The sequence below is a fragment of the Kocuria sp. UCD-OTCP genome (assembly GCF_000349605.1).
In the GTDB taxonomy this organism is placed as follows: Bacteria; Actinomycetota; Actinomycetes; order Actinomycetales; family Micrococcaceae; genus Kocuria; species Kocuria rosea.
The window spans coordinates 1-44708 of the sequence record NZ_AOSQ01000019.1 but is presented as its reverse complement, the minus strand read 5'-3'; the positions used below and the strand labels follow the sequence as shown (position 1 = coordinate 44708).

Genomic DNA, 44708 nt, shown 5'->3' with positions numbered 1-44708 from the left:
GGAAACTCGGTAAAACCGGTTCGAAAAAGCCCCGACATGAGCAGACGAGCCCCCCTCCTCCGCGCCGGAGCGGCCACCGCCGTCGCCGCCCTGTGCCTCACCGCGGTCCCCCAGGCCGCGAGCGCCGCCCCGGAGACCCGGCCCCCCGGCCAGGCGAAGCAGGACACCCTGCGCTGGAACACCCCGAAGGACTTCCGCATCGGCAGCGCCGTGGCCGGCGGAGGCCACCACACCAGCGCCGACTACCCGGAGCCCTTCCCCTCCGACCCCGAGTACCGCTCCGTCCTGGCGCGGGAGTTCAGCTCCCTGACCCCCGAGAACCAGATGAAGTGGGAGTTCATCCACCCCGAGGAGGGGGTCTACGAGTTCGGCCCCGCGGACGACATCGTCGACTTCGCCGAGGCCAACGGGCAGGTCGTGCGCGGCCACACCCTGTTCTGGCACAGCCAGAACCCCGACTGGCTCGAGGAAGGCGACTACACCCCCGACGAGCTGCGCGCCATCCTCAAGGAGCACATCCACACGGTGGTCGGCCACTACGAGGGCCGCATCCAGCAGTGGGAGGTCGCCAACGAGATCTTCGACGACAGCGGGAACCTGCGCCTGCAGGAGAACATCTGGCTGCGGGAGCTGGGCCCGGAGATCATCGCCGACATCTTCCGCTGGGCCCACGAGGCCGACCCGAACGCCCAGCTGTTCTTCAACGACTACAACGTGGAGGGCATCAACGCGAAGTCCGACGCCTACTACGCGCTGATCCAGGACCTGCTCGCGCAGGGCGTGCCGGTCCACGGCTTCGGGATGCAGACCCACCTCGGCCTCCAGTACGGCTTCGACGGGCGCATGCAGCAGAACCTCCAGCGCTTCGACGACCTGGGGCTGGAGACGGCCGTCACCGAGATCGACGTCCGCGGACCGGTCGACGGCGACGACCGGATGACCGACGAGCTGCGCCGGAAGCAGGCCGACTGGTACCGCACGGCCCTCGAGGCGTGCCTGGCCGTGGAGGACTGCAACTCCTTCACCGTGTGGGGCGTGCTCGACGAGCACTCCTGGGTGCCGAACACCTTCCCCGGCTACGGGGACGCCCTGACCATGGAGGGCGACTACGAGCGCAAGCCGGCCTACGACGCCCTCCAGGAGGCCCTGGTCCGCTCGCAACCCGGCGGCGACGCGAAGTGGGAGCACCACCCCGCGTTCCGCTGAGCCGATCGCCCGGACCCGGCCGGAGCGCGACGGGGCCCGCTCGTGCGAGCGGGCCCCGTCGTCGTCCCCGGACGGGGGCGGGTCAGCGCCGGTCGATCCAGCGGGCCGGCGAGTCGTAAATGGCCTCGAGGGCCGTGGCGGCCGCGCCGGTCAGGGCGGGATGGGCCTCCGCGGCGGAGCGCTGGATCTCGACGGGCCCCACCTCCGCCGTGAGCGCGTGCGCCTCCAGGACCTCGCGCAGCACGGGCTCCAGCTCCGGGGCGATCGGGGCGAAGTACCCGGAGAGCACGACCGTCGACAGGTCCAGGACGTTCATCGAGTTCGCGAGCACCACGCCGAGGGGCCGCCCGATCATCTCCATGACCGCCTCCCGGCTCTGCAGCCGCTCCGCCGTGGCCGCCACGAGGTCCTCGATCCGGACGTCCTCCGGCAGGCCGGTCCGGCCCCGCAGCGCGTGGTAGCTGGCGTAGGCCTCGAGGCAGCCGCGCCGCCCGCACCGGCACAGCTCCCCGCCGGGGGTGATCGTGACGTGGCCCAGTTCCCCCGCCCAGCCGTGCTCACCGCGGAGGATGCGCCCCTCCAGGACCACGGCGCCGCCGATGCCGGTCTGGCCGTGCAGGAAGAGGAAGGACGCGCCCGGCCGGCGCAGGACCTCGGTGCGCGCGGCGAGCATGCTGTCGTTGCCGGCGGTGAGCCCCGGGCCCCGGAACGCCGGGTGCTCCCGGAGCCGCTCGACCAGCGGGACGTCCTGCCAGGCGAGGTTGGGGGCGGAGAGCACGGTGGCGCGGTCCGTGGAGAGCCGGCCGGGGACCGAGACGCAGATCCCGGCCACGGGCACGTCCCGGCGGGGCGCCAGGGCGGTGTCCAGCAGACCGGCCAGCACGGAGGCGACCTCGTCCACGGACGCCCCGGCGAAGGCCCCGAAGCGGGACTCCTCGTGCAGGACGCGGCCGCCGAGATCCGTGACGAGGCACGCGAGGTGGTCGGCGGCGATCTCCAGGCCCACGCCCAGCACGGTCCCCCGGGCCACGGCCAGGGGGATCGTCGGCCGCCCGGACACCCGCGCGGCCGCCTGCCGGCCCTCGACGAGCAGACCCGCCTCGAGCAGCTCCTGCACCAGTTTGGACACGGTGGGCTTCGTGAGCCCGGTGAGCTTGGCGAGCGCGGCGCGCGAGACCGGCGCGTCCGCCCCGGCGACGGCGCGCAGCACGGTGGAGAGGTTGTGCTCCCGCAGGTGGCTCGACTGCACGGACGACTCTCCTCTGGTGCCGAGAGGACCGGGTCCGGCGCGGATCCCGGCCGACCGGACGGCAGAAAATCCGCCGGCGGTCTTCCCCCACGGTATCCCAGCTCCTATAGTAAGTAACGGAAACTAACCAACTGGGAAAGGACCTCCGATGCCCACCTCCTCCCCCGCGACCTCCCTCGCCCCGTCACTCACCCCGTCCCCCGCGGACAAGTTCTCCTTCGGCCTGTGGACCGTGGGCTGGGCCGCCCGCGACCAGTTCGGCACCGCCTCCCGGCCCGAGCTCGACCCCCTCGAGTCCGTGCGCAAGCTCAAGGAGCTCGGCGCCTGGGGCTTCACCTTCCACGACAACGACCTGATCCCCTTCGACGCCACCGAGGCCCAGCGCGAGAAGCTGATCGGGCAGCTGAAGCAGACCATGGACGAGACCGGCATGGTCTGCGAGATGGTCACCACGGACACCTTCGCGGAGCCGATCTTCAAGGACGGCGCGTTCACGTCCAACGACCGGCGGGTCCGGCGCTACGGCCTGCGCAAGGTGCTCCGCAACGTGGACCTCGCCGCCGAGCTCGGCGCCACGACCTTCGTGATGTGGGGCGGGCGCGAGGGCACCGAGTACGACTCCTCCAAGGACCTCTACGCCGCCCTGGACCGCTACGCCGAGGGCATCGACACCGTGGCCGGGTACATCAAGTCCCAGGGCTACGACATGCGCATCGGCCTCGAGCCGAAGCCCAACGAGCCCCGCGGCAACATCTTCCTGCCGACCATCGGGCACGCCCTCGCGTTCATCGACCGACTCGAGAACGGGGACGTCGTGGGCGTGAACCCGGAGACCGGGCACGAGCAGATGGCCACGCTGAACTACACGCACGGCCTCGCCGAGGCGCTGTGGTGCGAGAAGCTGTTCCACATCGACCTCAACGGGCAGAACGGCCCGATGTACGACCAGGACCTGGTGTTCGGCCACGGCAACCTGATCAGCGCCTTCTTCACGGTGGACCTGCTGGAGAACGGGTTCCCGTCCCTGCCGGGCGCCTACCAGGGGGCCCGGCACTTCGACTACAAGCCCTCCCGCACCGAGCACCTCGACGGCGTCTGGGACTCGGCCGCGGCGAACATGCGGATGTACCTGCTGCTGAAGGAGCGGGCGGTGGCCTTCCGCCAGGACCCCGACGTCCAGGAGGCCATGGAGCAGTCCGGCATCCTCGAGCTCGGCGAGCCGACCCTCGCCGAGGGCGAGGACCTCGAGGCGTTCCTCGCCGACCGCAGCGCCTACGAGGACCTCGACCTGACGGGCCCGTCGGAGCGCAACTACGGCTTCGTGCGCCTGCACCAGCTCGCCGTCGAGCACCTCATGGGCGCCCGGGGCTGAGACACCCGGGGCCGGCACCCACCCCCCTCCGGGGTGCCGGCCCCGTCCCGGCCCGGTCCGGCGCACATCCCCCCCCTGCGCCGGGCCGGGCACTGCGCGTCCCGTCCCGCGGCGCCCTCGCCGCTCCGTCCCGACCCCGCACCGAGGTTCTTCATGGCACGCACCACCGTCCTGGGCATCGACTCCTCCACCCAGTCCACCAAGGCGCTCCTCGTCGACGCCGGCACCGGCGAGGTCCTCGCGCAGCGCCGCGCCCCCCACCCGGACGGGACCGAGGTGGACCCCCGGGCCTGGCTCGCCGCGCTCGACGACGCCGCCGGGCCCTTCCTCGCGGAGGCCGCCGCGGTCTCCGTCGGGGGCCAGCAGCACGGGATGGTCGCCCTCGACGAGCACGACGCCGTGGTGCGCGACGCCCTGCTGTGGAACGACACCCGCTCGGCGCCGCAGGCCCGCCGGCTCGTCGAGGAGATGGGCGGTGCGGCCGCCTGCGCCGAGGAGCTCGGCAGCGTGCTGGTCGCGTCCATGACGTCCACCAAGCTGCGCTGGATGGCGGAGCACGAGCCGGAGCACGCCGCCCGCACCCACCGGGTGCTGCTGCCCCACGACTACCTGTCCCACCACCTCGACGCCGACCGGTCGTCCTTCTTCACCGACCGCGGCGACGCCTCCGGGACCGGCTACTTCTCCACGCGCACCGGCGCCTGGGACCACGCCCTCGTGGAGCAGGCGCTCGGCCACGACCTCGAGCTCCCGCAGGTGGCCGCCGCCCCGAACGCGGTCATGGGCCGCACGGCCGCGGGGGCGGTGCTCGCGGCCGGCACGGGCGACAACATGGCCGCCGCGCTGGGCGTCACGCTCGGCCCCGGCGACGTGTCCCTGTCGATCGGCACCTCCGGGGTCGCGGCCATGGTCTCGGAGACCCGCACCGCGGACCCCAGCGGGCTGGTGACCGGCTTCGCCGACGCCACCGGCCGCTACCTGCCCATGGCCACGACCCTCAACGCCGCCCGGATCCTGGAGTTCGGGGCCCGGGTGCTGGGCGTCGACCACGCGGGCCTCGCCGAGCTCGCCCTCGCGGGCCGTCCCGGGGCGGGCGGCGTCACCCTGCTCCCCTACCTCGACGGGGAGCGCACGCCCGACCGGCCCGAGGCCCGCGCCACCCTGCACGGGATGTCCTCGCGCACCGGCCGGGAGGACATCGCCCGGGCCTGCGTGGAGGGCCTGCTCTGCTCCCTCGCCGACGGCGTGGCCGCGCTCGAGCGGGCCACCGGCACCGCTGCGGAGCGGATCCTCCTGATCGGCGGCGGCGCGCAGTCCGAGGCCGTGCGCCGGCTCGCCCCGGCCGTGCTCGGCCGTCCCGTGCTCGTCCCCGCCCCGGCGGAGTACGTGGCCCTCGGCGCCGCCCGGCAGGCCGCCTGGGCCCTCTCGGGCGAGGACGAGCCCCCGGCCTGGGCGCTCGCCGGCGCCCGGCAGTATGAGGCCGAGCCGACGCCCGGGGTCCTGGAGGCCTACCGCACGCTGCGCGACCGGACCGCCGGCTGGTCCCGGCCCCCGGCCGGCGCCCACCCCCAGCGGTGAGACCGGCCCGCGGTCCGGCGGGGCGCCGCCCGACGGGCGGGAGGCCACCGTCCGCACCCCGGCCGCCCCGGTCGGTCTGAGCCTGCGGGCGCTCGACCTCGGCGCCGCGGTCCGGGCCCGCACCGCCCGGCCGGACCGGTCAGCCCAGCGCCTCCTCCAGCGCGGCCAGCACCTCGGACGCGCTCCCGGCGTCGAGGAGGGCCCGCCGGCAGGACTCCCCGGCCAGGGCCTCGGAGAGCTCGGCCAGCAGCTCCAGGTGCTCCTCCCCGGAGCGCTCCTCCGGGAGGGAGATCAGGAAGACCAGGTGGACCGGTTCGCCGTCCAGCGCGTTCCACTCGACGCCGTCCCGGCTGCGGGCGAACGCGATCATCGGCCGCTCGGCACCGGCGGACTTGGCGTGCGGCAGGGCCACGCCGTTGCCCACCCCGGTGGACCCCTCCTCCTCCCGGGCCAGGGCCGCCGCGACGGTGCTGTCGGCGTCGTACGCCCGCCCCGTGTGCGCGCCGAGCTCGGCGAGCTGCCGGATGACGCCGTCCCGGTCCGCCCCGTGGACGTCCAGGAGCACGGTCGACTCGCTCAGGTGGTCCAGGACGGAGCCGGAGCGCCCCGGGGAGTCGTCCTCGGCGCGGGAGGTCCTGTCGCTCATGTGCTGTCCCATCGGTGGAGGTGGACGGGCGGCGCGGTCCCACCGCGCTGCCCGCGGCACCGCTGCGCCCTCGTGCGGGCCAACCTACGGCGGCCGGGCCCCGGCGTCCACCGATCCGCGCGGATTCCGATCCCGACGGCAAATATTGTTGAACAATCCTGGGGGACAGGGCATGCTGGAGGGACCGACGTGACAAGGAGCACAGCATGCCCCCCTCCGACATCGACCTCAACGCGGACTGCGGCGAGTCGCTCAGCGCCTGGGCCATGGCCGGCGACGAGGCCGTCCTGCACGTGGTCACCAGCGCCAACGTGGCCTGCGGCTTCCACGCGGGGGATCCGACGGTCGCCCGCCGGACCTGCACCGTGGCCGCCGAGCAGGGCGTGGCCGTGGGCGCGCAGGTCTCCTACGACGACCTCAAGGGCTTCGGCCGCCGCTTCATCGCCGTGCCCCGGGCGGAGCTGACCGACCAGCTGGTGTACCAGATCGGCGCCCTCCAGGCCCTGGCCCGCGCCTCGGGCACCGGGGTGAGCTACGTCAAGCCGCACGGCGCCCTGTACAACGCGATCGTCCACCACGAGGAGCACGCAGGAGCGGTGGTGGACGCCGTGCGCGACGTCGACGACGCCCTGCCCCTGCTGGTGCTGCCCGGCTCCCAGATCGAGCGCCAGGCGCGGGCGGCCGGGCTGCGCACGGTCCGCGAGGCCTTCGCCGACCGCGGCTACACGCCGCAGGCCACGCTCGTGCCCCGCACCGAGGCCGGCGCCGTCCTGCACGACGCCGACGAGATCGCCGCCCGCGTGGTGCGGATGGCCGTCGAGGGCGTGGTCGAGGCCGTCGACGGCTCCCTCGTGGCGGTGGACGCCCAGAGCATCTGCGTGCACGGGGACACCCCCGGGGCGCTGGCCATCGCCGAGCGCGTGCGCCGCGCCCTCGAGGAGGCCGGTCTGCGGGTCGGGAGCTTCCTGTGAGCGGGCCGGCCCCCGCGGGGCCCCGCCGGGTCCGGCCGCTCGGCCCGCGGGCGGCGCTGGTCGAGTGCGCCGACCTGCACGACGCCGTGGCGGTGCACGCCCGGCTCGCCGCCGCGGACCTGCCCGGGCTCGTGGACTGCGTGGCCGGCGCGGAGACCGTGGTGGTGCGCGCGAGCACCACTGATGCGCTGCGGGAAGTCGTCCGCGCCGCCCGCGCCGTCCCCCGCGGGAGCGCCGGGGCCGGCGGGGCCCGCACCGTGACCATCGACGTCGTCTACGACGGCGAGGACCTCGAGGCGGTCGGCGAGCTCACGGGCCTCGGCGCGGACGGGGTGGTCCGGTTCCACACCGGGCAGGCGTGGACGGCCGCCTTCGCCGGCTTCGCGCCCGGCTTCTTCTACTGCGTGGGCGAGGACGGTCCCGACGTCCCGCGCCGGGGCACGCCGCGCACCGCCGTCCCCGCCGGCTCGGTGGCCCTGGCCGGCCGGTTCTCCGCCGTCTATCCCCGCAGCTCCCCCGGCGGCTGGCAGCTCATCGGCCGCTCCGCGGCCCGGATGTTCGACCTCGACCGCGAGGACCCCGCCCTGCTGCGCCCCGGGGACCGGGTGCGCTACCGGCCCGTGCGCGAGCTCGTGGAGGTCGCCGCGGCCCCCGCCGGGACCGCCCCGGTGCGGGGGCCCCACCTGACGGTCGGCGCCCCCGGGCTGCAGACCCTCGTCCAGGACGGCGGCCGGGCGGGCTCCGCCGCGCTGGGCGTGTCCCCCTCGGGCGCGCTCGACGCCACCGCCGCCGGGTCGGCCAACCGGCTCGTGGGCAACGGCCCGGGGGCGGCGGTGCTGGAGCACCTGCTCGGCGGGCTCGAGCTGACCGCCCACGGGGAGCACGTCCTGGCGGTCACCGGCGCGCGGGCAGCGCTGACGGTCACGGGCCCGGCCCCGTGGCGGCCCCTGCCCGGCACCCCCTTCGCCCTGCGCGACGGCGAACGGCTGGCCGTCGGCACCGTGACGGCCGGGGCGCGGGTCTACGTGGGCGTCCGCGGCGGGATCACGGTCCCGCCGGTGCTGGGCAGCCGCTCCGCGGACACGCTCGCGGGGCTGGGCCCGGCCCCCCTGGCCGCCGGCGACGCCCTGCCGGTCGGACCGGAGCCGGGCACCGCCGTCCGGCCTCCCGAGCCGGCGCCCGCCCCGGCCGCGGTGCCCGCGGTCCGCGTGGTCCCGGGCCCCCGCGACGACTGGTTCACCCCCGCCGCCGTGGCCTCCTTCTTCGCGCAGGAGTGGGAGCTGACCGCGTCCTCCGACCGCGTGGGCGCCCGGCTCTCCGGCGAGCCGCTGGAGCGGGTGCGCACGGACGAGCTGCCCAGCGAGGGGACCGTGCCCGGCTGCGTCCAGGTCCCGCCCGCGGGCCTGCCGGTCGTCCTGCTGCAGGACGCGCCCACCACCGGCGGCTACCCCGTGCTCGGGGTGGTGCACCCGGAGGACCTCGCCGTGCTCGCCCAGCTGCGCCCCGGCGGGCGCCTGCGCTTCGTCCGGCTGCCGGCGCCCGATCTCGGCCCGCCGCCCGCGGAGGACCCCGGGCCCGCCACCGCGCAGGCCGAACCCGACAGCACCGCCACCAGCACGTCCACCGACATGTCCACCGACACCTCCCGGGAGTAGCACCGTGCGCAAGATCCTGATCGCCAACCGCGGGGAGATCGCCGTCCGCGTCGTCCACGCCTGCGCCGAGGCCGGCCTCGAGTCCGTGGCCGTCTACGCCGACCCCGACGCCGACGCCCCGCACGTCCTCCTGGCCGACGAGGCGTACGCCCTGGAGGGCACCTCGGCCGCCGAGACCTACCTGGACGGGGACGAGGTGCTCGCGATCGCGCGCCGGTGCGGCGCCGACGCCGTGCACCCGGGCTACGGGTTCCTCTCCGAGAACGCCGGGTTCGCCCGGGCGGTGATCGAGGCCGGCCTCACCTGGATCGGCCCCTCCCCCGAGACGATCGTGCTGCTGGGGGACAAGGTCGCCGCCCGCGAGATCGCCCGGCGCGCGGGCGCCCCGCTCGTGCCGGGCAGCGACGGCCCGGTCGAGTCGCCGGAGGACGCCCGGGCCTTCGCGCAGGAGCACGGCCTGCCGGTGATCGTGAAGGCCGCCCACGGCGGCGGGGGCCGCGGCATGCGCGTGGTCCGGGAGCTCGACGAGGTCGAGGACGCCTTCCGCTCGGCCGCCCGCGAGGCGCAGAGCGCGTTCGGCCGCGGCGAGTGCTTCGTGGAGCGCTTCCTGGACCGCCCGCGGCACGTGGAGGCGCAGGTCGTGGCCGACGCCCACGGCCACGTCGTCGTGCTCGGGACCCGGGACTGCTCCCTGCAACGCCGCCACCAGAAGCTCGTCGAGGAGGCCCCCGCGCCGTTCCTCTCGGACGACCAGCGCGAGCGGATCGCCGCCGCCGCCGAGGGCATCTTCCGGGAGGCCGGGTACGTGGGGGTGGGCACCGCCGAGTTCCTCGTGGCCCCGGACGGGCTGATCTCCTTCCTGGAGGTCAACACCCGGCTGCAGGTGGAGCACCCGATCACCGAGGAGGTCTACGGCGTGGACCTGGTCCGCGCCCAGCTGACCGTGGCCGCCGGGGACCCGCTGCCCGTGCTCGAGACCCCGGTCCCGCGCGGGCACGCGTTCGAGTTCCGGATCAACGCCGAGGACCCCGGCCGCGGCTTCCTGCCCTCCGGGGGCACGGTCGAGGCCGTCGACACCCCGACCGGCCCGGGCGTGCGCGTGGACTCCGGGGTGCACCGCGGCACCCGGGTGGCCACGACCTTCGACTCGCTGCTGCTCAAGCTCGTCGTCAGCGCGCCCACCCGCGAGCAGGCCCTCGTGCGGGCCCGCACCGCCCTGCGCGAGCTGCGGGTGCACGGCGTGGCCACCACGGTCCCGTTCCACCGCGCCGTGCTGGACGCCCCCGCCTTCGCCGGGAGCGAGGGGCTCGGGGTGTGGACCACGTGGATCGAGGACGAGTTCGCCGGCCGGCTCGCCCCGGACGCCGAGTACGCCCGCGCGGACGAGCCGGGCCGCACCCGCTTCACGGTGGACGTGGACGGGCGGCGCGTGAGCATCGGGATCCCCGACGCCCTCGCCGCGGCCCTGGGCTCCGCCCCCGCGGCGTCGGAGGCCGCCCCCGCGGGGGCGCAGCCCGCCGACGACGGCGCCGTCACCGCGCCCTTCGCGGGCACGCTCGTCTCGTGGCTGGTGGCCGAGCAGGACGACGTCGAGGCGGGCCAGGACGTCGCCGTGCTGGAGGCCATGAAGACCGAGACCCGGGTGTCCGCGCCGCGGGCCGGCACGGTCCGGGAGCTCGCGGTGGGACCGGGGGACGCGGTGACCGCCGACCAGGTGCTGGCCCGCCTCTCCTGACCGGGCTCCGTCCCCGGGGTGCCCGGACCTCCCCGGGGGCTCACTCGGGGAGCAGCTCCTCGAGGGGCGGGGCCTCCTCGATGAGTCCGTGCTGGACGGCGAGGTCCGCGAGCTCCTGCACGGACTGCCGGTTCACCTCGGTAGGGTAGGCGGGCAGGACGAGCTGGTCGATCAGCTCCTCGTCGAGCTGCGTGTAGCTGGGCAGCACGGCCCGGACCTCGTCGGGGTTGTCCTGCGCGAACTGCAGCGACTTCTCGATGGCGGCCCGGAACGCCTCGACGGTCTCGGGCTCCTGGGCCAGCACGTCCTCGGTGGTGAAGTACACGGCCACCGTCAGGTCCTCGATCGGGAACGCGTAGTTGGAGACCGCCGAGCGCGCCCCGTCCTGCATGGCGATGGTCCGGAACGGCTCGATCGAGCCGATCGCGTCCACCTCGCCCCGCTCCAGGGCCGCCGGCATGTCGGGGAGCGGCACCTCGACGAACTCGACGTCCCCGGGGTCCCCGCCCTGCGCCTCGATGGCCGCGCGGATGGTGGTGTCGCTGATGTTGTTCAGGGTGTTCACCCCGACGGTCCTGCCCTGCAGGTCCGCGGCGTCCTGGATGTCGCTGTCCTCGCGCACCAGGACGTCGGCGAAGTCCTCGCCCTGGACCCCGGTGGAGTTGTTGGCGTTGGCGATGATCTGCAGCGGCAGCCCCTGGGACCGGGCGACGATCAGCGACGTCACGTTGCTGAAGCCGAAGTCCATCTCCCCGCTGACCACGGACGGGACGATGGCCGCACCGCCCTGGGCCTGGGTGATGTCGAGCTCCAGGCCCTCCTCCTCGAAGAAGCCCTGCTCGATCCCCAGGTAGAGGGGTGCCACGTCGGTGCTCGCGATGACGCCCACGCCGACCCTGGTCAGCTCGCCGTCCCCGGCCGCTCCGCCGCCGGACTCCCCTCCCCCGCACGCGGTCACCGTCAGGACGGCCGCCGTGGCGAGTGCTGCACCGGTCTTCTGCATCGAAGCCTCCAGGGAGTGGGTCGGACGTCCTGACAGCGTAGAGGACGGCCTGGTCCGCCACCAGGGTGCCGCCGCACGGCCAGGCGCCCCCGGGATGTCAGGATGGGGATCGATGAACACCGTGCAGAACGAGTTCCTGACGACGGCCGTCGCCCAGGCCGGGCCCGCCCCGCAGGGCGAGGCCATCCCGTGGGCGGTGGACGTGCTGCGCCAGGGCGTCGTGGCCGGCCGGCTGCCGCCCGGGACCCGGCTCTCGGAGGCCCGGGTCAGCGAGGCGCTGCGGGTCTCCCGCAACACCCTGCGCGAGGCGTTCACGATCCTGGTCGGGGAGAACCTGCTGGTGCGGGTGCCCAACCGCGGCGTCTCGGTGGCCCGGCCCGGCGCGGACGACGTGCGGGAGATCCACCGGGTGCGGCTCGCGCTGGAGACCTCGGCGCTGCGCTGGTCGGACCCGGTCCCGCAGCCGGGCCTGCACGCCGCCGTCGAGGACGGCCGCGCCGCCCGCGACCGCCGGGACGTCACCGGCATGGCCGACGCGAACCAGCAGTTCCACCGCGGCGTGGTGGAGCTGGCCGGCTCGCCGCGCCAGGACGAGCTGATGTCCCGGACCCTCGCGGAGATGCGACTGGTGTTCCACTCCATGCGCCAGGACCCGTCCTTCCACGCGCCCTGGATCGAGCGCAACGCCCGGATCCTCGAGCTCTTCGAGCAGGGCCGGCGCGAGGAGGCCGCCGTGCAGATGCACGACTACCTGGAGGCCTCCCGGCAGCAGCTGCTGGACGTCCTGGAGGGCCCCGCGCCGGCCGCGCTCAGGGGACCTGGTACTGCCAGTCGGGCAGGTCGGTGACCAGCATGTGGCCCGGGGCGTGGCCGAGGGCGAACGGCACCCCGGACTCGAGCACCGCCGCCTGGGGCGTCACCCCGCAGGCCCAGAACACGGGGACGTGGCCGTCCGGGATCTGCACCGCGTCCCCGTAGTCGGGGGCCCCGAGGTCCCGGATGCCCAGCTCCTGCGGGGCGCCGACGTGCACCGGGGCGCCGTGCACGGCGGGATAGCGGGAGGTGATGCGCACCGCGTCGGCCACCCGGGAGGCGGGGATCGCCCGCATGGACACGACCAGCGGGCCGGACAGCCGCCCGGCGGGCTCGCAGGGGACGTTCGTGCGGTACATCGGGACGTTGACGCCCTGGTCGATGTGGGCGATCGGGATCCCGGCCTCCTGCAGGGCCGCCTCGAAGGTGAAGCTGCAGCCGAGGGCGAAGGTCACGAGGTCCTCGCGCCACACGTCCAGCAGGTCGGTGCGGGTGCCCGCCGCCTCGCCGTCCCGGTAGACGGTGTAGAGCGGGACGTCGGTGCGGACGTCGCCGCCGCCCAGCAGCGGCCCGGTCACCTCGCCGGCCTCGAGCACGCCGAGCACCGGGCACGGCTTGGGGTTGCGCTGGGCGAAGAGCAAAACGTCGAAGGCCCAGTCCGCGGGGACGACGATCAGGTTGGCCTGCGCGAAGCCGTCGCACCAGCCCGACGTCGGCGTGACCAGGCCGCTGCGGAACATCGCCCGGGCGGCGCCCGGGGCCAGGGCGGCCCGGTCCCGCCGGGCCTGCGTGCTGTCCGGTCCCACGGCGATCACGCCCACAGCGCGGCGATGCCGCTGAGGGACTGGTAGCCCAGGAAGATGGTGAGCAGCCACACCACGGTGCCGATCAGCGCGAGCCACTTGGGGTACTCGTAGCCGCCCAGCAGGTCCCGCCGGCGCCAGGCCACCCACAGCAGCACCGCGAAGCCCAGCGGCAGGATGAGCCCGTTGACGGCGCCCGCCACGATGAGCAGCGTGGACGGCGCCTGGCCGAGCAGGGCGAACACGGTGGCCGAGACCAGGATGAAGGCGATGGTCATCAGGTTCCGGGTGCGCGGCTTCGTCCGGGAGGTGGTGAGGAAGGACACCGAGGTGTAGGCGGCGCCGATGACCGAGGAGATGGACGCGGCCCACAGGATGACCCCGAACAGGCGCAGGCCGACCTCCCCGGCGGCGGAGCGGAACGCCTGGGCGGCGAGGTTCTCGCCCGTGAGCTGGGCGCCGCCGGCGACCACCCCGAGGATCGCCAGGAACAGCAGGAAGCGCATGACCCCGGTGAGCACGATGCTCACCACGGAGCTGCGGGAGATCTGCTTGACGCTCTCCACGCCGGTGATCCCGGCGTCGACGATGCGGTGGGCGCCCGCGTAGGTGATGTACCCGCCCACGGTCCCGCCGATGAGGGTCGTGATGATCAGGAAGTCCACGTTCTCGGGCAGCACCACGTTGCGCAGCGCCTCCCCCACCGGGGGCCGCGAGACGAACGCGACGTAGCTCGTCACGAGGATCATGAGCACGCCGAGGGCCACCACGATCCGGTCCAGGGCCACGCCCGCGCGCTTGCTGACGAACACGCCCACCGCGATCAGCGCCGTGATGATGCCTCCCCAGGTGGGGTCGAGGCCGAGCAGCGCGTCGAGGCCGAGCCCGCCGCCGGCGGTGTTGCCGATGTTGAAGACGAGCCCGCCGGTGGCCACGAGCGCGGCGATGAACCAGCCGAGGCCCGGCAGCACGCGGTTGCCGAGCTCGTGCGCCTTGAGCCCGGAGACGCCGATGATCCGCCACACGTTCAGCTGCACCGCGATGTCGACGACGATGGAGATGACGATGGCGAACGCGAAGGCGGCGCCCAGCTGCACGGTGAAGTTCGCGGTCTGGGTGATGAACCCGGGGCCGATGGCACTGGTGGCCATCAGGAAGAGGGCGCCGAGCAGGGCGGAGCGGTTCACGGCCCGCATCGCCGCGGGGCTGCTGACGGCGCCGCGGCCCTCCGGGTCGGGCGGGACGGGGGCGGAGCTGGACATGCGGCCTCCTCGGGACGGGGGCGACCTGCGCCGGGGCACGGCGCCGGCCACCCTGGACGTGGCCGCGGTCACTCTCGTGCCAGTGTAGTGATTGTTGAACAATCTGAACAGGGCCTCCGCCGCTTCTCCGCCTGGACACGCAGCGGCCCCCGGGACAGGCTGGGTCCGGATCCCCGCCCCTCGACGACCGGGAGCAGCGCATGCACGACGACGGGTCCGCGGGTGCCGTGGACGTCCTGCTCCCGGCGCCGGCGTCCCCCGGGTTCCTCCGGGACTTCCTGGCCTCCCAGGCCGTGCCCGGGTGCGACGACCTCGCGGGCGGCGCCCACCGGCGCCCCGTCGTGGTGGACGGAGCGGTCCGCGCGGTGACGGTCGACTGGAGGGGCCTCACTCCGGCCGGTCTGCCGGTGCGCGTGGGGCCCGGGGCGGCGGAGACCCTGGAGCCCGTGCTGGAGCGGGTGCGCCGCTGGCTCGGCGAGGGCACGGAGTCCCCCGCCGCGGACCGCGCCCTGGCGGCCGACCCCGTGCTCGCCGCGGACGTGCGCGCCTGGCCCCTGATCCGGCTGCCCGGTGCACCGGACGGCTTCGAGACGGCGGTCCTGACCGTACTGGGGCAGCAGGTCTCCCTCGCCGCGGCCCGCACCTTCGCCGGGCGCCTGGTCCGCCACCACGGCACGCCCGTGACCGGCGGCGCCACCGCCTTCCCGACGGCCCGCCGGATCGCCGGGACGGACCCGGCCCGGCTGCAGCGGGACGTGGGCGTCACCACCCGCCGGGCCGCGACCGTGCACGCGCTCGCCGTGGCGGTCCGCGACGGACTCGTCCTCGACGCCCCGCCGGGACGTGCCGGCGTGCCGGCCGGGGAGGACGCCGCCGTGCTGCGCGAGCGCCTGCTGGCCCTGCCCGGCATCGGCCCGTGGACGGCCGGGTCGATCTCGCTGCGCGTCCTGGGCGACCCCGACGTCTTCCTGCCCCAGGACCTGGTCCTGCGGCGCGCGCTCGGGGCGGCCGGGGCGGCCGCCGCCGCGGCGACCGCGTCCGCCTGGAGCCCCTGGCGCAGCTACGCCGTGATGCGGCTGTGGGCCCGCGCGGCGTTCCCGGACTCGGCCGCCCTGCCCGCCGGCGGGGACCGCGCAGCGCCCGGCGGCCCCGGCCCCGCCGGGGGCCCCGGAGGGTCCGGGGCCCGCTGAGCCCGGCCGGCGGCGCGGGCCGGCCGCCGGGGCCGGCGGCTACGCCGAGCCGGGCACGAGGTCCCGGCTCTCGGCGAAGTGGCAGGCCGCCGGGTGGCCCTGGCCGCGGTCGACGAGCTCCGGCTCCTGCTCGGCGCACACGTCCTGCGCCTTCCAGCACCGCGTGCGGAACCGGCACCCGGAGGGCGGGTTCGCGGGACTGGGCAGGTCGCCGCTGAGCATGATCCGCTCGCGCCCCCCGCGCAGGGCGGGCTCGTGGACCGGCACCGCGGAGAGCAGGGCCTGCGTGTACGGGTGGGCCGCCCGGTGGTAGATCGCGTCCCGGTCGCCCGTCTCCACCACCTTGCCGAGGTACATCACCGCGACCCGGTCGCTGAGGTGGCGCACCACCGAGAGGTCGTGGGCGATGAAGAGGAAGGACAGGCCGAACTCGTCCTGCAGGTCCTGCAGCAGATTGATGACCTGCGCCTGGACGGAGACGTCCAGGGCCGAGACCGGCTCGTCGCAGATGATCACCTCGGGGCGCAGGGCCAGGGCCCGTGCGATCCCGATGCGCTGCCGCTGGCCCCCGGAGAACTGGTGCGGGTATCTGTTGGCGTAGTCGGGCCGCAGCCCCACCCGCTCCAGCAGCTCCCGGACCGTGGCCGCGCGGTCCTGCCGCGCCACGGCGTTGGGGTGCACGTCCCAGGCCTCGGCCACGATGTCCCCCACCGTCATCCGCGGGTTGAGGGACGAGTAGGGGTCCTGGAAGATGATCTGCACGTTGCGGCGGTACTCCCGCAGCTGCCGCGAGGACATCGCGGCCACGTCCCGGCCCTTGTACAGGACCTGGCCCGCGGTGGGCTGCTGCAGCGCCATGATGAGCTTCGCCACGGTGGACTTGCCGGAGCCGGACTCGCCCACGAGCCCCAGGGTCTCCCCCGGGCCGAGGGTCATGCTCACGCCGTCCACCGCCTGGACCTGGCCCACGGTCCGCCGCAGCAGCACCCCCTGGGTGAGGGGGAAGTGCTTGGTGAGCCCGCGCAGCTCCAGGAGGGGCGCGTCCGCCGTCGTCGTCGGCAGGGTGTCACTCATGCTCGAGCTCCTCGCTGTAGTGGCACGCGGCCGTCCGGCCCGGCACGACCTCGCGCAGCACCGGGACGTCCGCGGCGCAGTCCTTGCCCGGTGCCGCCGTCCGCCCGAACCGGGCCATGGGGCAGCGCGGGTGGAACGCGCAGCCGGCGGGGACGGCGGAGAGGTCCGGCGGGGTCCCGGCGATGGGCAGGAGCCGCTCGCCCTGGGACTCGAGGCTGGGCATCGAGGACATCAGCCCCCGGGTGTAGGGGTGCAGGGGCGCCGAGAGCACCTCGTCGACCGTGCCGTTCTCCACGATGCTGCCCGCGTACATCACCGCCACCCGGTCGGCGACCTCGTTGACCACCCCCAGGTCGTGGGTGATGAGGATGACGCCCATCCCGGTCTGCGTGCGGAGCTCGGTGAGCAGGTCCATGATCTGGGCCTGGACGGTGACGTCGAGCGCGGTGGTCGGCTCGTCGGCGATCAGGATGTCCGGGTCCAGGGCGATGGCCATCGCGATCATCACGCGCTGGCGCATGCCGCCGGAGAACTGGTGCGGGAAGTCGCCCACGCGCTCCCGGGCCGCGGGGATCCCCACGCGCTCCATGAGCTCGATCGCCCGGGCCTTCGCCTCCTGCCGGGAGGCGCCCCGGTGGGCGCGGAACAGCTCGCCGATCTGGTGGCCCACGGAGAAGACCGGGTTCAGCGCGGAGAGGGCGTCCTGGAAGACCATGGCGATGCCCGGCCCCCGCACCGCCCGCTGGTCCCGGCGGCTCATGCCCAGCAGGTCCTCGCCGTGGAAGCGGATCTCGCCGTGCGTGATGCGGGCGGGCGGGATGTCGAGGATGCCCATGACGGCCTGGGCGCTGACGCTCTTGCCGGAGCCGGACTCCCCGACGATCGCGAGGGTCTCGCCGGCCCGGACGGTGTAGCTGATCCCGTTGACGGCCCGGACGGTGCGCCGGCGGGAGCGGAACTCCACCGCGAGGTCGTCGACCTCGAGCACGGGGCCCGCCGCGCCGCCCGGCGGCGCGGGCACGGGGGCGGGGGTGGGAGCGGGGACGGAGGAGGGTGTCATCGGCGCAACTTCGGGTCGAGGGCGTCGCGCAGCGCGTCGCCCATGAGGATGAACGAGAGCACGGTCAGGGACAGGAACAGCGACGGGAAGAGGATCAGGTGCGGGGCGTCGCGCAGCCTGTTCTGCGCCGCGTTGATCTGCAGACCCCAGGAGATCTCGGGCAGCTGCAGGCCCACGCCCAGGAAGGTGAGCGTCGCCTCGGAGGCGATGATCGTGCCGACCGCGATGGTGGAGTAGACCAGGACGGGCGCCACGGCGTTGGGCAGGATGTGCTTGGTGAGGATCCGGCCGGTCCGCGCGCCCAGCGCCCGGGCCGCCTGGACGTAGTCGGCCTCCTTGACCCCGATCACGTTGGAGCGGACCAGGCGCATGGCCGTCATCCAGCCGAACGCGATCAGCGCGAGGGAGACCTCGAGCACCCCGCGCTCGGGCAGCACGGAGAGCAGGATGATGGCGCCCAGGATGAGCGGCAGGCCGTAGAAGATGTCGGTGATCCGGGCGAGCAGCGAGTCGAGCCAGCCGCCGTAGTAGCCGGCGAGCGCGCCCACCACCACGCCGATGGCCAGGGTGCCCAGGACGGCGAGGAAGCCGATGGCCAGGGAGATGCGCGCGCCGTGCACCACGTTCGAGTAGTAGTCGCAGCCCTGGACGTCGTAGCCGAACGGCGCCCCGGGCTGCGGGCCCTCCCCCGAGCGGCCGAGGCTGCAGGCCCGCGGGTCCACCGAGGTGAACACCTGCGGGGCGAGGGCCATCACCGCGAACACGACGAAGAGCAGGGCCCCCACCAGGAAGAAGGGGTTGCGGAGCAGGCCCTTCCAGGCGTCCCGCCACAGGCTGACCTGCTCGATGTCCCCCGCGACCGCCGCCGAGGCGATCTCGTCGGCGCGGTCGTCCACGCGGTCGGAGAAGGTCTCGTGGTGGGCGTCCCGCTCCTCGCGGACGCTCTCCGGACGCGGCTCATTCATAGCGGATCCTCGGGTCGAGGGCGGCGTAGAGGACATCGACCACCAGGTTGAAGAAGATGTAGAAGAAGACGAACAGGGTGACGATCCCGACGACGACGGCGCCCTCCTGCCGCAGCACCGCGTCGTAGACCGCCCGGCCGAGACCGGGGATGTTGAACACCGACTCGGTGACGATGGCCCCGCCCATGAGGGCGCCGAGGTCGGCGCCGATGAAGGTGACCACCGGGATGAGGCTGTTGCGCAGGGTGTGCTTGCCGACCACCGACACCTCGCTGAGGCCCTTGGCGCGCGCCGTGCGCACGTAGTCGCTCTGCAGGTTCTCCGCGAGGCTCGTGCGGGTCAGCCGGGCCACGTAGGCGAGCGAGAGCGCCGCGAGCACGAAGCCGGGCAGGACGTAGCTGTACCAGCCGTCCGAGATGCCGGCGATGGGGAACCAGCCGAGCCGTACGCCGAAGACGTACTGGGCGAGGAAGCCGAGGACGAAGACGGGGATGGACACGACCACCGTGGTGGAGACCAGCACGAGGTTGTCGAAGAAGGATCCGCGCCGCAGGCCAGCCAGCACGCCGGCGAGGATGCCGATGAGGATCTCGAAGGCCACGGCCACGAGGGCCAGCCGGGCCGTCACCGGCAGCCGGTCCACGATCGTGTCGAGGACGGGACGGCCCGAGAAGTCGGTGCCGAAGTCGCCCTGCACCAGGCCGCCCAGGTACTTGGCGTACTGGATCAGCAGCGGGTCGTCGAGGTTGTACTCGGTGCGCAGCTGCGCCTGCACGGCCTCGGACAGCGGCCGGTCGCCGGCCAGCGCCCGGATGGGATCGCCGGGCAGCGCGTAGACCATCGAGAAGATGAGCAGGGACGCGCCCAGCAGCACCGGGACGGTCAGCAGCAGACGGCGGAGGACGTACCGCCCCATGGGTCTCCTTGTGTGTGCGGAGGTGTTGCGCGGACAGGTGGGCCCGGGGCGCCCCGTGCGGGGCGCCCCGGGTCAGGGTCGGATCACTCCGAGGTGACGACGACGTCCTCGACCTCGACGCGGCCGAAGCTGTTGACGTAGACCTCCTCCACGTTCTCCGAGTGTGCGTACTGCACGAGCCCGAAGAACAGCGGCGTGGCCGGCATATCGGCCACGAGCAGGTCCTCGGCCTCCTGGTAGGCCTGGATCGCCGTGTCGATCGAGTCGGCGGCGTTGCCCTCCTGCAGCTTGGCGTCGAACTCCTCGTTCGAGTAGAACGTCACGTTCGAGCCGGCCGGCGGCAGGGCCGCCGTGGAGTACGTCGGGCCGAGCATGTTCTCCATGACCGGGTAGTCCATGATCCAGCCGGAGCGGAACGGGCCGGTCATGCCCTTCTCGTCCTGCTTGGGCAGGTACTCCGCGAACTGGAGGTCGCCGCGCAGCTGGTACTCGACGCCCAGGTTCTCGCGGAGCTGGTTGCCGACGGCCTGCATCCACTCCTCGTGGCCGGCGCCGGCGTTGAACCACAGGTCCACGGGCTCGGACTTGTCGAAGCCCGCCTCGTCGAGCATCCGGTTGGCCTCCTCGACGTTCAGCTCGCACGCGTCGCAGGCGTCCTCGCGGTGGCCGTCGATCACGGGCGAGACGAAGGACGCGGCCGGGGTGCGGGAGCCCTGGAAGATCGCGTCGGTGATCGCCTGCCGGTCGATGGCCATGGAGAAGGCGCGGCGGACCTCCGGGTCGGCGAAGCGCTCGTCGTAGGTCGGGAAGCCGAGCGCGGTGATGTCGCCGCGCGGGGTGGTCTTGAACCGCTCGCCGAACTGGTCCTCGGCGGAGGCGATGGCGTCCGGCGGGATCTGGTCGACCACGTCGAGCGAGCCGGCCTGGAGGTCGTTGTAGGCGGTGTTGATCTCGGTGTAGACGCGGAACTCCACGGCGGCGGCCTTGGCCGGCTCGTCGCCGCCGAACTCGTCGTAGCGGGTGAGCGTGATGCCCTGGCCCTCCTGGAAGGCCTCGTCCGCCTTGAACGGGCCGTTGCCGATCGGCTGCTCGCCGAAGCCCTCGGGGTCCTCGAAGAACGCCTCCGGCATCGGGAAGAACGCGGTGTAGCCGACGGTGGTCGGCCACTGCGCGTAGGGCTCGCTGAGGGTGACCTCGAAGGTCTGCTCGTCGACGACGCGCAGACCGGACATCTCGGTGGCGGTGGGGCTCGCGCCCTCCTCGCCCTGGAGGGCGTCGTAGCCCTCGACGTTGGAGAAGAAGTAGGAGTTGCCCTGCGCGTTCTCGCTGTTGGCCACGTAGTTCCACGAGTCCACGTAGCTCTGGGCGGTCACCGGGGACCCGTCGTGGAAGGTCCAGCCGTCCTTGAGGCTGACCGTCCACGTCGTCTGGTCCTCGGACTCGATCGACTCCGCGACGCCGGTGTAGACGGCCTCGTTGGACTCCCGGTCGTACTCGACCAGGCCGGTCCAGAGGGCGTCGACGACCTGACCGCCCTCCGTCTCGCCGGTGTTGCCGGGCAGCAGCGGGTTCTCGGGCTCCCCGATGTACACGCTGAAGGTGCCGTCGCCGCCGCCCTCGGCGGCGGTGCCCCCGCCGTCTCCCCCGCCGCACGCGGTGAGCAGCAGGGCTCCGGAGAGCGCCACTGACGTGCCCGCGATCCGCTTCGTTCTCATCGTTTCCTCCATGGGTCGATACGGGCCCGCCAGGAGTGCTGGGTTCGCAGTCCGAGGGGGACGGGGCCACGCCGGGGCGAGCACGGGGCTCGCGTCGTGGAGCACGGGGCTCCGGGTCCGACGTGACGGAGATCACCGTCCGCCGCACCCAGAAGAAATCTATGTGGTCCGTTCGGGGGACGACAGCAGACACGCCAGGAGAAACAGGAACCGCCGGTATCAGTTACCCATTCGTAACAACAAGGCCGGGCTCCGAGCCCCCGCGGGGCGGAGGTCGGCTCAGCCGGCGACGGCCAGTCCCCCTGTCCCCGCCCCGAGAGCGGCGGAGCGCAGCACGGAGCGCACCTCGTCCAGCTCCGTCGCGGAGGCCTCGGCGAGGAGGCAGAGCGGGACGCCGTGCCGCGCCGCCCAGCGGATCTCGGCGCGCAGGGCGCCCACCGCCCGGTCCAGTGCCCAGCGCGCCGACTCGAGGGCGCCGTCGAGGGGGGCGACGTCGAGACCGATGCCCACCTCCTCGCCGGAGGCCACGGCGTCGAGGACGTGGTCGAGCGCCCACTCCGCGGCCTCCACCTCTCCCGCCGCGGTGAAGACCCGCTGGAGGAGCCCGGCGGGGTGCAGACCGAGGCCGTCGTCCTGGCGGTCGGGGGCAGCGTCGTCGGGGTGCTCCGGGAGCAGCGGGACGTGGACGGGGTCGACCGACCGGAACGCCGGCCGGGGGGACAGTGCACTGCTCATCATCGAACCTTCCTCAGGACCTGCGACCGCGCCCTCCACCCGGCGCCCGGCGCGGGTCGGAGAGGCCTGCTCCCATGGAACCAGCGACCCCGGCGGACTTCCAGAGGGGCGTCGGTGAACACGTCGCAAACGCCTTGTGACCTGGGACAATGCAAACGCGCCAAGTGGACAGGAGAGGATCCGGCTCCTAGGGTCGGAGGCGGCCCGAGGGGGATTCGGGACCGCCGCCGCACCGGGCCCCCGCCCGGGCGCACCGACGTCCGCACCGGCCCCTCCCCCGGGGGCCGGCCGGACGTCCCACCGGCCGGCCGCCCGGATCCCCGCGAGCCGCCCCGTCCGTGCGCACCCCTGCGCACCCCCGCGCACGGGCCGCACCGGTCCCCGCCGGCAGCGGTCACGATCCCCTGCGCGCCCCCGCCCCCCGGAGATCCCATGAGCCGAACGTCCGAAGCCCCCACGACCGGCACCATCAGCACGACCGTTGCGGCCCCCGCCCGCAGACCCCGCCTCATCGCCGTGGACGCTGCCCGCGGCCTGGCGCTGATCGGCATGATCGCGGTCCACATCCTGCCCGCCCACGACCCCGACACCTTCGAGCCCACCCTCCAGTGGACCCTGTTCGGCGGGCGCGCCGCGGCGCTGTTCGCCCTGCTGGCCGGGCTGAGCCTGGCGTTCTCCTCGGGCGGGCGCGCCCCGCACCGGGGCCGCGCGCTGACGGCCACCCGCGCCGGCCTGGTGGTGCGGGCCCTGCTCATCGCCGCCGCCGGGCTGGCGATCAACCAGGTCATGCCGTCCCCGGCGCCCGCGCTGGGCATCCTCGTCTACTACGGCGCGTTCTTCCTGCTCGCCGTCCCGCTGCTGGGCCTGCGGCGCCGCACGCTGGCCGCCGTCGCGGCGCTCGCCGCAGTCCTGGGCCCCGTGCTCGTGCACGTCCTCGGCCCCGCCCTGCCCCAGGCCGAGGCGGTCAACCCCACCCTCGGCAGCGCGCTCGCGGACCCGGGCGCCACCCTGGCCCAGGTGCTGCTGACCGGGACCTACCCGGCCGTGCCCTACCTGACGTACCTCTGCGCCGGTCTGCTCCTCGGCCGGACCGACCTGCACGAGGTCGTGGTGCGGGTCCGGATCGCCGTGGCCGGCGTGGTCCTGGCGCTCGGGGCCTGGTTCGTCTACTGGGTGCTGGTCCTGCAGGCCGGCGGCTACGACCAGCTGCTGCGGCACACCCCGTGGCTGAGCGAGGACCAGGTCGACGAGATCCTCGTCTGGGGCCCGAGCCCGGACCTGCCCACCTCCACGTGGTGGTGGCTGCTCACCCCCGGACCGCACAGCAACACCCCGGTGACGCTGCTCATGGACCTGGGCACCGGCCTGGCCGTGCTGGGGCTCTTCCTGCTCGTCGCGCGCCCGAACCGGCTGTGGACCACCCTGGGCGCCATGGGGGCCCGCACCCTGACCCTGTACTCGGCCCACCTGCTCGCCCTGGCCACGACGCTCCACTACGAGGACCGCGTGCTCTGGTTCGCCGTGCACGTGGCCGTGGCCGCCGGCTTCGCCGTGCTCTGGCAGGCGACGTTCGGTCAGGGACCGCTCGAGCGGGTGATCGCGGCCGCCGTCCGGGGCACCCGCCGCCTGGTCCTGGGCACCCCTTCCCGGACGGCGGAGTCCCCGCGGGCCTAGCGGGTCCCGCGCCGGCGGCGCCTGCGTCCGCGCCGCCCGCCGGTGTGGCTCCTGACACACCGGCGGGCTATGCTCCTGACATGTCACGATTCAGTCCCCTGGAGTGGCCGGTCCTCCGGCAGATCCGTTCGGGCGACTTGCTCGGTCGCGGACCGGCGGTGACCTCGGAGCGCACCCGGACGACGAGCCCGCGCACGACCACCGCGGACCGGGTCGTGCAGAGCGTCTGCCCGTACTGCGCGGTCGGCTGCGGCCAGCGGGTGTACGTCAAGGACGAGAAGGTCGTCCAGATCGAGGGCGACCCGGACTCGCCGATCTCCCGCGGACGCCTGTGCCCCAAGGGCGCGGCCAGCGAGCAGCTGGTCAACGCCCCCGGCCGGCAGACCGAGGTGCTCTACCGTGCGCCCCGGGCCACCGAGTGGCAGCGGCTGGACCTCGGCACCGCCCTCGAGATGGTGGCCGACCGCGTCCTCGAGGCCCGCCGCAACGGCTGGCAGGACGCCGACGAGCAGGGCCGTCCGCTGCGCCGCACGATGGGCTTCGCCGCCCTGGGCGGCGCCACGCTGGACAACGAGGAGAACTACCTCATCAAGAAGCTCTTCACCGCCGCGGGAGCGATCCAGATCGAGAACCAGGCCCGTATTTGACACTCCGCCACGGTTCCCGGTCTGGGAGCCTCGTTCGGACGTGGCGGTGCCACGCAGTCCCTGCAGGACATGGCCAACGCCGACTGCATCGTCATCCAGGGCTCCAACATGGCCGAGTGCCACCCCGTGGGCTACCAGTGGGTGACGGAGGCCAAGGCGCGCGGCGCCCGGGTCATCCACGTCGACCCGCGCTTCACCCGCACCTCGGCGGTCGCTGACAAGCACGTCCCGATCCGGGCCGGCTCGGACATCGTCCTGCTCGGCGCCCTGGTCAACCACGTGCTCACCCACGACCTGTGGTTCGAGGAGTACGTGCGCGCCTACACCAACGCCGCCACGCTGGTGAACGAGGACTACCGCGACGCCGAGGACCTCGACGGGCTGTTCTCCGGGTTCGACCCGGAGACCGGCCAGTACGACATGTCCACCTGGGCCTACGCCGAGAACGAGGGCGGCGCCGGGGACCACGACGGCCGGGTGGACGCACCCGCGGGCGACCCCGACCACGGCGCCGAGGAGGGGGCGGAGGCCGTGGACGAGGCCGCCGGCCAGCAGCTCGGCAGCGGCGGCGCCCCGATGGAGCACGCCCGCATGCAGCGCGACGAGACCCTGCAGGACCCCCGGACGGTGTTCCAGATCCTCAAGCGGCACTACGCGCGCTACACCCCCGAGATGGTGCAGGAGGTGTGCGGCGTCTCCCCCGAGGACTTCGCGTACCTGGCCCGCTCCATCACGGAGAACTCCGGGCGGGAGCGGACCACGTGCTTCGCCTACGCCGTGGGCTGGACCCAGCACAGCCTGGGCGCGCAGTACATCCGCACCGCGTCCATCCTGCAGCTGCTGCTGGGCAACATGGGCCGCCCCGGCGGCGGGATCATGGCCCTGCGCGGGCACGCCAGCATCCAGGGCTCGACCGACATCCCCACGCTGTTCAACCTGCTGCCCGGCTACCTGCCCATGCCGGTGGCCGGCACCCACGACACGTTCGACGACTACCTGGCCGCGATCGCGTCGAAGAAGCAGAAGGGCTACTGGGCCGAGGCCGACGCCTACACGACGAGCCTGCTCAAGGCCTGGTGGGGGGACGCCGCCACCGCGGACAACGACTGGGCCTACGACTACCTCCCGCGCCTCACCGGCGCGCACGGCACCTTCCAGACGCTGACGAAGATGCTCGACGACGAGGTGGAGGGCTACTTCCTGCTCGGCCAGAACCCCGCGGTGGGCTCCTCCAACGGCCGGATGCAGCGGATGGCCATGTCCCACCTCAAGTGGCTGGTGGTGCGGGACCTCAACCTCATCGAGTCGGCGACCTGGTGGAAGGACGGCCCGGAGATCGCCTCGGGCGAGCTGCGCACCGAGGACATCGAGACCGAGGTGTTCTTCCTGCCCGCGGCCACGCACGTGGAGAAGTCGGGCACCTTCACCCAGACCCAGCGGCTGCTGCAGTGGCGCCACCAGGCCGTGGCCCCGCCGGGCGAGTGCCAGAGCGAGCTGCAGTTCTTCTTCGAGCTGGGCCGGCGGATCCGGGAGCGGCTGGCCGGGTCCGGGGACGAGCGCGACCGCCCGCTGCTCGACCTCACCTGGGACTACCCCGTCGACGAGCACGGCGAGCCGGACCCCGAGGCGGTGCTCGCCGAGATCAACGGCCGGCACCTCACCGGCCCGGACGCCGGGAAGCCGCTGTCCTCGTACACCGAGATGCGGGCGGACGGCTCGACCTCCGGCGGCTGCTGGATCTACACCGGGGTCTACGCCGACGGCGTCAACCGTGCCGCCGCCCGCAGACCCGGCGAGGAACAGGGTCCCGCCGCGCTCGAGTGGGGCTGGGCGTGGCCGGCCAACCGTCGGCTGCTCTACAACCGCGCCTCGGCGGACCCGGAGGGCCGGCCCTGGAGCGAGCGCAAGAAGCTCGTGTGGTGGGACGAGGAGCAGGACCAGTGGGTCGGGGACGACGTGCCCGACTTCCCGCTCCACCTCGCCCCGGGCACCCGCCCCGACCCCGACTCCGGGGGCGCGGCCGCGCTCGCCGGCGACGACCCGTTCATCATGCAGGCCGACGGCAAGGGCTGGCTGTACGCGCCCAAGGGCGTGCTGGACGGGCCGCTGCCCACGCACTACGAGCCGCAGGAGTCGCCGGTCGCCAACGCCCTGTACACCCAGCAGCGCAACCCCTCCCGGGTGCTGTTCGCCCGCCAGGACAACCTCACCGCCCCGAGCGCCGGGGAGCCGGGGGCGGACGTGTACCCCTACGTGTTCACCACGTACCGGCTCACCGAGCACCACACCGCCGGCGGCATGAGCCGGTGGCTGCCGTACCTCTCGGAGCTGCAGCCGGAGATGTTCTGCGAGGTCTCCCCCGAGCTCGCCGCCGAGTGCGGGCTGGAGCCGTACGGCTGGGCCACGATCGTCTCGCCCCGGGCGGCGATCGAGGTGCGGGTTCTCGTCACCGAGCGGATGACCCCGCTCGTGGTGCGCGGGCACACCGTGCACCAGATCGGCCTCCCGTACCACTGGGGCGTGGGCGACGACGCCGTGGTCAGCGGCGACTCCGCCAACGACCTGCTGGGCCTGACCCTCGAGCCCAACGTGCAGATCCAGGACTCCAAGGTGGGCTCGTGCCACATCCGCCCGGGCCGCCGGCCGCGGGGTCCCGAGCTGCTCGACCTGGTCCTGGAGTACCAGCAGCGCGCGGGCGCCACCGTGGAGACCGGCAACACCCGGATCGACGTCCCCGGCACCGACCGGAGCACCGATCCGGGCACCGACCCGACCACCGACCCGATGAGGGAGCACTGATGGGCCAGCTGGCCGGACCGACCGATCCCACGGCCGACGCGCACTGGAAGCACGCGCACGCGCGGAAGGGCTTCTTCACGGACACCTCGATCTGCATCGGGTGCAAGGCCTGCGAGGTGGCCTGCAAGGAGTGGAACCAGAACCCCCAGGACGGGGACCTCGAGCTGCTCGAGTCCTCCTACGACAACACCGGCGCCCTGGGTGCCAGCACCTGGCGGCACGTGGCGTTCGTCGAGCAGGACAGCGAGCGGATCGAGGAGGCCCGCGAGTCCGGGCGCAAGCTCGTGAGCCTGGGCATGCCGCGCGTCGGCCCGCCCGAGGCGCGCCCGCAGCCGGCCGCCGGGGACACCACCCCGCCGAACACCGAGGAGTTCCGCTGGCTGATGTCCTCGGACGTCTGCAAGCACTGCACGCACGCCGGGTGCCTCGACGTGTGCCCCACCGGGGCGCTGTTCCGCACCGAGCACGGCACCGTGGTGGTCCAGGACGACGTGTGCAACGGGTGCGGCACCTGCGTGGCCGGCTGCCCGTTCGGCGTGATCGAGCGGCGCACCGACGGCACGGCCGCCCCGCGCACGGAGCGGGACGGGCAGCCGGGCAAGCCGGACAAGCCTGCGGTGAAGAACGTGGGCGTCGCCCAGAAGTGCACCCTGTGCTACGACCGCATGGTGGACGACCAGACGCCCGCGTGCGCGCAGACGTGCCCCACCACGTCCATCAAGTACGGCGAGCACGACGACATGGTCGAGACGGCCCGGCACCGGGTCGCCGAGCTGCACGCCCAGGGGCGCACCGAGGCGCGGCTCTACGGCGCGAACGAGCTGGACGGCGTGGGCGGCACCGGCTCGGTGTTCCTGCTGCTCGACGAGCCGGAGGTCTACGGGCTCCCGCCCGACCCGCGGGTGCCGACCGCGGACCTGCCCCGGATGTACCAGCGGGCCGGACTGGCCGCGGCGGGCATGCTCGCCGCCGCCGCCCTGGCCTTCGCGGGGGGCCGCTCGTGAGCCTGTCCGAGTTCGACGGCTACCGTCCGCCCGAGCCGCCGCGCCGCCGGCGGCGGGACGGCCCGCGCCGCCGGGGCGCCGGGCAGGGCGGCGGCGACGGCTCCCGGGAGATGCCGATGGTCCCGGAGCCGGAGTTCGGCTCCTACTACGGCCGCCCGGTGGTCAAGCCGGCGCCCTGGGGCCACGAGGTCGCCGCGTACCTGTTCCTCGGCGGCGTGGCCGGCGGCTCCGCGCTGCTCGCGCTCGGCGGTCAGCTCACGGGCCGGGCCGAGCTGCGCCGCAACGCCCGGCTGGGCTCGGTGACCGCGCTCGGTCTCGGCGGCGCGGCGCTGGTCGCGGACCTCGGCCGCCCGGAGCGCTTCCTGCACATGCTGCGCACGTTCAAGCCGACCTCGCCGATGAGCATGGGCACGTGGATCCTCAGCGCGTTCGGGGCCGGCATGGGGACCGCGGTCGCGTCCGAGGTGGACCGGATGACCGGCTCCCGCCTTCCGCTGGGCCCGCTGCGCCCGGTGCTGCGGGCCGTGGAGGGCCCGGCCGGCGTCGAGGCCGCGGTCTTCGCGGGCCCGCTCGCCGCGTACACCGCGGCGCTGCTCTCCGACACGGCGACGCCCACCTGGAACGCCGCCCGCGAGGACCTGGCGTTCGTCTTCGTGAGCTCGGCGAGCCTCGCCTCGGGCGGCCTGGCCATGGTCACGACCTCGGTCGGCGAGGCCGGCCCCGCCAGGCGGCTGGCCCTGCTGGGCGTGGCCGGTGAGCTGATCGCCACGAAGCTGATGGAGCGCCGGATGGACCCGGTGGCGGCCGAGCCGCTGCACCACGGCCAGGCCGGGACCATGCTGGCGTGGAGCGAGCGGCTGGCGGTCGCCGGCGGTCTCGGCACGCTGCTGGGCGGGCGGCACCGGGCCGTCGCCGCGGTCTCGGGGCTGGCGCTGCTGGCGTCCTCGGCGCTCACCCGGTTCGGCGTGATGGAGGCCGGTCTGCACTCGGCCGTGGACCCCCGCTACACGATCGAGCCGCAGAAGGCCCGGCTGGCCGCCCGGCGCGCCGCAGGGATCACCGACGACTCGATCACGACCGTCGGCTGAGCGCCCGGCGCCGTGCCCCGGCGGGGCTCAGCGCACGTGGAGTCCGGACCCGGCCACGGTGTGGCCCACCACGGGGTAGCCCGGCACCTCGCCGACCACGAGCAGGCCGCCCGAGGTCTGCGCGTCGGCCAGCAGGAGCAGGTCGTCCTCGGTGACACCGGTCCCCGCCCGCAGGTGCGGGCGCACCCAGTCCAGGTTGCGGCGGGTCCCGCCGGAGACGTAGCCGTCCCGCAGCGCCTCGGCCGCGCCCTCCACGAGGGGCACGGCGCTCCGGTCGAGCACCGCGCCCACCCCGGAGGCACGGCACATCTTGTGCAGGTGCCCGAGCAGGCCGAAGCCGGTGACGTCCGTGGCCGCCCGGGCCCCGGCCGCCAGCGCCGCCTCGGCCGCGTCCCGGTTGAGCCGGGTCATCGTGGCGAGCGCCTCGGCGAAGACCTCGCCGGTCGCCTTGTGCCGGTTGTTGAGCAGTCCCACGCCGATGGGCTTGGTGAGGGTCAGGGGCAGCCCCGGTGCGGCGGCGTCGTTGCGCAGCAGCCGGTCCGGGTGGGCAACGCCGGTCACGGCCATGCCGTACTTCGGCTCGGGGTCGTCGATGGAGTGCCCCCCGATCACCGGGCACCCTGCCTCGGAGGCGACCGCCAGGCCGCCGCGGAGCACCTCGGTCATCAGCTCCATGGGCAGCACGTCGCGGGGCCAGCCCACGAGGTTGATGGCCATGACCGGGCGCCCGCCCATGGCATAGACGTCCGAGAGCGCGTTCGCGGCGGCGATCCGGCCCCAGTCGTAGGCGTCGTCGACCACCGGGGTGAAGAAGTCGGCGGTGGACAGCACCGCGAGGTCCTCGCGCACCAGGACGGCCGCGGCGTCGTCGCCGTCGTCGAGACCGACCAGCACGCCGTCCCCCGCCTGGCCGGTGAGGCCCCGGACCGCGTCCTCGAGCTCGCCGGGCGGGATCTTGCACGCGCATCCGCCGCCGTGGGCGAAGCCGGTCAGGCGGACCGTCCCGGGCGCTGGCAGGGGCGGGGTCGGCGTCCGGGTCTGTTCCATGTCGTCAGCCTACTGGTGACGGCGGTGCTAGGTTGGGTGACGGAGGCGTCCGGGTCCTGGTGGGCCCCCCGGTCTTCAAAACCGGTGAGGCCGAGCACCTCGGCCTGGCGGGTTCGATTCCCGTCCGCCTCCGCCAACCCCCTGCGCCGCCCACCCGCGCACCGACCACCCGCACCGCGTGCCGCCCGACGAGGAGGGACTGTGGCCCTGGACGACCCGCGCCGCCTGATCCCGCGCACCGACCAGCTCCTGGCCCTGCCGCCCGTCCGCCGGGCGCTCGAGCGGCTGAGCGAGGACGTCGTCCGCGCGCTGGTGCGCGAGACCCAGGACCGGGCGCGGCGCGGCGAGATCGCCCCCGGCGAGGTCGAGCCGGCGGTGCTCGCCGCGCTCGGGGCCCGCTCCGCCTCGAGCCTGACGCCGGTGCTCAACGCCACCGGCGTGGTGGTGCACACCAACCTCGGCCGCGCCCCGCTGTCCGCGGCGGCGCTCGACGCGCTGGTGACGGCCGGCGGGTACGTCGACGTGGAGCTCGACCTGGTGAGCGGCACCCGCTCCCGCCGCGGCGCCGCCGCCCGGGCGGCCCTGCTCGCCGCCTGCCCACCCGCCGAGGACGCCCTGGTCGTCAACAACGGCGCGGCCGCCCTCGTGCTGGCCACCACGGCCCTGGCCGCCGGCCGCGAGGTGGTGATCAGCCGCGGCGAGCTCGTCGAGATCGGGGCCGGCTTCCGGCTGCCGGAGCTGATCGAGTCGACCGGCGCCCGGCTGCGCGAGGTGGGCACGACCAACCGGACCCACCTGCGCGACTACGCCGAGGCGATCGGCCCGGAGACCGGCTGCCTGCTCAAGGTGCACCCGAGCAACTTCCGGCTGGAGGGGTTCACCTCGGCCGTCGAGGTCGACGAGCTGCGGCCGCTGGCCCGGGCCCACGGCCTGCCCCTCGTGGCGGACCTCGGCAGCGGGCTCCTCGTCCCGGACCCGCAGCTGCCGTCCGAGCCCGACGCCGCCTCGGCCCTCGAGGGCGGTGCCGACCTCGTCATCGCGAGCGGCGACAAGCTGCTCGGCGGCCCGCAGGCCGGGCTGCTGCTCGGCGGCTCGGACGCCGTCGCCCGGCTGGCCGCCCACCCCCTCGCCCGGGCGGTCCGCGCCGACAAGCTCGCGCTCGCGGCCCTGGAGGCCACGCTCACCGGGGGGCCCGCCCCGGTCACGACCGCGCTGCACGCGGACCCGGACCGGCTCCGCGACCGGGCCGAACGGCTCGGCGCGGCCGTCGGCGCACCCGTGGTCGCCCACGACGGCCGTGTCGGCGGCGGCGGCGCGCCCGGCGTTCCGCTGCCGGGGTGGGCGGTGCGGCTGCCCGAGGCGGCGGCCCCGCTGCTGCGCACCGGCCGCCCGGCCGTGCTCCCCCGGGTCCACGACCGCGCGTGCCTGGTCGATCTGCGCTGCGTGCCCGAGTCCGAGGACGAGCGCCTGCGCGCGGCGGTGCAGGCGGCCCTGACCGCCCTGACCGGGGCGGACGGCGGCCCGGGAGGGACCCGGTGAGCGTGCACGTCGTCGCCACGGCCGGGCACGTCGACCACGGCAAGAGCACCCTGGTGCGGGCCCTCACCGGGATGGAGCCCGACCGGTGGGAGGAGGAGCGCCGCCGCGGGCTGACCATCGACCTGGGCTACGCCTGGACCGCGCTGCCGTCCGGGCGCGACGTGGCCTTCGTGGACGTCCCGGGCCACGAGCGCTTCCTCGGCAACATGCTCGCCGGTCTCGGACCGGCTCCCGTGGTCTGCTTCGTGGTCGCCGTCGACGAGGGCTGGCAGGCCCAGTCCGGCGACCACCGCGACGCCGTCGCGGCCCTCGGCATCGAGCACGGCGTGGTGGTGCTCACCCGCGCCGACAGGGCCCCCGGGCGCACCGGCGAGGTCCTCGCCCAGGTCCGCGCGGAGCTGGCCGGGACCGGTCTGCACGACGCGCCCGTGGTCACCGTCTCGGCCCTCGAGGGCACGGGCCTCGACGAGCTGCGCGCCGTCCTCGACGACGTCCTGGCGCGGGCGCCCGCCCCCGCCCAGGGGCGGCTGCGGCTGTGGGTGGACCGGTCCTTCACGATCACCGGCTCCGGGACGGTGGTGACCGGCACGCTGGCCGCGGGATCGCTCCGGCAGGGCGACCGGCTGCACCTGCTCGGCCACGGCGGAGCCGTGCCGGTCGTGGTCCGGGGCATGCACAGCCGGAACGTGGCCCACACCGCGCTGGAGCCGTGCACCCGCGTGGCGCTCAACCTGCGGGGGGTCTCCGCCTCCGACGTGCACCGCGGCGACGCCCTGGTCACCCCCGGCACGTGGCCGCTCACCGACGTCCTCGACGTCCGCCGGGCCACCGGCCCCGCCCTCACGGACACGGCCGAGCACCTCGTGGTCCACGCCGGCACCGCGGCCGTGCCCGCCCGGCTGAGCCCGTTCGACGACGACCACGCCCGGCTGGTCCTGGACCGGCCCCTGCCCCTGGTCCTCGGGGACCGCCTGGTGCTCCGCGACCCCGGCAGCCGCTCGGTGCTCGGCGGCGCCCAGGTCCTCGACGCCGACCCGCCCGCGCTGCGGCGGCGCGGCGACCGGGCGCGCCGCGCCGTCCGGCTCGCCGGCACGGACCTGCGCGGGGACGTCGGCGCGGAGGTGGCCCGCCGCGGCGCGGTCCAGGCGCAGCACCTGCACCGCCTCGGGCTGGTGACCACCGCGGACGCCGCCCCGCCCGGCGACGTGCGCGCACTCGGCGGCTGGTGGGTGCACGCCCCCGTGCTCGAGTCCTGGACGCAGCGGCTGCGCACCGCCGTGGAGGAGCTGCACGCCCGGGATCCCCTGGCCGCGGGTCTCTCGCGGGGCGCCGCCCGCGACCTGCTCGCGCTGCCCGACGCCGCGCTGGTCGACCCCGTGGTCCGCGGCGCCGGCCTGGAGCAGGACGGCGGGCACATCCGGTCCCCGCACCACCGCGGCGGCCTCGGCGCCCACGAGACCGCGGTGCTCGAGCTGGAGCGGCGGCTCGGGGCCGAGCCCTTCCGGAGCCCGGAGGCCGACGAGCTGACGGCGCTGCGGCTCGGCGCCCGCGAGCTCGCCGCGGCCGAGCGCACCGGCCGGCTGCTCCGGCTGGGGGACGGCGTCGTGCTGCTCCCCACCGCCCCCGCCCTGGCGATGCGCGAGCTCGCCCGGCTGCCGCAGCCCTTCACCACGAGCCAGGCCCGCCAGGCGCTCGGCACCTCCCGGCGCGTCGCGATCCCGCTGCTCGAGCACCTCGACGCCCGCGGCTGGACCCGGCGGCTGGACGCCGGCCACCGGACCGTGGCGCGCTGAGCCCTCGGCCCGGGACGGGGCTCCGCCGGCCGGTTCCTATCCGCGCAGCGCCCTGAGGTGCTCGACCGCCTGGGGCAGCACCTTCTGCAGGTCGCCCACGATGCCGAGGTCGGCGATCTCGAAGACCGGCGCGTGCTCGTCCTTGTTCACGGCCACGATCGTGCCCGCCGTCTGCATCCCGGCGCGCTGCTGGACGGCCCCGGAGATCCCGCACGAGACGTAGAGCTGCGGGGAGACGGTGCGCCCGGTCTGGCCCACCTGCGCCTCGGGGCCGATCCACCCGGCGTCCACCGCCGCGCGGGAGGCCCCGATCGCGCCGCCGAGGACGTCGGCGAGCGCCTCGAGCGGCCCGAAGTCCCCGCCCGTGCCGCGGCCGCCGGCCACGACCACGCGCGCCTCGCCCAGCGCCGGGCGCCCGGAGGCCGGCAGCGCGGACCGGCCCACCACCCGGGCCGCGGGCACGGTGTCCGCGAGCGCGTGCGTGCGCACCCGCGGGCGCTGCACCCCGGCAGACCCCGCGCCGGGGGCGCCCGCGGCGGCGTGGGCCGCGGGGTCGGCGGGGAGCTCGACCGAGTTGGGGCGGACGGTCGCGATCAGCACCGGGCTCGTGGCCCGGCACCGGGTGGTCCACCCGCCGGCGAGGACGGACTTGGTGGCGACGAGGTCGGCGTCGAGGGCGACCACGTCGGTGACCACCCCGGCCCCGAGCCGCACGCCCAGGCGCGCGGCGACGTCCTTGGCCTCGGGGGTGGCGGCGAGCAGCAGCGCCGTGGCGCCGGTCTCCCGGGCGGCGGCCTCCGCGAGCGCGACCGCCGGCGTGGTGAGCCGGTCGCCGGGCCCGCCCTCCGCGGCGTGCACGGTGCCCACCCCGTGGGCGGCGAGCTCGCCGAGCAGGGCGTCGCCGGGCGCGTCCGGCACGACGACGTGCGTCTCGCCCAGCGTGCCGGCGAGCACGAGCAGCTCCCGGTCGGCGCGGCGCAGCCGGTCCGTGGTGGCCAGCACCACCAGTGCGACGGTCGTGGTCGTGGTCGTGGTCATGGTCGTCCTCCTCCTGCCCGGCGGGCGGGCGCGTGCGATGGGGGTCCGGCGGGGTGCGGCCGGGTGCTCAGACGAGCCTCCGGGCCACGAGGAACTCGGCGAGGCGGATGCCGCCCTCGCCGTCGTCGGCCACGACCTCCCCGGCGGTCCGGGGCGGGCGCGGCACGGCGTCGAGCACCTCGGTGAGCGAGCCGGCGAGGCCCACGTCCCCGGTGTCCAGGCCGAGGTCGGCGACGGACCACGTCTGCACGGGCTTCTTCTTGGCCGCCATGATCGCCTTGAAGGTGGGGTAGCGCGGGGTGTTGACCTGGTCCGTCACGGCCACGAGCGCCGGCAGGTCCGCGGCGACCCGGAGGGCCTCGGTCTCGGTGTGCCGGACGGCCGTGAGCGAGGCGCCGTCCTCGGCCAGCGCCAGGGAGCTCGCGAAGCCGACGTGGGCGAGGCCGAGCCGCTCGGCGAGCTGACCGGGGACCAGGGACGTCTCGCCGTCGGTGGAGGCCATGCCGGTGAGCACGAGGTCCACGGCCCGGTCCTCAGCCGCGGCGATCCGCTGCACCGCCGCGGCGAGCACCCGGGCGGTGACCCAGGCGTCGGAGCCGGCGAGGGCGTCGTCGAGCACGTGGAACCCGGCGTCGGCGCCCAGCTGGAGGGCGCGCTTGAGCGCGCCCGTCGCACCCGCGGGTCCCAGGGTGAGGGCGAGCACGCGGTGCCCGGCCGCCGCGCCCCCGTGCGTCTCCACGATCTGCACGGCGGTCTCGAGGGCGTACTCGTCGAGCTCGGAGAGGATCCCGGACGCGCGCTCGAGCAGGGGCGGGCTCCCGGCGAGGACGCGGTCCCCCGCGGCGTCGGGGACGTGCTTGACGGGGACGACGATCGTCAGGGGCTGGCTCATGGTCTCCTCCGGGCGGGACGGGGATGGACGGGACGGGGCCGGTGACGGGGTGGTGACGGGCGGTCCGCGCGGACGGACGGGGTCTCAGGCGTCCGCGCGGCGCACGAGGCGCTCGGCGTGGCGGATCAGGGGTGCGTCGACCATCCGCCCGCGGAACGCGAAGACGCCGGGGGTGCGGCGGGCGGCGGCGAGCAGCTCCCGGGCGGCAGCGACCTCCTCGGCACCGGGCCGGTAGGCGGCGCGGACGGTCTCGACCTGCCCGGGGTGGAGGCAGGCGGTGGCCGCGAAGCCGGAGGCCGCCGCGTCGAGGGCCTCCTCGCGCAGCCCGTCGTGGTCGGCGAGGTCGACGTGCACCGCGTCGATCGCGGGCCGGCCGGCGGCGCCGGCCGCGAGCAGGACGGCGGAGCGGGCGTGGCGGGCCACGTCCCGGTAGGCGCCGTCCCGGCGCCGGGACGAGCTGCCGCCGAGCGAGGCCACGAGGTCCTCGGCGCCCCACATCAGCGCGACCACGTTGGGGGACCGGGCGATCTCGGCCGCGTTGACCACGCCCTCCGCGGTCTCGCACAGCGCGACGACGCGGTGCAGGCCCAGCTCGGCGGCGACGGCGAGCCGTTCCGCGGAGGCGGTCTTGGGCAGCATCACGGTGGTGTACCCGGTGTGCCGCAGGGCGACGAGGTCGTGGGCGAAGTCCTCGGTGTCCTCGGCGTTGATCCGCACGACCGTGCGGGCGGGGTCCAGGGGCGTGGCCACGAGGGCGTCCCGGGCGGCGGGCTTGGCGGAGGGCGCCACGGCGTCCTCGAGGTCCAGGATCACGGCGTCGGCGCGCTCGGCCGCCTTGGCGTAGCGCTCGGGGCGGTCGGCCGGGCAGAACAGCAGGGCGGGTCCGAGGGTGAACGGGTCGGTCATCGGGGCTCCTTGGCCGGGGGTCGCGGCGGGGTGTCGCGGTGGGGCTTCACGGTGTGCTGTCACTGCGGGGCGGCATCGCGGGACCACACGAGCACCGAGCGGGTGCACTCGGCCACCACGACGCCCTCCTGGTTGCGGCCCACGTGCTTCACGCGGACGATGCCCTGCCCGGGCCGGGAGGCCGAGGGGCGGGCGCCGAGGACCTCGGAGGACGAGTACAGGGTGTCCCCGTGGAAGAGCGGGTGCGGGAAGGCGACCTCCTCGAAGCCCAGGTTCGCCACGATGGTGCCCTGGGTCAGCTGGGCCACGGACGCCCCCACGATGGTCGAGAGGGTGAACATGGAGTTCACGAGCCGCCGGCCGAAGGGCTGGCGCCCGGACCACGCGGCGTCCAGGTGCAGGGACTGGGTGTTCATGGTGAGGGTCGTGAACAGCACGTTGTCCGCCTCGGTCACGGTCCGGCCCGGGGCGTGCTCGTAGACGGTGCCGACCTCGAACTCCTCGAACCACAGCCCGCGCTGGCGGACCACCCGGCGCTCCTCGGTCACGGCGGCCCCCTCAGAGTCCGAGCTCGCGGGCGATGAGCATGAGCTGCACCTCGGTGGTGCCCTCGCCGACCTCGAGGATCTTGGCGTCCCGGTAGTGGCGGGCCACCCGGAACTCGTTGATGAACCCGTAGCCGCCGAAGACCTGGGTGGCGTCCCGGGCGTTGTCCATCGCGGCCTCCCCGGCCACGAGCTTGGCGATCGCGGCCTGCGTCTTGAACGGCCGCCCGGCGAGCATCCGGGACGCGGCGTCGTAGTAGGCCAGCCGGGCGGTGTGGGCGCGGGCCTGCATCCGGGCGATCTTGAAGGAGACGGCCTGGTTGTCCCCGATGGGGCGGCCGAAGGACCGCCGCTCCCGCGCGTAGCGCACGGACTCCTCGACGCAGCCCTGGGCCGCGCCCGTGGCCAGGGCCGCGATGGCGATGCGGCCCTCGTCGAGGATGGACAGGAAGTTGGCGTAGCCGCGGCCCTCCTCCCCCAGCAGGTTCTCCTCGGGGACGCGGACGTCCTGGAGGGACAGCGGGTGGGTGTCCGAGGCGTTCCAGCCGACCTTGTCGTAGGCCTGCTCGGCGCGGAAGCCGGGGGTGTCCGTGGGGACGATGATCGTGGAGATGTCCTTGCGCACCCGCCCGTCCGGCAGCTCCGTGGTGCCGGTGACCGCGGTGACGTTCACCAGGCGGGTGATCGCCGTGCCGGAGTTGGTGATGAACTCCTTGGCGCCGTCGATCACCCACTGCCCGTCCTCCCGCTTCGCGGTGGTGCGGGTCCCGCCGGCGTCCGAGCCGGCCTCCGGCTCGGTGAGCCCGAACCCGGCGAGCGCCCGGCCCGCGGCGAGATCGGGGAGCCACCGCTGCTTCTGCTCCTCGGTGCCGAAGCGGTGGATGGGCATGGCGCCCAGCGACACCCCGGCCTCGAGGGTGATGGCCACGGACTGGTCGACGCGGGCGATCTGCTCCAGCGCCAGGCACAGGGCGAAGTAGTCCCCGCCCATCCCCCCGTACTCCTCGGGGAAGGGCAGGCCGAACAGGCCCATCTCCCCCATCTGCGCCACGATGTCGTAGGGGAACTCGTGCGCGGCGTCGTACCGCGCGGAGACCGGGGCGATCACCTCGTCGGCGAAGTCGCGGACGGTGTCGGAGAGGTCCTGGTACTCCTCGTCGAGCTCGAAGTTCATGGGGTGCGCTCCTGGTCGGTCGGACGGGGGTCGGTCTGCGGGCGGGTGCCGGGGTCCTCCGGGGCGCCGCCGGGAGTCCCGGCGGGAGCGCCGTCCGGCACGTCGTCGCGGGCGTCCCCGGGGACCGGTGCGGGCACGCCCTCGGGGACGACGTCGGGGACCACGCGGGCGAGCAGCTGGTGCAGCGCCACGCGGTCACCGGCCCGCACGGAGAGCTCGGCGGTGCCGGCGGTGGGGGCGGTCAGGCGGTGCTCCATCTTCATGGCTTCGACCACCACCACGGTCTGCCCCTCGGCGACCCGGTCCCCGGTGGCGGCCGGGACGGCGACCACGGTGCCGGGCATGGGCGAGTGCAGCTCCGGGGCGGCGGGCCCGGCCGTGCGCTCGAGGGCGGCCAGCGACCGCTCGAGCCGGGCCTCGCGGGTCAGCACCCGGAGCTCGTAGGCGCAGCCGCCCTCGCCCACCCAGACGCTGTCCGCGCCCGCGGCCACGTGGACCACCCGGGCCGTCCCGCCGCTCTCGAGCAGGTGCGCGGCCGGGCGGCCCGGCAGCGGGGTCAGGCGCACGGCGGGGTCCACGGCGGTCCGCCGGGGCTCCTCGAGCCCGTGGGCCAGCACCACCGTGGGCCGGACGCGGCCGGCGGCCCGCCAGCCGTCCGGGCGGGACCAGGGGCCCGTGTCCCCGGCGGGGCGCGGGTCGGCGGGCCGGTGCCGGGCGAGGTGGGCGGCCGCGGCGGCGAAGTGGCTCTCGTCGGGTGCCGTGAACTCCAGCTCCGGCAGGCGCCGCTCGATGAGGGTCGTGTCCATGACCCCGGCGCGCACCCCGGGATCGGCCAGCAGGGCGCGCAGGTACTCGGTGTTGGTGCCCACCCCGAGCACCACGGTGTCCGCCAGGGCCAGGTCGAGCCGGTCGAGGGCCTGGACCCGGTCGGCGCCCCAGGCGACGACCTTGGCGAGCAGCGGGTCGTAGTCCGAGCCCACGGTCAGCCCCGGTGCCAGCGCGGAGTCCACGCGGATCCCCGGGCCGGAGGCCTCCTCCAGGGCGAGCACGGTGCCGGCGGTGGGCAGGAAGCCGCGGGCGGGGTCCTCGGCGTAGAGCCGGGCCTCGACCGCGTGGCCGGTGAGCACCACGTCCTCCTGCGCCAGGTCCAGCGGCTCCCCCGCGGCGACGCGGATCTGCTGCGCCACGAGGTCCGTGCCGGTGACCAGCTCGGTGACGGGGTGCTCCACCTGCAGGCGGGTGTTCATCTCCATGAAGTAGAAGGTCCCGGGCTGCGCGGCGGGCACCAGGAACTCCACGGTGCCCGCACCGGTGTAGCCCACGGAGCGGGCCACCCGGCAGGCGGCCTGCCCGATCCGCTCCCGGGTGGCGGGGTCCAGCAGCGGCGAGGGCGCCTCCTCGATGACCTTCTGGTGCCGCCGCTGCAGGGAGCACTCCCGCTCCCCCAGGTGGACCACGGCCCCGTGGGCGTCGGCGAGGACCTGCACCTCGATGTGCCGGGGGGACTCGACGAGCTGCTCGAGGAGCAGGGTGTCGTCGCCGAAGGCGGCCGCGGCCACCCGGCGGGCCGTGGCCAGGGCCTCCGGCAGCTCGTCCGGGGCCGCCACCACGTGCATGCCCTTGCCGCCGCCCCCGGCCGAGGGCTTGATCAGGATCGGGTACGTCATCCCGGCGGCCGCGGCCGCCAGGGCGTCGTCGTCGAGACCGGGCTCGGAGACCCCGGGGACCGTGGGCACCCCGGCGGCGGACACGTGCCGCTTGGCGCGGATCTTGTCGCCCATCGTCTCGAGGGCCTCCACGCCGGGGCCGATGAACACGATCCCCGCGTCCGCGCACGCCCGGGCGAAGGCGGCGTTCTCGGACAGGAACCCGTAGCCGGGGTGGATCGCCTGCGCGCCGGTGGCCCGCGCCGCCCCGAGCACGGCGTCGATGCGCAGATAGCTCTCGGCCGGGGCCGCCGGGCCCACGCACACGGCCGTGTCGGCCTCCCGCACGTGCACCGCGTCCCGGTCGGCCTCGCTGTAGACCGCGACCGAGCGGATCCCCAGCGCCCGGAGCGTGCGCAGGACCCGGCGGGCGATCTCCCCGCGGTTGGCCACGAGGACGACGTCGAAGCGGCGCGGCGGCGTGCCGGCGGTCACGGGGATCACATCCTGAAGAGGCCGAAGGCCGGCTCGGGCAGCGGGGTCCGGGAGCAGACCTCGAGGGCCAGCCCGAGCACCTCCCGGGTGTCGGTGGGGGCGATCACGCCGTCGTCCCAGAGCCGGGCGGTGGAGTACCAGGGGCTGCCCTGGGCCTCGTACCGGGCCCGGATGGGCGCCATGAACGCCTCGCGCTCGGCCGGGTCCCACTCCTGCCCGCGGGCGGCCAGCTGGTCGGCCTTCACGGTGGCCAGCACCGAGGCGGCCTGGGCCCCGCCCATCACCGAGATCCGCGCCTGGGGCCAGAGGAACAGGAAGCGCGGGGAGTAGGCCCGCCCGCACATCGAGTAGTTGCCGGCCCCGAAGGAGCCGCCGATCACCACGGTGAGCTTGGGCACCCGGGTGGTGGCCACGGCCGTGACCATCTTGGCGCCGTGCTTGGCGATGCCGCCGGCCTCGTAGTCGCGGCCCACCATGAAGCCGGTGATGTTCTGCAGGAACAGCAGGGGGATCCCGCGCTGGTCGCACAGCTCGACGAAGTGGGCGCCCTTCAGCGCCGACTCCGCGAAGAGCACCCCGTTGTTGGCCACGATGCCCACGGGGTGGCCGTGGACGTGGGCGAAGCCGGTGACCAGCGTGGTGCCGTACTCGGCCTTGAACTCGGCGAAGCGGCTGCCGTCCACGAGCCGGGCGATGACCTCGTGCACGTCGTAGCCGGAGTTGGGGTCGACCGGCACCGCCCCGGGGAGCTCGTCCTCGGCCACGGCCGGGGGCGCGGGCTCCCTCACCGGCCAGGCCCGCGGGCCCGGCGGCGGCAGGGTCGCCACGATGTCCCGGACGATCTGCAGGGCGTGGGCGTCGTTCTCGGCGAGGTGGTCGACCACCCCGGACGTCCGGGCGTGCAGCTCTCCGCCGCCGAGCTCCTCGGCGGTGACCTCCTCGCCGGTGGCGGCCTTCACCAGCGGCGGGCCGCCCAGGAAGATCGTGCCCTGCCCGCGCACGATGACGGTCTCGTCGCTCATCGCCGGGACGTAGGCCCCGCCAGCGGTGCAGGAGCCGAGCACGGCCGCGATCTGCGCGATGCCCGCCGCCGAGAGGTGGGCCTGGTTGAAGAAGATCCGCCCGAAGTGCTCCCGGTCCGGGAAGATCTCGTCCTGCAGCGGCAGGTACGCCCCGCCCGAGTCGACGAGGTAGACGCAGGGCAGCCGGTTCTCCAGGGCGATCTCCTGGGCGCGCAGGTGCTTCTTGACCGTCACGGGGTAGTAGGTGCCGCCCTTGACCGTGGCGTCGTTGCACACGACCATCACCTGCCGGCCGTGGACCAGGCCGATCCCGGCGATCAGGCCGGCCCCCGGGCACTCGTCGTCGTACATCCCCTCCGCGGCCAGGGCGCCGAGCTCCAGGAACGGGCTGCCCTCGTCCAGCAGGTGATCCACCCGCTCGCGCGGCAGCAGCTTGCCGCGCGCCACGTGCCGCCGCCGGGAGGCCTCGGGCCCGCCCTGCGCCGCCCGCTCCAGGCGCCGGGTCAGCTCCTCGGCGAGCCCCTGCTGGGCGGCCGCGTTGGCGGCGAACTCCGCGCCGCCCGGATCGACCTGGGTGCTCAGCACGCGCATGGGTTCCCTCCGCTCCGGGCCGGCCGTCCGGGGATGCCATTTCGGTTAATCACGACTAACTTGGGGTTCAGGTTAGTGGTGGCTCACTAGAATGTCCAGGAATCCGACCCCGAGAGCAGGACCCGTGACCCAGACCCAGCGCGGCCCCGGCCCGCCCACCACCGTGCGCGGGCAGGCCAAGGCCCGGCGGCGCCAGGACCTCCTGGCCGCCTCCGCCACGCTCTTCGCCGAGCGCGGCTTCGCCGGCGTCTCGATCGACGACATCGGCGCCGCCGCGGGGGTCAGCGGGCCCGCGGTCTACCGGCACTTCCCGCGCAAGCAGGCGGTCCTGGGCGCGATCCTGCTCGAGGTCAGCCACGACCTGCTCGACCGGGGCCGCGAGGTGGTGGCCCGCTCCCCCGATCCGGCCCGGCGGCTGCGGGCGCTGATCTCCTTCCAGGTGGAGTTCGCGCTGCACCGTCCCGCCGTGATCGTGGTGCAGGACCGGGAGCTGCCGAACCTGACCGAGGAGGACCGCCGCGCGGTCCGCGTCCTGCAGCGCGGCTACGTGACGCTGTGGGTGGACGCCCTGCAGGAGCTGGCCCCGGCGCGCGACGTCGCGGAGCTCACCCTGCGCGCCCAGGCCGCCTTCGGGCTCATCAACTCGACCCCCCACTCCCTGCGGACGGCCCACCGGCTGCGCGCCCCGCAGGACGCGGGGCGGCTCGACGCGGCCCGGGCCGCCCTCGAGGAGATGACCTGGGCCGCGCTGCGCACCGCGTTCGCCCCGACCCCCACCAGCACAGGAGGCACCCCGTGACCGAGACCCCGGCGTTCTACGAGGAGGAGCACGAGGAGTTCCGCGAGGTGGCCCGCGAGTTCACGACCCGCGAGGTGGCCCCGCACTACGCCGCGTGGGACGCCCAGCACATGATGCCCCGCAGCCTGTGGACGGCCGCCGGCGGGGCCGGCCTGCTCGGCCTCGCCGTGCCCGAGGAGTTCGGCGGCATGGGCCTGACGGACTACCGGTTCCGCGCCGTGCTCGACGAGGAGCTGGTCCGCCAGGGCGCCCTCGGCGTGGCCCTGGCCCTGCACCTGCACGACGACTGGGTGCTGCCCCACCTGCTCGCCCACGGCACCGACGAGCAGAAGCGGCGGTGGCTGCCGCGCATGCTCACGGGGGAGCTCGTCACCTCCGTGGCCTGGACCGAGCCGGGCGCGGGCTCCGACCTGCGCGGGGTGCGCACCCGGGCCGTGCGCGACGGCGAGGAGTGGGTGCTCACCGGTCAGAAGACGTTCATCGGCAACGGGATCAGCGGGGACGCCGCCCTCGTCCTGGCGCGCACGGACGGGGGGACCGGGCGCGCCGGGGAGGACGCCCTCAGCCTGTTCCTGGTGCACAAGGCGGACTCCCCCGGCTACGGGACGGGCAAGCAGCTCGACAAGATGGGGGTCAGGGCCTCGGACACCGCCGAGCTGTTCTTCGAGGACGTCCGGGTCCCGGCGGTGAACCTCGTCGGCGCCGAGGGCGGCGGGCTGCGGCAGATCCAGCAGGTGCTGCCGCAGGGGCGGCTGGCGGTGGCCGTGGCCGCGAGCGCCGTCGCCCGCTCGACCCTGGCGGACACCCTCCGGTACACCGGCGAGCGCACGGCCTTCGGCTCCCGGGTGCTGGACTTCCAGCACACCCGGTTCGAGCTCGCGGAGCTGACGGTCGAGGTGGAGGTCGTCGAGGCCTACGTGCAGCGGGCGGTGCACGCGTTCAACGCGGGGACCCTGGACGTGGTGGGGGCGTCCAAGGCCAAGTACTGGGCCGGCGAGCGGGCGCGGTCCGTCACCGACCGGTGCCTCCAGCTGCACGGCGGCTACGGGTACATCCTCGACTACCCGGTGGCGCAGGCCTATCTCGCGGCCCGGCTGCTGACGATCTTCGGGGGCACCAGCGAGATCCTGCGGGAGACCATCGGGCGGGCCGTGGCCGACGAGGCGTGAGGAGCGCCCCGGTCAGCGCACCTCCAGGGACGCCCGCCCGGTCCGGCGGGCCGCCGGTGCCGCGCCGAGCCGCTGGGACACCTCCCGCGCCGCCGCCACGGCGGCGGCCGCGAGCAGCTCGGCCTGTTCCGGCGTGACCCGGTAGCGGGGCGCGGCGACCATGACGGCCGCGACCAGCTGGTCCCGGTGGTCGCGGACGGCGGCGGCGACCCCGACCTCCTCCACGGAGGTCTTGCCGTAGTTGAGGGCCACCCCGTCCTCGGCGACCTGCCGCAGGGACTCCAGGTAGAGCTCGATGCCCGCCTCGGTGGGATCGGGCAGCTCGACGATCCCGGACAGCAGCAGCGCCCGGACCCGCTCCGGCGGCTGCTCGGCGAGGAAGATCTGCACCGAGGCGCTCAGGGCCGTGTCGTACCGGGTGCCCAGCGGGGTGGTGTGCTTGATCTGCCGCGGGCTGGGGATCTGCTCCACGCACACGGCCTGGTCGCCGTTCCAGACCAGCAGCGCGCTGGTCTCCTGAGTCTGCTCGGTCAGCTCGAGCAGCACGGGGTACGCCACCCGCCGCTCGTCCATTTCCGCGAGCAGCGGGCCGGCCACGGAGATCAGGCCGAGCCCCAGGCGGTAGCGCCGCGTCTGCGGGTCGCGCTCCACCACGTCCTCCCGCTCCAGGGTGGCCAGGAGCCGGGAGACGGTGCTCTTGTGCAGGCCCACGCGCGCCGCGATCTCGGTCACCCCGAGCGTGGGCTCGGCCGCGGAGAAGCACCGCAGCACCCGCAGGGCGTGGGAGACGACGGACGCCGCGCGGGCTTCGCTCGAGGAGGCGCTGGCCGGTGATTCAGTCATAGGACTCTCCATTCTCCTGCACTTTTCGCACCTCTTTTTAGAAGCCGTC

General features: G+C 74.9%; 36 protein-coding genes and 1 tRNA gene. 17 read left to right on the top strand and 20 right to left on the bottom strand.

Annotated features, from left to right (window positions below; translation table 11 throughout):
• The first annotated feature begins 36 nt into the window (after nt 1–36).
• Nucleotides 37–1206, top strand: a complete 1170-nt coding sequence (locus H488_RS26420) for an endo-1,4-beta-xylanase (protein ID WP_017833166.1) — start codon at nt 37–39, stop codon at nt 1204–1206.
• Nucleotides 1207–1288: 82 nt separating this feature from the next.
• Here the strand turns inward: H488_RS26420 and H488_RS26415 are convergent, their stop codons facing one another.
• The gene (locus tag H488_RS26415) at nt 1289–2455 is read right to left on the bottom strand and encodes an ROK family transcriptional regulator (RefSeq protein ID WP_017833165.1); all 1167 of its coding nucleotides are present in this window, start codon (nt 2453–2455) and stop codon (nt 1289–1291) included.
• Nucleotides 2456–2603: 148 nt separating this feature from the next.
• Here H488_RS26415 and xylA point away from each other — a divergent pair, with 148 nt between their 5' ends.
• The gene (xylA, locus tag H488_RS26410) at nt 2604–3827 is read left to right on the top strand and encodes a xylose isomerase (protein ID WP_017833164.1); all 1224 of its coding nucleotides are present in this window, start codon (nt 2604–2606) and stop codon (nt 3825–3827) included.
• A gap of 153 nt (nt 3828–3980) precedes the next feature.
• A complete protein-coding gene (gene xylB, locus H488_RS26405; RefSeq protein ID WP_017833163.1) occupies nt 3981–5405 on the top strand; it encodes a xylulokinase in 1425 nt (474 codons plus the stop codon).
• Between the two features lie 139 nt (nt 5406–5544).
• Here the strand turns inward: xylB and H488_RS26400 are convergent, their stop codons facing one another.
• The gene (locus H488_RS26400) at nt 5545–6051 is read right to left on the bottom strand and encodes a PTS sugar transporter subunit IIA (RefSeq protein WP_017833162.1); all 507 of its coding nucleotides are present in this window, start codon (nt 6049–6051) and stop codon (nt 5545–5547) included.
• 206 nt (nt 6052–6257) lie between these two features.
• On the opposite strand from H488_RS26400, the gene H488_RS26395 reads away from it, so the two are divergent.
• Genes H488_RS26395 through H488_RS26385 form a run of 3 tightly spaced genes read left to right on the top strand, consistent with a single transcriptional unit; the run spans nt 6258 to nt 10412 of the window.
• Nucleotides 6258–7022 carry a LamB/YcsF family protein gene (locus tag H488_RS26395; protein WP_017833161.1) on the top strand — a complete coding sequence of 255 codons (765 nt, stop codon included), beginning with the start codon at nt 6258–6260 and terminating at the stop codon, nt 7020–7022.
• On the top strand, nt 7019–8677 hold the full coding sequence (locus H488_RS26390; RefSeq protein ID WP_017833160.1) for a 5-oxoprolinase/urea amidolyase family protein: 1659 nt from the start codon (nt 7019–7021) through the stop codon (nt 8675–8677). The genes H488_RS26395 and H488_RS26390 overlap by 4 nt, the downstream gene beginning before the upstream one ends.
• A gap of 4 nt (nt 8678–8681) precedes the next feature.
• Complete coding sequence (locus H488_RS26385; RefSeq protein WP_017833159.1) at nt 8682–10412, top strand: acetyl/propionyl/methylcrotonyl-CoA carboxylase subunit alpha; 1731 nt, start codon at nt 8682–8684, stop codon at nt 10410–10412.
• Nucleotides 10413–10452: 40 nt separating this feature from the next.
• Here the strand turns inward: H488_RS26385 and H488_RS26380 are convergent, their stop codons facing one another.
• A complete protein-coding gene (locus H488_RS26380) occupies nt 10453–11415 on the bottom strand; it encodes an ABC transporter substrate-binding protein (protein WP_017833158.1) in 963 nt (320 codons plus the stop codon).
• A 112-nt stretch (nt 11416–11527) separates the two neighbouring features.
• On the opposite strand from H488_RS26380, the gene H488_RS26375 reads away from it, so the two are divergent.
• Nucleotides 11528–12262, top strand: a complete 735-nt coding sequence (locus tag H488_RS26375) for a GntR family transcriptional regulator (protein WP_017833157.1) — start codon at nt 11528–11530, stop codon at nt 12260–12262.
• Here the strand turns inward: H488_RS26375 and H488_RS37135 are convergent.
• Both H488_RS37135 and H488_RS37130 read right to left on the bottom strand, forming a co-directional pair.
• A complete protein-coding gene (locus tag H488_RS37135) occupies nt 12225–12968 on the bottom strand; it encodes a putative hydro-lyase (RefSeq protein WP_051063750.1) in 744 nt (247 codons plus the stop codon). The genes H488_RS26375 and H488_RS37135 overlap by 38 nt on opposite strands.
• A 71-nt stretch (nt 12969–13039) precedes the next feature.
• Nucleotides 13040–14293 (bottom strand): NRAMP family divalent metal transporter, encoded by a 1254-nt coding sequence (locus tag H488_RS37130; protein ID WP_017833155.1) that lies wholly within the window; start codon nt 14291–14293, stop codon nt 13040–13042.
• Nucleotides 14294–14493: 200 nt separating this feature from the next.
• On the opposite strand from H488_RS37130, the gene H488_RS26360 reads away from it, so the two are divergent.
• Nucleotides 14494–15483, top strand: coding sequence for a DNA-3-methyladenine glycosylase family protein (locus H488_RS26360; RefSeq protein WP_017833154.1), 990 nt, complete (start codon nt 14494–14496; stop codon nt 15481–15483).
• Between the two features lie 39 nt (nt 15484–15522).
• Here the strand turns inward: H488_RS26360 and H488_RS26355 are convergent, their stop codons facing one another.
• From H488_RS26355 to H488_RS26330, 6 genes are all read right to left on the bottom strand, one after another.
• On the bottom strand, nt 15523–16557 hold the full coding sequence (locus H488_RS26355; protein WP_017833153.1) for an ABC transporter ATP-binding protein: 1035 nt from the start codon (nt 16555–16557) through the stop codon (nt 15523–15525).
• Nucleotides 16550–17617, bottom strand: coding sequence for an ABC transporter ATP-binding protein (locus H488_RS26350; RefSeq protein WP_031282879.1), 1068 nt, complete (start codon nt 17615–17617; stop codon nt 16550–16552). The genes H488_RS26355 and H488_RS26350 overlap by 8 nt, the downstream gene beginning before the upstream one ends.
• Nucleotides 17614–18582, bottom strand: a complete 969-nt coding sequence (locus H488_RS26345; RefSeq protein ID WP_017833151.1) for an ABC transporter permease — start codon at nt 18580–18582, stop codon at nt 17614–17616. The genes H488_RS26350 and H488_RS26345 overlap by 4 nt, the downstream gene beginning before the upstream one ends.
• A complete protein-coding gene (locus H488_RS26340; protein WP_017833150.1) occupies nt 18575–19498 on the bottom strand; it encodes an ABC transporter permease in 924 nt (307 codons plus the stop codon). Before H488_RS26340 ends, H488_RS26345 begins: the two co-directional genes overlap by 8 nt.
• 83 nt (nt 19499–19581) lie before the next feature.
• The gene (locus tag H488_RS26335; protein ID WP_043738875.1) at nt 19582–21213 is read right to left on the bottom strand and encodes a peptide ABC transporter substrate-binding protein; all 1632 of its coding nucleotides are present in this window, start codon (nt 21211–21213) and stop codon (nt 19582–19584) included.
• A gap of 279 nt (nt 21214–21492) precedes the next feature.
• Nucleotides 21493–21951 carry a hypothetical protein gene (locus tag H488_RS26330; RefSeq protein WP_017833148.1) on the bottom strand — a complete coding sequence of 153 codons (459 nt, stop codon included), beginning with the start codon at nt 21949–21951 and terminating at the stop codon, nt 21493–21495.
• 429 nt (nt 21952–22380) lie between these two features.
• Between H488_RS26330 and H488_RS26325 the strand changes: the two genes are divergently transcribed.
• From H488_RS26325 to nrfD, 4 genes are all read left to right on the top strand, one after another.
• A complete protein-coding gene (locus H488_RS26325) occupies nt 22381–23622 on the top strand; it encodes a heparan-alpha-glucosaminide N-acetyltransferase domain-containing protein (protein ID WP_017833147.1) in 1242 nt (413 codons plus the stop codon).
• An 80-nt stretch (nt 23623–23702) separates the two neighbouring features.
• The gene (gene fdh / locus H488_RS26315) at nt 23703–27068 is read left to right on the top strand and encodes a formate dehydrogenase (RefSeq protein ID WP_181821146.1); all 3366 of its coding nucleotides are present in this window, start codon (nt 23703–23705) and stop codon (nt 27066–27068) included.
• Nucleotides 27068–28072 carry a 4Fe-4S dicluster domain-containing protein gene (locus H488_RS26310; protein WP_017833144.1) on the top strand — a complete coding sequence of 335 codons (1005 nt, stop codon included), beginning with the start codon at nt 27068–27070 and terminating at the stop codon, nt 28070–28072. Before fdh ends, H488_RS26310 begins: the two co-directional genes overlap by 1 nt.
• Nucleotides 28069–29160 carry an NrfD/PsrC family molybdoenzyme membrane anchor subunit gene (gene nrfD / locus H488_RS26305; protein ID WP_017833143.1) on the top strand — a complete coding sequence of 364 codons (1092 nt, stop codon included), beginning with the start codon at nt 28069–28071 and terminating at the stop codon, nt 29158–29160. Before H488_RS26310 ends, nrfD begins: the two co-directional genes overlap by 4 nt.
• 27 nt (nt 29161–29187) lie before the next feature.
• Here nrfD and selD read toward each other — a convergent pair whose 3' ends face one another.
• Nucleotides 29188–30207 (bottom strand): selenide, water dikinase SelD, encoded by a 1020-nt coding sequence (gene selD, locus H488_RS26300; RefSeq protein ID WP_017833142.1) that lies wholly within the window; start codon nt 30205–30207, stop codon nt 29188–29190.
• 41 nt (nt 30208–30248) lie between these two features.
• On the opposite strand from selD, the gene H488_RS26295 reads away from it, so the two are divergent.
• The 3 genes from H488_RS26295 to selB all read left to right on the top strand — a co-directional run bounded on the left by H488_RS26295 (nt 30249) and on the right by selB (nt 33539).
• Nucleotides 30249–30343 (top strand) — tRNA-Sec (locus H488_RS26295).
• 65 nt (nt 30344–30408) lie between these two features.
• A complete protein-coding gene (selA, locus tag H488_RS26290; RefSeq protein WP_017833141.1) occupies nt 30409–31746 on the top strand; it encodes an L-seryl-tRNA(Sec) selenium transferase in 1338 nt (445 codons plus the stop codon).
• A gap of 2 nt (nt 31747–31748) precedes the next feature.
• Nucleotides 31749–33539 carry a selenocysteine-specific translation elongation factor gene (gene selB, locus H488_RS26285; RefSeq protein ID WP_031282870.1) on the top strand — a complete coding sequence of 597 codons (1791 nt, stop codon included), beginning with the start codon at nt 31749–31751 and terminating at the stop codon, nt 33537–33539.
• 36 nt (nt 33540–33575) lie between these two features.
• Here the strand turns inward: selB and H488_RS26280 are convergent, their stop codons facing one another.
• The 7 genes from H488_RS26280 to H488_RS26250 all read right to left on the bottom strand — a co-directional run bounded on the left by H488_RS26280 (nt 33576) and on the right by H488_RS26250 (nt 41848).
• Entirely contained in the window at nt 33576–34577 is a 1002-nt protein-coding gene (locus H488_RS26280) for an electron transfer flavoprotein subunit alpha/FixB family protein (RefSeq protein WP_017833139.1), read from the bottom strand.
• Between the two features lie 67 nt (nt 34578–34644).
• Complete coding sequence (locus H488_RS26275) at nt 34645–35469, bottom strand: electron transfer flavoprotein subunit beta/FixA family protein (RefSeq protein WP_017833138.1); 825 nt, start codon at nt 35467–35469, stop codon at nt 34645–34647.
• Between the two features lie 84 nt (nt 35470–35553).
• Nucleotides 35554–36375 (bottom strand): HpcH/HpaI aldolase/citrate lyase family protein, encoded by an 822-nt coding sequence (locus H488_RS26270; RefSeq protein ID WP_017833137.1) that lies wholly within the window; start codon nt 36373–36375, stop codon nt 35554–35556.
• A gap of 59 nt (nt 36376–36434) precedes the next feature.
• The gene (locus H488_RS26265; protein ID WP_031282867.1) at nt 36435–36923 is read right to left on the bottom strand and encodes a MaoC family dehydratase; all 489 of its coding nucleotides are present in this window, start codon (nt 36921–36923) and stop codon (nt 36435–36437) included.
• Nucleotides 36924–36933: 10 nt separating this feature from the next.
• The gene (locus tag H488_RS26260; RefSeq protein WP_017833135.1) at nt 36934–38094 is read right to left on the bottom strand and encodes an acyl-CoA dehydrogenase family protein; all 1161 of its coding nucleotides are present in this window, start codon (nt 38092–38094) and stop codon (nt 36934–36936) included.
• A complete protein-coding gene (locus tag H488_RS26255; RefSeq protein WP_017833134.1) occupies nt 38091–40244 on the bottom strand; it encodes an ATP-binding protein in 2154 nt (717 codons plus the stop codon). Before H488_RS26255 ends, H488_RS26260 begins: the two co-directional genes overlap by 4 nt.
• On the bottom strand, nt 40241–41848 hold the full coding sequence (locus H488_RS26250; RefSeq protein ID WP_017833133.1) for a carboxyl transferase domain-containing protein: 1608 nt from the start codon (nt 41846–41848) through the stop codon (nt 40241–40243). Before H488_RS26250 ends, H488_RS26255 begins: the two co-directional genes overlap by 4 nt.
• Nucleotides 41849–41972: 124 nt before the next feature.
• On the opposite strand from H488_RS26250, the gene H488_RS26245 reads away from it, so the two are divergent.
• Nucleotides 41973–42647, top strand: coding sequence for a TetR/AcrR family transcriptional regulator (locus H488_RS26245; RefSeq protein WP_017833132.1), 675 nt, complete (start codon nt 41973–41975; stop codon nt 42645–42647).
• Entirely contained in the window at nt 42644–43816 is a 1173-nt protein-coding gene (locus tag H488_RS26240; protein ID WP_017833131.1) for an acyl-CoA dehydrogenase family protein, read from the top strand. The genes H488_RS26245 and H488_RS26240 overlap by 4 nt, the downstream gene beginning before the upstream one ends.
• Nucleotides 43817–43828: 12 nt before the next feature.
• Here the strand turns inward: H488_RS26240 and H488_RS26235 are convergent, their stop codons facing one another.
• Entirely contained in the window at nt 43829–44659 is an 831-nt protein-coding gene (locus tag H488_RS26235) for an IclR family transcriptional regulator (protein ID WP_017833130.1), read from the bottom strand.
• Nucleotides 44660–44708: the final 49 nt, after the last annotated feature.

Excerpts from the sequence above, each read along its gene's own strand:
- H488_RS26420 (WP_017833166.1), top strand. The coding sequence starts at position 37 with ATGAGCAGACGAGCCCCCCTCCTCCGCGCCGGAGCGGCCACCGCCGTC.
- xylA (WP_017833164.1), top strand. The coding sequence starts at position 2,604 with ATGCCCACCTCCTCCCCCGCGACCTCCCTCGCCCCGTCACTCACCCCG.
- xylB (WP_017833163.1), top strand. The coding sequence starts at position 3,981 with ATGGCACGCACCACCGTCCTGGGCATCGACTCCTCCACCCAGTCCACC.
- H488_RS26400 (WP_017833162.1), bottom strand. The coding sequence starts at position 6,051 with ATGAGCGACAGGACCTCCCGCGCCGAGGACGACTCCCCGGGGCGCTCC.
- H488_RS26395 (WP_017833161.1), top strand. The coding sequence starts at position 6,258 with ATGCCCCCCTCCGACATCGACCTCAACGCGGACTGCGGCGAGTCGCTC.
- H488_RS26380 (WP_017833158.1), bottom strand. The coding sequence starts at position 11,415 with ATGCAGAAGACCGGTGCAGCACTCGCCACGGCGGCCGTCCTGACGGTG.
- H488_RS26375 (WP_017833157.1), top strand. The coding sequence starts at position 11,528 with ATGAACACCGTGCAGAACGAGTTCCTGACGACGGCCGTCGCCCAGGCC.
- H488_RS37135 (WP_051063750.1), bottom strand. The coding sequence starts at position 12,968 with ATGTTCCGCAGCGGCCTGGTCACGCCGACGTCGGGCTGGTGCGACGGC.
- H488_RS37130 (WP_017833155.1), bottom strand. The coding sequence starts at position 14,293 with ATGTCCAGCTCCGCCCCCGTCCCGCCCGACCCGGAGGGCCGCGGCGCC.
- H488_RS26360 (WP_017833154.1), top strand. The coding sequence starts at position 14,494 with ATGCACGACGACGGGTCCGCGGGTGCCGTGGACGTCCTGCTCCCGGCG.
- H488_RS26355 (WP_017833153.1), bottom strand. The coding sequence starts at position 16,557 with ATGAGTGACACCCTGCCGACGACGACGGCGGACGCGCCCCTCCTGGAG.
- H488_RS26350 (WP_031282879.1), bottom strand. The coding sequence starts at position 17,617 with ATGACACCCTCCTCCGTCCCCGCTCCCACCCCCGCCCCCGTGCCCGCG.
- H488_RS26345 (WP_017833151.1), bottom strand. The coding sequence starts at position 18,582 with ATGAATGAGCCGCGTCCGGAGAGCGTCCGCGAGGAGCGGGACGCCCAC.
- H488_RS26340 (WP_017833150.1), bottom strand. The coding sequence starts at position 19,498 with ATGGGGCGGTACGTCCTCCGCCGTCTGCTGCTGACCGTCCCGGTGCTG.
- H488_RS26335 (WP_043738875.1), bottom strand. The coding sequence starts at position 21,213 with ATGAGAACGAAGCGGATCGCGGGCACGTCAGTGGCGCTCTCCGGAGCC.
- H488_RS26330 (WP_017833148.1), bottom strand. The coding sequence starts at position 21,951 with ATGATGAGCAGTGCACTGTCCCCCCGGCCGGCGTTCCGGTCGGTCGAC.
- H488_RS26325 (WP_017833147.1), top strand. The coding sequence starts at position 22,381 with ATGAGCCGAACGTCCGAAGCCCCCACGACCGGCACCATCAGCACGACC.
- H488_RS26310 (WP_017833144.1), top strand. The coding sequence starts at position 27,068 with ATGGGCCAGCTGGCCGGACCGACCGATCCCACGGCCGACGCGCACTGG.
- selD (WP_017833142.1), bottom strand. The coding sequence starts at position 30,207 with ATGGAACAGACCCGGACGCCGACCCCGCCCCTGCCAGCGCCCGGGACG.
- H488_RS26280 (WP_017833139.1), bottom strand. The coding sequence starts at position 34,577 with ATGACCACGACCACGACCACGACCGTCGCACTGGTGGTGCTGGCCACC.
- H488_RS26275 (WP_017833138.1), bottom strand. The coding sequence starts at position 35,469 with ATGAGCCAGCCCCTGACGATCGTCGTCCCCGTCAAGCACGTCCCCGAC.
- H488_RS26270 (WP_017833137.1), bottom strand. The coding sequence starts at position 36,375 with ATGACCGACCCGTTCACCCTCGGACCCGCCCTGCTGTTCTGCCCGGCC.
- H488_RS26260 (WP_017833135.1), bottom strand. The coding sequence starts at position 38,094 with ATGAACTTCGAGCTCGACGAGGAGTACCAGGACCTCTCCGACACCGTC.
- H488_RS26250 (WP_017833133.1), bottom strand. The coding sequence starts at position 41,848 with ATGCGCGTGCTGAGCACCCAGGTCGATCCGGGCGGCGCGGAGTTCGCC.
- H488_RS26235 (WP_017833130.1), bottom strand. The coding sequence starts at position 44,659 with ATGACTGAATCACCGGCCAGCGCCTCCTCGAGCGAAGCCCGCGCGGCG.